Here is a 55,451-nt window from a genome sequence, read left to right on the forward strand (position 1 = left end):
GCCCTCCGCGGCCTGGACCATGCGCAGCAGCTCGGCGGAGTTCACGAGGTTGCCGTTGTGCGCCAGGGCCACGGTGCCGTCGTCGGCGGTGGCCCCGAGGGTGGGCTGGGCGTTGGCCCACTTGTTCACGCCGGTGGTGGAGTAGCGGCAGTGGCCCACGGCCATCGAGCCGGTCAGCGCCGTGAGGGTGTTCTCGTCGAACACCTGGGACACCAGGCCCATGTCCTTGTACACGGCGATGCGCTTGCCGTCCGAGACGGCGATGCCGGCGGACTCCTGGCCGCGGTGCTGCAGCGCGTAGAGGCCGTAGTAGGTCAGCTTCGCGACCTCCTCGCCCGGCGCCCAGACGCCGAACACGCCGCATTCGTCCTGGGGGCCGGCGTCCTGGGGGTCGAGGGCGGCCGTGAGGCGGCCGTCGCCACGCTTCATGCGTGCGGAGATCACTGCTGGGGGGTCCTTTCGGCGGGGGCGGCCGGGTCCTCGGGGAGGGAGGTGCCGGATTCACGACGACGGAGCGCGTCCGCCTCGTGGCGGTTCAGGCTGACGTCCGCCTGCGCGGGGTCGTCCGTGCGCTCGAGCACCACGGTGCGGACGGTGGTGCGCGAGCGGCGGTCCATCAGCAGCCACGCCAGCAGACCGAGCAGCGCCGCCGCCACGAGGCACGCGAGCGCCATGTAGCCGAAGGTGGTGCCGAACGTCACGGGCTGGCCCGAGTACGGGTCCGCCACGGGGGTGGGGGAGGCGTGCACGACAGCCGTGATCGCGAGGGCGGCCAGCAGGCCCAGCACGCCGGCCAGGGTGAGCACCGCGGCCAGGCGGGGGGCGCGGCGGACGACGTACGGGTGCCGGTCGGAGGCCCCCGCGTGGGCGCGCGGGGAGACGGGGGTTGGCTCGGAGCCGGATGTCATGCGGGCCAGTCTATCGAGCGGGCGGACGGGGCACGTCGCGGCGATCTCGCCTCGCGGGTGACGTGGCGCACCGCGCGTCTCACGGCCGGATCAGCGGCAGGTGCCCGGCCAGGTCGGCGCGGACGCCCGAGGCGCGTACGGCCCCGCTCTCGACGGCGGCCCCCCACTCGGTCAGCCCTGTCGCCAGGGACAGCCATGTCACGGCGTCCATCTCCACCACGTTCGGCGGGGTGCCGCGCGTGTGCCGAGGCCCGGGCAGGCACTGGGCCACGCCGAACGGCGGCACCCGCACCTCCACCGAGTTCCCGGGCACGCGCGTGGCGAGCTCCTCCAGGGCGAAGCGGACCGCCATGGCGCGCGTCGAGCGCGGGAGGGCGGCCGCGGCGGCGGGGTCCTCGTCGTGCGCGCGGGCCCACGCGGTGAGCGCCGCGTGGCCCTCGACGACGGGCACGCGGCGGCGGGGGACGGAGCCGGCGGTCATCAGTCGAGCAGCTCGAGCACGGGCCGGGCCAGGCGGATGGAGCCGACCTGCTTCCCGCCGCCCTCGATCGGCGGCACGACGCGGGGCAGCACCGCGGTGAGGCGCTCGTGGTCCACGTGCTCGGGGGCGACGTGCGCCAGCAGGGCCAGCGCGACGAGCGTGCCAGCGCGGTCGCCGCCGTCGAGCGCCTTGACGGCCGCGGCGGTGCCGTCCGGGGCGCCCATCACGAGGACGCCGTCCGCACCGAGCTTGGCGATCAGTCCGAGCTCCTCCATGACCACGGTGTTCGCCCGGCCCGGCGCCTGCACGGCCCACGGGTGCTCGAGCATCGCGTTCGCCACGGAGGCCGCGTGCATCTCGGCGTCGCGGCGGCCGGGGGCGCCGGCCACCTTCCCGATGCCGCGTGCCAGCCCTGCCAGGGACACGACGGCGGCCGGGGCGCCGCATCCGTCCACGCCCACGTGGGCCACGGGCTCGCCGCAGTACTCCTCGATGACCCTGGTGACCTCCGCCTGGAGGGGGTGGTCCAGCTCGAGGTACGTGCCGACGTCGTGCCCCGAGGCGACGCACGCCGAGAGGAAGCCGGCGTGCTTGCCCGAGCAGTTGTAGGCCAGCGGTGTCTTGGCCGCGCGATGCTCCACGTCCGCCACCGCGCGCAGGATCTCGTCCGCGTCGGCCGGCCATGCCGGCGGGCACTGCAGGGCGTCCTCGCCCAGTCCGGCGGCCTCGAGCACGCCCTGCGCGACGTCCCGGTGGCGGGCGGTGCCGCGGTGCGAGCCGCACGCCAGGGCCAGCTGCTCGCCCTCCAGGTCCGCGCCGTGGCGCAGCGAGGCGATGGCCTGGAACGGCTTGAGCGTGGACCGCGGGTAGATCAGCGCGTCCACGGGGCCGAGCGCGGCGAGCACCTCGTCGTCCGGGCCGGTCACGACGGCGGCGCCTGCCGTGCGGGACTCCACGAACCCGTTGCGGGTGACGTGGACGAGCTCGACGGCGTCGGCGAGGGCGAAGGTCTGACCGGCGGGGGCGGCGGGGGTCTGGGTCATGGCCCCACCCTAGCGACGGCCCCGGACGTGGGAGGCGTCCGGGGCATGCGTCGAGGGAGAGGAGGGTCAGTCCTGCAGCCGCCCGTCCACCATGGTCAGCGTCCGGTCCGTCGCCGAGAGGAACTCGTGGTCGTGCGTGACCATGAGGGTGGCCACGCCCTCGTCCCGGGTCAGCTCTCCGAGGAGGGCGACGACGGCGGCCGAGCGCTCGCGGTCCAGCGCGGACGTGGGCTCGTCCACGAGCAGCAGGGCGGGGGAGGCCATGAGGGCGCGGACGATGTTCACGCGCTGGCGCTGGCCGCCCGAGAGCTGGTGCGGGCGCTGGTCCGCCTGGCCGGCCAGGTCCACGCGTTCGAGCAGCTCCATGGCCCGGGACCGTGCGGCCTTCTTGTCCGCCCGCGTGGCGTCCTCGTCCAGGTGCACGGTCAGCTCGAGCTGCTCGCGGGCCGTGAGCGAGGCGATCAGGTTGGGCTGCTGGAAGATCATCCCGATCTCCTTGCCGCGCAGGGCGGTGCGCTCGGCGCGGGTCAGGCCCGTGATCTCACGGCCGGCCACGGTCACGGTGCCCGACGTCGGCGTGATGAGGCCTGCGGCCACGGCCAGGAGGGAGGACTTGCCGGAGCCGGACGGGCCGACCATCGCGGTGTAGGAGCCGGGGAGGAGGTCGAGGGACACGCCGTCGAGGGCGCGCAGCACGCCGTTGTCCCCGTCCGGGTACTCGAGGACGGCGTCCCGCACGGAGAGCGCGGGGGTGGCCCCGGGACGGGCGGCCGCGGCGGCGGGGGTGCGCCGGGCATCGAGGTCGGCGGAGCTCTCATCGGCGGCGGTGAGACGGAGGTCGGTGGCGGCGGTGCTCATGAGGGGGTCCTTCCGGGCAGGTCTGTGGGGGAGCGGGCGACGGTGGCGGGGCGTGGCTCAGTTGCCGCCGAGCGCGGTGAGCGGGTCCACGCGGGTCACGCGGGCCACGGCCAGCGCGGCGCCGAGCATGCCGAGCACGAGGACGCCGGCCGCGGGGACCAGGACGGTGGCGGGGTCCACGATGAACGGCGCGACGTTCGCCGCCACGAGGCCGAGGCCGAACGCGGCCGCGGTGCCGACGAGCACGCCCACGGAGAGGACGAAGGCCGCCTGGGTGAGCGCGTCGCGCAGGACCCATCCCGTGGAGCCGCCGAGGGCCTTGAGGACGGCGATCTCGCGGGTGCGCTGCACCGTCCAGATGGAGAGGAACGCGATGACCACGAGGGCCGAGATGCCGTAGAGGAAGCCCTGCATCAGCACGAGCGAGCCGTGCTCGGACGTGTAGGCCGGCAGGGCGTTGTAGGAGCCCTGCACGGTGGCGGCGGTGGTGTGGGCGGCGTCGTCGGCCGCGGTGGTCACCGCGTCGGCGTCCGCGCCGGCATCGAACGAGGCCAGGCCCACGGTGCCGATCACGTCGGCGTCGTCCGAGTGGGCCAGGGCGGCCCAGTCGCGCGTGGTCACCCACGCCACGGGGGTGTGGGAGTAGTAGGAGTCCGCGACGACGTCGACCACGGTCAGCGGCACGCCGGAGGAGGTGATGGTGCCGCCCTCGCCCTGGTGCAGCTCATCGGCGAGGGACTGGGAGAGGACCACGGTGCCCTCGGCCAGGCCGGCGGGGGCGTGCGGGGAGCCGGCCTCGAGCCCGAGCAGGGAGGCCGACGCGACGCCGGTGGTCGGCACGCCGTCCGTGTCCACGCGGGTGACGCCGTCGGCCGGGGCGAGGGCGCCGGGCGCGGGCTCGACCGCGTGCTCGAGGCCCACGAGCCGGCCCTGGCTCACGCCGGCGGGCTCGACGGCGGCGACGCCGTCGGTGGCCGCCCACGCGTCCCGGTGGGCGGTGGTGAACTCGGACTGCGTGAAGTCAGCGGTGGGCTCCTGGCCTGAGGCGCCGCCGAACACGATCCGTTGCACGCCCTGCTCCTCGAACGAGTCCAGCGCGGCGGTGTTCTGGTGGGCGAGACCCCCGGTGAGGCCGGAGAGCATGACGAGGAGCAGGGAGATCAGCGCCACCACGCAGCCCATGAGGGCGAAGCGGCCGGTGGCGAAGCGCAGGTCTCGCAGGGCGAGGAACATGGTGCGCGTCCTTTCGATGAGGGGTGTCGCGCCGGGGAGGAGGAGGCGCCTCCCGCCCGGCTGGAACGTCTGTTCCAGCCTCCCGCCGGGACTCGGTCCGCACATCGACCGCCACGGTTGATCCCGGGTCAACCCTTCGGTTGATCCCGTCCCTACCCCCTGCGGAACGAGGTGTCACGATGTGTGGGAATCCGCCTCGGATACCAACGTTTCGTGACACCTGCTTCGGGGGGCGGAGGGCGGGGGCCGGCGGCGTCCGCCGTAGGGTGGCGGCATGAGCAGCACCCCGCCTCCGACGACGACGTCCGCCCCCGTCGCCGAGGCCGGTGAGCCGTCGGGCACCGCGGCGGTGCTGGCGGGTCTGCGCGTGATCCTGCACGTGGCCTTCGCGGCCATGCTCGCCGTCGGGCTGGCCCGGGCGCTCGCGGGCGTGCGCGCGGCAGGCGCCGGCCAGACGCCCGGGCCGTTCACGACCGTCGTGCTGGTTGGCCTCTCCGTCGCGCTCGCCGCCGTGTACCTGGCCGGCACCGTGGTCGAGCGGCGGCGCTGGCGGCGTGGGGCCGACGTCGGCCGGGGCGCGGCGGCCGTGTGGCTCGCCGTCGTGCTCGGGCTGTGGGGTCTGCTCGTGGCGCACCACCCCGACGTCGCGTGGGTGGCGTTCCCGCTCTTCTTCGTGGTGCTGCACGTGGCCGGCCACGTCGCGGGACGGCACCGCCGCCTGGGCCGGGTGGCGGGCACCCTCCTCGTGCTCGCCATGGCCGGCGTCGTGGGGCTGAGCATGGCCGCGGCCGGCGAGGGGATGCGGCCCGCCGCCGTGATCGGCCCCCTCGTGGGGGCGGTGGTCGCGCTCGTGCTCTCGGGGGCCTACCGCGCCCTGCTCGAGGAGTCCGAGCGGCAGCGCGCCGTGGCCGAGGCGCTGCGGGCGACACGCGCGGACCTCGCGGCGAGCCAGCGCTCGGCGGGTGCGCTCGCCGAGCGCGAGCGCCTGGCGCGGGACATCCACGACACGCTCACGCAGGGCCTCGCCTCGATCGTGCTCGTCTCCCGCGCGGCGCAGGACGCACTGCGGGACGGGGACGCAGCGCTCGCGGGGGAGCGGCTCGAGAGCGTGCGCGCGACCGCCGCGGAGAGCCTCGCCGACTCCCGCGCCTTCGTGCGCGAGCTGCGCAGCGGGGCCACGGGCGCCGGGCTCGTGGAGTCCCTCGAGGCGGCGGTGCGGGCCTTCGCGGCGCAGCAGGCCGCGGCGGGGACGCCGGTGGCGGCGGACGTGGACGTCGTCGGGGAGGCCGTGCCCGTCCCGGAGGCCGTGGAGACCGCGCTGGTCCGGGCGGTGCGCGCGTCCTTGGCGAACGTCGGCCAGCACGCCGGTGCCGAGCGGGCGCGGGTGTCCGTCGCCTTCCTGCCGGGGGAGATCACGGTGGACGTGGCGGATGACGGCAGAGGCGTCGACCCCGCCGGGGTCGACGGGCGTCGTGCGGGCGGCCCGCGGACGGACGCCCCGCGGACGGACGGCTCGACCGGCGTCGGGCTCGCCGGGGTGCGCGAGCGCATGGCGCTGCTGGGCGGGGAGGCCGCGGTGGAGTCCGCGCCGGGGGAGGGCACCGTGGTCGCGCTGCGGGTGCCCCTGCCGCGGACGCCCAGCGGCCCGGCGCGCGAGGATGACCGGGGACCGAGCATGGAGGACGCATGATCCGCGTGATGCTGGTGGACGACCACCCCGTGGTGCGCGCGGGCGTGCGCGCCGTGCTCGAGGGGCACGAGGACCTCGCGGTGGTGGCGGAGGCCGCCGACGGCGAGGAGGCGCTGCGCGTGCTCGAGCGGGCCGCCGCCGAGACCGAGTTCGAGGCGGTCGGGGCGGCCGGGCCCGGCGTCGACGTCCTGCTCATGGACCTGCAGATGGGCGCCGGCATGGACGGCGTGGCGGCGACGCGCGCGGTGCGGGGCCGGTTCCCGGGGCTGCCGGTGCTGATCCTCACCACGTTCGACGCGGACGCGGACATCCTCGCCGCCCTTGACGCCGGCGCGGCCGGCTACCTGCTCAAGGACGCCAGCAGCGAGGAGATCGCGGGCGCCGTAAGAACGGCGGCGGCGGGACGGCGCGCGCTCGCCCCGGAGATCGCGGCGCGGCTCGTGGGCCGGGTGGCCGGGGACAGCGGGGCGCTGACGCCGCGCGAGATCGAGCTGCTCACGCTGATCGGCGGCGGTGCAACGAACCGGGCGGCGGCCAAGGCGCTGTTCATCTCCGAGGCCACCGTGAAGACGCACCTGGTGCACGCGTTCCAGAAGCTCGGCGTGGACAATCGGACGGCGGCGGTGGCCGAGGCGCGGCGACGGCGGGTCATCCGCTGAGGGGCGGACACCGCGGCGGGCCGGGACCTGCTGAAGAACGGGCGCGGCGGGCGGGTGCGGGGGCGGGCGCACCGGATGCGCCGCCGCCGTGCCTCAGCGGTTCCGCACGAACCGCGTGATGAGGGCGGCGGCCACGGTGGCCAGGGCGAGGATCACCGCGACCGTGCCCCAGCCGACCTCGCCCCGGCCGATCCCGAACAGGCGGAGGCTCCAGAAGCCGATGAGCGAGCATGTGAACAGGGTGGCCACGAAGATCCACGCCGTCCGCAGGCCGGGGCCTGGTCCGTCGGCGCGGCCGTGGTGGATGGGGGGCATCGTCATGGGCTCCACGGTAGGCGGCCCGCGCCCGGGGTGGCCAGGCGCCACCGCGTAGGCTGGAGCGCGTGAAGATCCTCGTGCTCGGCAACGGCGGCCGCGAACACGCGCTGCTCCGCGCCCTCTCCCGTGACCCCCAGGTCAGCGCCCTCCATGTGGCCCCCGGCAACGCCGGGATGACCGATGCCGCCACGCTCCACGCGGTGGATCCGACGGACGGCGCCGCCGTCGTCGCGCTCGCCCGCGAGCTGGACGCGGACCTCGTGATCGTCGGCCCCGAGGCCCCGCTCGCGGCCGGCGTCTCCGACGCGCTGCGCGCGGCCGGCGTCGCCGTCTTCGGCCCCTCGAAGGCCGCCGCCCAGCTCGAGGCGTCCAAGGCGTTCGCCAAGGAGGTCATGGCCGCCGCGTCCGTGCCGACCGCCGGGGCCCGCGTGTGCACCACCGCCGCCGAGGCCGAGGCCGCGCTGGACGCGTTCGGCGCTCCGCACGTGGTGAAGGACGACGGCCTGGCCGCCGGCAAGGGCGTGGTGGTCACCGAGGACCGCGCCGAGGCCCTGGCCCACGCCGAGGCGTGCTTCGCCGCGGGCGGCACCGTGGTGATCGAGGAGTACCTCGACGGCCCCGAGGTCTCCCTCTTCGTGGTGTGCGACGGCGAGGACGCGGTGCCGCTGAGCCCCGCGCAGGACTTCAAGCGCATCGACAACGGTGACGCCGGCCCGAACACCGGCGGCATGGGCGCCTACACGCCGCTGCCGTGGCTGCCCGAGCGATTCGTGGACGAGGTCATGGACCGCGTGGCCCGCCCGGTCCTCGCGGAGATGGCCCGCCGCGGGACCCCCTTCACGGGGGTGCTGTTCTGCGGCCTGGCCGTCACCGCGAAGGGCGTGCAGGTCATCGAGTTCAACGTGCGCTTCGGCGATCCGGAGACGCAGGCCGTGCTCGCCCGTCTCGAGACCCCGCTGGGCGGGCTGCTGGCCGACGCCGCCGCGGGTCGCCTCGGCGCGGACCGCGAGCTGGCCTGGAGCGCGGACACCGTGGTCGACGTGGTCATGGCCTCGGCCGGGTACCCCGCGAGCTCCTCGAAGGGGGACGTGATCGTGGGGATCGAGGATGCGCTCGGGCTCGACGGCGTGGACGTGCTGCACGCCGGGACGGCCGCGACCGAGGCCGGCGTGGTGACGAACGGCGGGCGCGTGCTGGCCGTCGTCGGGCGTGGGGCGGACCTCGTGGAGGCTCGCGAGCGGGCGTACGAGGGCGTGGAGCGGATCCGCTTCGAGGGCGCCCAGTGGCGCACCGACATCGCCGAGAAGGCCGAGCGCGGCGAGATCGCGGTGCCGGGTGCCGGCGCGGATCGCACGGCGGCGGGTGGCGAGCGCGCGGCGGCGGGCGACGACGTCGGGGGCGCGGGGGGGCGCCGCGGCTTCGACGGCGCCGAGGCCCTCGAGCTGGAGGGCTGGCGCCACGTGTACTCCGGCAAGGTGCGTGACCTCTACGAGCCGGCTGACGCCGAGCCGGGACGCAGTGAGACGCTCCTGGTGGTGGCCTCGGACCGCATCAGCGCGTACGACCACGTGCTGGCGCCGCCGATCCCCGACAAGGGCGCGATCCTCACGCAGCTGACGCTGTGGTGGTTCGAGAGGCTCGCGGAGGGCTGCAACGGCGCGGCGGCGTCGCCGTTCGAGCACCACGTGGTCAGCACGGACGTCCCCGAGGCCGTGGCCGGCCGGGCCATGGTGGTCAAGCGGCTGGACATGTTCCCCGTGGAGTGCATCGCGCGCGGCTACCTCACCGGCTCGGGCCTGGCCGAGTACCGCGAGTCCGGGACCGTGACGGGACTGCCGCTGCCGTCCGGGCTCGTGGACGGCTCGCGGCTGGACCCCGCGATCTTCACGCCCTCCGCGAAGGCCGAGGTGGGCGAGCACGACGAGAACATCACGTTCGAGCAGATGGCGGAGCGGGTGGGCGACGAGGCCGCGGCGCGGCTGCGCCACCTCACGCTCGACCTCTACACGCGGGCCGAGGCGATCGCGCGGGAGGCCGGGATCATCCTCGCGGACACGAAGGTGGAGTTCGGCGTGGACCCGACGACCGGGCAGATCGTGCTGGGCGACGAGGTGCTGACTCCGGACTCCTCCCGCTTCTGGGACGCCGACGACGTCGAGCCCGGGCGCGCGCCGGCCAGCTTCGACAAGCAGTTCGTGCGCGACTGGCTGACGAGCGAGGCGTCCGGGTGGGACCGTGCCTCGGGTGAGGAGCCGCCGGCGCTGCCGGCCGACGTCGTGGCCAAGACCCGCGCGCGCTACGTGGAGGCGTACGAGAAGCTGACGGGCCGGACCTTCACCCCCTGACCCGCCCCACCCCCCCGGCACTTTCGCCAGGGACATCGTCGTCTCCGTCCCAACTTCTTGGGATGGAGACGACGATGTCCCTAGCGAAAACAAGGAAGGGGGGCTGACGGCCGCGGGCTGCCGCTCCTGCACAGGGGCGGTCGTCGGGCGCGTCGTCCATGGATCGCGGCGCCGGCGCGCGGGGGAGACGTGGGCGCGGCCAGCATGCGGGGCATGGCACCCGTCGAGCCCGCGCCCCTCCCCGCTCCGCTTGCGCATTCCACGTTCCGGCTCACGGACCTGACCGCCGCGGGGTTCAGCGCCGAGCGAGCACGCCGCGCGGATCTCCGGTCGGTGACGCACGGTGTGCACCGCGCCACGGGCGCCGCCGTCGAGGACTGGCGGGCGCTCGGGCACGATGAGGACCCCGTGCCGTGGCCTCCGGAGGAGGCGGCCGCCGTCGTCCAGGAGGCAGGCGGGGTCCTCTCCCATCAGAGCGCGCTGCTGGTGCACCGCCTGGTGGTTCCCCGATGGGTGCGGCCTGACGGGCGTCTGCACATCAGCCGCCCCCATGAGCTCGGCATCTGCGATCGCGTGGGTGTGTGCACCCACGGCCGTGAGGTTCCGGCCGACGACGTCGTGGAAATCCACGGCATCCGCACCACCTCGGTGGAGCGGGCATGGCTCGACCTGGCCGCGCTGAGGCCGCGCGGGCCACGGGACCCCCTCGTGATCGCCGGAGACGCGCTGGTGAACCGGCCGTGGGCGGACGGCCAGCGCAGTGACCCCGTCACGACACCCGAGCGACTCCGAGAGGCCCTCCGCCGGACGGGCCGGTTCAAGGGAGTGCGCCTGGCGCGGGAGGCTCTGCACCTGGTTCGGGTCGGGGCCGACTCTCCACCGGAAACCGAGCTCCGCCTCGCACTGATCGACGCTGGGCTGCCGGAGCCGGAGCTTCAGGTGCCCGTTGATCCGCAGGATCGGTTCGCCCGCATCGTCGACCTCGGCTATCGGGCGTGGCGGCTGGCACTCCAGTACGACGGCGAGCACCATCGGTCCCGCGAGCAGCAGGCACGCGACGCGCGGCGCGACGGATGGCTCCAGGACCACGGGTGGCGCTCGCTGCGCCTCACCGCCGACGACCGGCTGACCGGCTTCGCACGGGCGATCGAAAGTGTCCGCCTCCGGAGGGGAGAGGATCGGTCAGGTGAGCGAGTCCTCCCACGCCCCGTGGAGTGCCGCGAACCGGCCGCCCTGCGCCACGAGCTCCGCCGGGCTGCCGTCCTCGACGATGCGGCCGTCGTGCACCACGAGCACGCGGTCGGCGATCTCCACGGTGCTCAGCCGATGCGCGATGATCAGCGCCGTGCGGTTGCCCAGCAGCCGCTCGAGGCCGTCCTGCACGAGGCGCTCGCTCGGCAGGTCCAGCGAGGACGTCGCCTCGTCGAGGATCAGCACGGCCGGGTCCGCGAGGAACGCCCGCGCGAAGGACACCAGCTGCCGCTGCCCTGCGCTCAGCCGCCCCCCGCGCTTGGACACGTCGGTGTCGTACCCCTCGGGCAGCGCGAGGATGAACTCGTGCGCGCCCACGGCTCGCGCCGCCGCCTGGATCTCCGCCTCGGACGCCCCCGGTCGGCCCAGCGCGATGTTCTCCGCCACGGACCCGGAGAACAGGAACGCCTCCTGCGTCACCATCACCACGTTGCGCCGCAGGTCCCGGCTCGCCAGGTCCTTCAGCTCCACGCCGTCCAGGGTGAGCGAGCCGGACGTCAGGTCGTAGAACCGCGCGATCAGCTTCACCAGGGTGGACTTGCCCGCGCCGGTCTGCCCCACCACGGCCACGGTCTGCCCGGCCGGGATCGTCAGGTTGAACTCGGGCAGGATCACCTTCTCCGGCCCGTAGCCGAACACGGCGTCGCGGAACTCGATGCGCCCGGAGGCCACGCCCTCGCCGGGGCGCGTCGCCCCCGGCAGCAGCGCCGGCTGGGCGGCCTCGACGACGGCGGGCTCCTCCTCGAGCAGGCCCGAGACCTTCTCCAGCGCGGCGCCCGCGGACTGGAACGAGGAGTAGAACATGGCCACCATCTCCATGGGCTGGAACACGCGGCGCCCGGCGAGCAGCAGCGCCACGAGCACGCCCACCTCGAGGTCGCCGGCCAGCACGCGGAGGCCGCCGAACACCAGCAGCGCCACCACCGTGAGGTTGCCGGTCACCACGAGCACGGGCTGCAGCACGCCGAAGAGGTTCAGCGTCTCCACCATGTCGTCCCGGTAGGCGGTGGCCAGTCGGGTGTACTTCGCGTCGTTGGCCCGCTCGCGGCGGAACGCCTGCACAGCCCGGATGCCCGTCATGGTCTCCACGAAGTGCACGATGGACCGCGCGGAGGACACGCGGGAGCGGCGATAGGCCTCCTCGGAGCGCACCTGGTACCAGCGCACCGCGATCGCCACAGGCACGAACGCGATCAGCAGGACCAGGAACGACGGCGCGTCCAGCAACACGATCGACGCGGACGTGAACACCATGAACAGCACGCCCGAGACGAGCGAGGACACGCCCTGGTCCAGCAGCTCCCGGAGCGCCTCGAGGTCCGAGGTCTGCCGCGAGATCACCCGGCCGGAGGTGTAGGTCTCGTGGAAGCCGAGCGAGAGCCGCTGCGTGTGCTGGAACACCCGCACGCGCAGCGCCAGCAGCATGCGTTGGCTCGCCTTGGCCGTGAGCCACTGGTAGACGCCCAGCAGGACGCCCGCGGTCAGGCCCGTCAGGGCGTACACCCCGCCCACCAGGACGACGACGGGCCACGGGTCCGCGCCCGTGCGCACGGCCTCGACCACCTGGGGCAGGCCCCGGTCGATGGCCCACGCGATGATCAGCGGCACGGCCGCCCGCGCCGCGTTGGAGACGAGCACGAGCAGGGCGGTGAGCAGGAGCGTGCCCCGCACGGGCGCCGCGAGCTGGCGCAGCAGCGCCCACGAGCGGCGGCGGACGTGCCGACGCTCCTCGGGCGTGTACTCGAGGGACTCCTCCCCGCCCACGCCGACGACGCGCAGGGAGGCCGCCTGCGCCGGGTCCACCACGGTGAGCGTCGAGGTGTCGGGGCCCGTCACGCCGCGGTCGGCCGGGCGATCCGGTGCCGTGCCGGGCGCCTGCGCTCGGGGATCCTGCGGGTTCATCGGGCGTCCTCCGTGGTCGGGGCGGCGTGGGAACCGGCGGCGTCGGCATGGGAAGCGGCGTCCCCGGCGTCGGCGAGCCGCTCGAGGGTGCGGTCGGCCTGCGCGCCCGTGGTGATGATGTCGCGGTACGCGGCGGAGCGGGCGAGCAGCTCGGCGTGCGTGCCGACGTCGATGATCACCCCGTCCTCCAGCACCGCCACGCGGTCGGCGAGGGCGACCGTGGAGGGCCGGTGCGCCACGATCAGGGTCGTGGTCCCGGCGAGCACCTGCCGCAGCCGGGCGGTGACCGCCTCCTCGGTGCGCACGTCGAGCGCGGAGAGCGGGTCGTCGAGCACGAGGATGGCCGGCCGGGCTGCGATCGCGCGGGCCAGCGCGATGCGCTGGCGCTGGCCGCCCGAGAGGCTGAGCCCCTCCTCGCCGATCTCTGAGTCCACGCCCTCGGGCAGGTCCTTCGCGAACCCGGCCTGCGCGGTGTCCAGCGCGGTCTCCAGCAGCGCCTCGGCGGCGGGGGAGTCCAGGCCGTCGGCGATCGCCTCCGCGGGCGCGCCGAGCAGCACGTTCGCCCGGATCGTGTCGGAGAAGAGGGTGGCGTCCTCGAACGCGATGGACACGCGGCGCCGCAGCTCCTCGAGGGGATACTCCCGCACGTCGAGCCCGTCCACCTCGACGGCGCCGCCCGTGACGTCCTGCAGGCGCGGCACGAGCTGCACGAGGGTGGACTTGCCGGAGCCGGTCACGCCCACGAGCGCCATCGTCTCCCCGGGCACGAGCTCGAGGTCGACGTCGGCCAGCAGGGGCGCGGCGTCCGCGGGCGTGTCCGGGTAGGCGAAGCGCGCGTGCCGGAACGCGAGACGGCCCGACGACGGCGGCAGCCCGTCCAGCACCACGGCCGAGGTGGCCTCCGAGGAGGCGACGGCGCGCGAGGTGGCCTGCTCCTCGGCGGCGTCGGTGCCGGTCGGCGAGGCGATGGCGACGGGGGTGCGCATGACCTCGAGGTGCCGGTCGATGCCCGTCTTGGCGGCCAGGGTCATGCCCATGAGCTGGCCGATGCCCTCGATGGGCCGGGAGAGCACGGCCGTGGTGGCGAAGTACGCGGCCAGGGCGCCGACCGTGAGGTCGCCGACGGCCACGAGGTAGACGCCCAGGGCCAGCGCGACGCCGAGCACCACCTCGGGGAGGGCGACCACGAGGCCCGTGAACTGGGCGAGCACCGCGGCCTTGTGCACCTCGGTGCCCTGCAGGGTCTCCGCCTCCCCGCGGAAGCCCTCGAGCGCGTCGGGTCCGCGGCCGAACGCCTTGAGCACGCGGATGCCGTGCACGGACTCCTCCACCGTGGTGGCGAGGTCGCCCGCCTGGTCCTGGGAGAGGCGGGAGGCGGCGCGGAAGTCGTTGCGGAAGCGGAACGAGCGGATCATGATCGGCACGGCGGCCACGAGGTAGAGCAGGGCCAGCTGCCAGGACATGGTGAAGAGCAGCACGAGGCCCACCACGATGGTCACGCTCTCCACCACGAGCATCACGGACCCGAACGCGATCCAGCGGCGCAGCAGGGAGAGGTCCGCCTGGGCGCGCGAGAGCAGCTGGCCGGAGGGCCACGCGTCGTGGAAGCTCGCGGGCAGGCGCTGCAGCCGCCGGTAGATGCTGATCCGCGCCCGGTTCTCCACGTCCGCGGCGGGCGGCAGGATGAAGAAGCGGCGCAGCCAGATGAAGAACGCCTCTGCCAGGCCCAGGGCGCCCAGGGCGAGCGCCGCCCACCACACCCCGGCAGCGGGGTCCGCGGGACCCGGGACGCCGGGGGCCGAGTGCGCGAACACGGTGTTCACGAGCACGCGGATCACCTGGGGGATGGCCAGCGCCACGAGCCCCGCGGCGAGAGCGGCGAGGAGCCCGCCCACCCAGCGGCCGCGCACGCCCTCCAGGTACGGGGCGACCCCGTGCAGGGCGTCGCGCAGGGGGAGGGGCTCGGAGGAGGTGCGGGTCACACGCGCACTCTACCGGCGGCGGCGGACCTCACAGGGCGGGATCGCCCCAGGCAGGTGCGGTTCGGAGGGTCCCGCTCAGACCCGGGGCACGAGGTCCAGCACGACCGCCTCGGGCCGGCACGCGAACCGCACGGGTGCCGACGGCGCCGAGCCGAGCCCGGCGGACACCTCGAGGGGCACGGTGCGCCCCGCCGCGGTCCACGTGGACACGCCCGAGGCCTGGGAGCGGGGCAGGTCGCAGTTGGTCACGATCGCCCCGAAGCACGGGAGGCACACCTGCCCGCCGTGCGTGTGGCCGGCCAGCAGCAGGTCGGCACCGTCCGCCGTCATGGCGTCCAGCACCCGCCGGTACGGGGCGTGGGTGACGCCGAGGCGGAGGACGCCGTCGTCGGGACGGGCCGCCGCACCGGCCGGCGCCGCGGCCTCCTCCGGGAAGCCCGGCCACGCGTCGAGGCCGAGGTGCGGGTCGTCCGTGCCGGCGGCCGCGATGCGCGTCGGCACGCCACCCTCGGAGCCCAGCTCGAGCACGGCCCCCCGGTTGGTCAGGTCCGCCCACCCGGCGGCACGGAAGGCGCCGAACAGCTCGCCGTGCGGCAGCTCGGCCCGCCCGGCCTCCATCCGGGAGGGCCCCCGGAGGTAGCGCAGCGGATTGGCCGGCTTGGGCGCGTAGTAGTCGTTGGACCCGGGGACGAACACGCCGGGCATGTCCAGCAGCGGGCCCAGCGCGTCGAGGACGAGCGGCACGGAGGCCGCCGCGGAGATGGTGTCCCCCGTGTTCACCACGAGGTCCGGCTCCAGGTCCACGAGCCCGCGCAGCCACGCGAGCTTCGCGCGGTGCCGGGGGAGCAGGTGGATGTCGGAGAGGTGCAGCACGCGCATCGGCCGCGCCCCCGCGGGCAGGACCGCGAGCGTGTGCGTCCGCACCACCCGGGCCTCGGCCTCGGCGAGGCCCCAGGCCAGGCCGAGGGCCGCCGTCGTGCCCGCGCCGACGGCGACCCGCGCGCCGGTGCGCACGAGCCGCCGTCCACGGCCCCGGGTGAGGTCCACGGTGCTCATTCCGGGACGTTCTCGGGGTCCGCGCCGCCACGCTGGATGTCCTCCACGAAGAAGTCCATGCCGTCCGGGTGCGGACCTTCCTCGCTGGGGTCCTCGGACTGCGGTCCGGAGTACTCGGGGAGCTCTCCCGGGGGGTAGATCTCCTTCGCGCGCTGGTTGAACTCGAGCCAGGACGGGCCGTTGAAGGTGGTGCCATAGAAGACGTCGCGCTTCTGGCCGCGGACGGTCTCGCCGATCATCGACTTCAGGTTGGTGTACCGGCCGGACCACACGGCCGTCGCCAGCTCGGTGGTGTAGCCCACGAACCACGTGGAGGAGTTGTTGTTGTTGGTGCCGGACTTGCCGGCGAACTCGTAGCCCGCGCCGTCCGGGGCCAGGTTGTAGCCGGCGTGGTGGCGCAGAACGGGGGTCAGCTCGGCCACGTGCTCGGGGGCGACGACCTGGGTGCAGGTCGGCTCGCCCACGTCGTACTGGTTGCCGGTGGTGTCCGTGACCTCGAGGATCGCGCGCGGCTCGCAGTACAGGCCGTTCGCGGCGAGGGCCGCGTAGGCCCCGGCGAGGGAGAGCGGTGCCACGGAGTCCGAGCCCAGTAGGAAGGTGGGCTCGTCCGGCTGCAGCGGGGAGCCGTCGATCGCCCGGCGGATGCCCAGCTGGGTCGTGAGGTTCGTGATGTCGCAGAGGTCCATCTGGTAGGCCGTGGCCACGGTCGGCGTGTTGACGGACCAGAAGATGCCCTCGTCGATGCGGTCCCGCTTCACGAGGCCGTCCACCACGTTGTTGATGTTCCAGTCGGTGCCGATGCTGACGTACCCGCCGGGCCGGCACGAGGCCTGGAAGCGGGTCCCCGCGGGGTAGAGGTTCCGCGAGGCGTCCACGGTGTCCACCAGGTGGTTGCCGTTGCGCAGCCACGCGAGCGCCACGAAGGGCTTCAGGGTGGAGCCGGCCTGGAAGCCGGCGCCGCCGCCCCATTCGCGCTCCGCGTTGAGGTTCAGCGTGGTCCGGCCCAGCTCGTCCTTGATGGCGTATTCGGTGTTCTGCGCCATCGTGCGGATGTTGCCCGTGCCCGGCTCGAGGGACACGAGGGCCTGGCCGGCGCCGTAGGCCTCGTCGTTCGGGATGGCGCGGCGCGTGATGTCCTCGGCGGACTTCTGCAGCTCGGTGTTCAGGGTGGTGCGGATGGTCAGGCCGCCGCGGTCCAGGAGGGCGCGGCGGGAGAGCACGTCGGGTCCGAAGGTGGGATCGGCCAGGACCTGGCGCTCCACGTAGTCGCAGAAGTAGGCGCCGAACTCGGCGTTGAGGCAGCCGGACGGCACGCCCTTCATCACGACCTCGAGGGGCTGGGCGAGGGCGTGCTGCAGCTCCTCCTCGCTCAGGTAGCCGTTGTTGCGCATGGCGCGCAGCACGGTGTCCCGGCGGTTCGTGGTGCCCTCGGGGTTGCGGGAAGGGTTGTAGCCGGTGGGGGACTGGACCATGCCGGCCAGGGTGGCGGCCTCCCAGCTCTCCAGCTCGGCGGCGGGCTTGCCGAAGACGTACTGCGACGCGGCCTCCACGCCGTAGGCGCGGCCCTGGAAGAGCGTGATGTTGAGGTAGCCCTCGAGGATCTGCTCCTTGGACATCTGCTTCTCCGCGGCCACCGCGAGCTTGATCTCCTTGACCTTGTCCGACACGTTCTTGTTGCCGGAGATGGTCAGGCGGGAGTCGCCGCGGATCTGCTGGGAGTTGATCAGCAGCTGGTTGACGTACTGCTGGGTCAGCGTGGAGGCTCCCTGGGTGGAGTCCGAGGTGGCGTTGTGCACGGCCGCGCGGACCAGGCCGCGGGCGTCCACGCCCTCGTGCTGGAAGAAGCGGGCGTCCTCGATGGCCACGATCGCGTGCTCCATGTGGTCCGAGACCTGGTCCAGGGTGACCGGCGTGCGGTTCTCCGCATAAAATGTGGCCAGCACCTGGCCGTCCTCCGAGACGATCGTGGAGGGGACCGAGACGGGCTCCGTGGGCAGCTCGTCCGGCATCCGGTCCAGCATGTCCTGCCCCACGCCCGCGCCCGCGCCCGCGAGGCTCACGGCCGGCAGCATCAGCCCCGCCACGAGCAGCCCCGCCAGAGCGGAGAGCCCCAGGTACGCCAGCATCCGTCCGAGGACGCTGGAGCGAGCGGGGAGGGGGGACTTGCGGGACGCCATGGCGGGAAGTGTATCCCGCGTGGCTGGGCCGCCCTGCGGGCGGGACGCGTGCTCGCTACGCTGGTCCCATGACCCAGCACACGCGGTGGGAGTACTCCACCATCCCCCTCCTCATCCACGCGACCAAGCAGATCCTCGACCAGTGGGGTGAGGACGGCTGGGAGCTCGTGGCCGTGATCCCCGGCCCCGAGGGCGCCAACCCCGTGGCCTATCTCAAGCGCCCCAAGGCCGCGTGAGCCCGATGACCGAGCCCGACCGCCCCTCCTGGGGCTCCGGGACCGCGGCGGACCGGCTCGCCGCGCTGGGCCTCGCCCGGCCCGCCGTCGCCGCCCCCGTGGGCTCCTACGTCCCCGCCGTGCGGGACGGGGACCTCGTCCTCACCTCCGGCCAGCTGCCCTTCGTGGACGGCGCCCTGCCGGCCACCGGCAAGGTCGGCGCGGAGGTGGACCCGCAGCGGGCCGCCGAGCTGGCCCGCGTCGCCGCGGTGAACGCCGTGGCGGCCGTGCATGAGGTGGTCGGCGACCTCGAGCGCGTCGTCCAGGTGGTCAAGGTGGTCGGCTTCGTGGCCTCCGCCCCCGACTTCACCGGTCAGCCCGGCGTGATCAACGGCGCCTCGGACGTGCTCGCCGAGATCTTCGGCGACGCGGGCCGCCATGCCCGCTCCGCCGTCGGCGTGGCCGTGCTGCCCCTGGACGCGCCCGTGGAGGTCGAGATCACTGTCCGCGTCCGCTGACGCCGCCGCGCGGCGGGTCCCCGTCCCGGATCAGGACGTGGACCTCACCCGCCAGTGGCTCGCCCAGCGATTCCGGCAGGTGCGCCCCGCCCGTCCGGCGTCCGCCGTCGTGATGGTGCGCGAGGGGACGGACGGGCCCGAGGTGCTGCTGCGCCACCGGACGGGGAACACTCCCCTCGGGCGGGTGGGCCTTCCCGGGGGCTCGCTCTCCACCTCGGACGCGGAGACGTGCCGGTGGTTCGGGCCCGAGCCCGCGCGCTGGTCCGCGTGCCTCGGCATCCCGGATCGGCGCCGCGCCCGCCAGCACGTGGTGGCCGCGGTCCGCGAGCTCTTCGAGGAGACCGGCGTCCTGTTGGCGGGGCGCTCGGACGGGGACATCGTGCTCCAGCCCCGTGGCCGCTCCTGGGGCGGGACACGGGCCTCCCTCGAGCAGGGGGAGGCGGGACTGCCCTCGCTCCTGGACTCCCGCGGTCTGGGACTGCGCGCCGACCTGCTGCGCCCGCTCGAGCGCTGGCAGTCCGCCCTCCACAGCCACCGGCGCTTCGACACGGTGGTGTTCGCCGCGGCCCTGCCGCCGCAGCAGACCGCGTCGGAGGCGGCCGCCGGCGCGAGCGAGCGGGGCTGGTGCTCCGCGCGACGGATCCTCGAGGGGCCCGTGGCCCTGCCCGGTCCGGAGGGCTGGCTCGGCGAGGCGGGCACGGTGCGCCTCGACCAGGTCTCCACGCCCATGACCCAGGCGCTGCTGCGGCGTGTGGCCGCCCACCGCACGGCCGCCGCCTTCCTGCTCTCCCTCACGGAAGGGGTGGGGCGGGGCGCCATCCCGCAGCGCACCGTGGTCACCGAGCCCGACGACGGCAGCGGCCGCCTGTGGATGCACGCCGAGGAGACCGGGCGGCACTGAGCACACACGAGGGGGCCCGCCTTTCGGCGGGCCCCCTCGTGTGTGCGGTGCGGGTCAGCGCGAACGCTGGCGCAGGCGCTGCAGGTCCAGGATCACGACGGCGCGGTTCTCGAGGCGGATCCAGCCGCGCTGCACGAACTCGGCGAGCGCCTTGTTCACGGTCTCGCGAGAGGCGCCCACCAGCTGGGCCAGCTCCTCCTGCGTGAGGTCGTGGGCCACGAGGAGCCCGTCCGCCGCGGGGCGGCCGAAGCGGTCCGCCAGGTCCAGGAGCGCCTTCGCGACGCGGCCCGGAACGTCGGAGAAGACCAGGTCCGCGAGGGACTCGTTGGTCTTGGACAGGCGCTGGGCGAGGGCCTGGAGCAGCTGGAGGGAGACCTCGGGGGAGGACGCGATCGCGCGGCGCAGGTTCTCGTGGCGCAGGCCCGCGAGGCGGGCGGCCGAGACCGCGGTGGCGGTGGCGCTGCGCGGCGCGGGGTTGAACAGGGCCATCTCGCCGAAGATCTCACCGGGGCCGAGCACGGCCACGAGGTTCTCGCGCCCGTCTGGAGCCGTCCGGCCGAGCTTCACCTTGCCGGACATGATCACGTACAGCTGGTCGCCCTGATCGCCCTCATGGAACGCGGACGAGCCGCGCGAGAGCTCCACCTCGGTCAGCTCGGAGGTCAGGATGGCGAACACCTCGTCGTCCAGGTGAGTGAACAGCGGGGCCTTCCGCAGAACCTCGAGATCCATGTGCGTCCTTCCTCTGCCTGTCTCACCCCGACGGCGTGCCGCCGAAGTCTGTCCGGTCCATTGTGCCCCATGCCCCTCGAGGCTGCCGATACCCTGGAGTCCCCCACGGCGCCTGCCGACGCGGACGCTCCGCGCGGGGAGAGGATGAGGAGTGGACACGGGATGATCTTCGGCCTGACCTGGTTGGACGCGGTGCTGCTCGTGCTCCTGGTCATGTTCTTCGTGCAGGGCCATCGCCGTGGCCTCGGCGTCGTGCTGGGCAACCTGGCGGGGTTCATCGCGGGCGCGCTCATCGCCTTCCTCGCCGTGCCCGTCGTCTCCCAGTGGGCCACCGGCACGGGCTGGCGGTGGGTGCTCACCCTGGTCACGGTGGTGGCCCTCGTCGCCTCGGGCCAGTACGTCGGCGCGGCGATCGGCGCGCAGCTGCGCCTGCGCATCGGTCCGCCCGTGCTGCGCCGCGTGGACCGGCTCCTCGGCGCGCTGGCGTCGGTGCTCGTGGCCGCGCTCGTGATGGGCCTCCTCTCCTTCTCCCTCGGTGCCCTGGGCAACACCGCGGTCACCCGTGAGGTCGCCCGGTCCCGCGTGCTCACCACGGTGGACGCCGCCATGCCCGACGCTGTTCTCTCGTGGGCGGCCCGCGCCCGCGCCGCGGTCGCCGGCCTCGACGGCCTCCCCGAGGTGGAGCTGCCCGCACCCGCCGAGGACGCCGACGCGCCCGACCTGCCGCCCGTGACCGCGGCGCTCGGCTCCGGCGCCACGGGGTCCGGCGGCCCCGACGCCGCTGCCGTTCCCGGCTCCTCGGCCGCGGCCCCCGGTGGTGAGCCGTCCGGCGGCGCGGCCCCTGCGGACACCCCGGGCGCGGCCCGGCCCGGCGAGGCCGGCACCCCCGGCGACGCGGGCACCCCGGGCGAGCCGGGGTCGGCCACGTCGCCGACGTCTGCCGACGACTCGGCGGGAGCGGGGCCCACACCGCTCCCCCGCACCCCCGCGCAGGGGGAGCCCGGCGCGTCCCAGCCCGGCGCGCCCGAGCCGGCCGCCGCACCGTCGCGCTCCCAGCCGGACGCGCCCGCAGACCCGGCCACCTCCGCGCCCGCACCGGCCGCCGCGGCGTCGAGCCCGACGACGGCGGCTGCCCGCCCGTCCGGACCGGCCGCCGCACCGCAGCCGGCGCCGGCCGCGGACGTGTCCCGCTCCGTGGTCCGCCTGACCGGCACCGCCACGGCCTGCGCGCAGGTCCAGAGCGGCTCCGGAGTGGCGATCGCCCCGGACCGCGTGCTCACCAACGCCCACGTGGTGGCCGGCGTCCCCGCGCCCACCGTGCTCGACCGCGACCGCGGGGTGTACGCGGCACGCGTCGTCCTCCTGGACACGGCCCGGGACCTCGCGGTGCTCGCCGTCGACGGGGCGCAGCTGCCCGTGGCGCGTCTGGGTGCGGAGCTGGGCGTGGGCGACACGGCCACGGCCATGGGCTACCCGGACAGCGGCCCGTTCGCCACCACCGCCGCCCGCGTGCAGGCCGTGGGCGAGGTCCCGCTCGAGGCCGTGGGCGGCGGCGCCGTCTCCGCGGTGGACGTCTACACCCTCGAGGCGGACATCCGCCACGGATACTCCGGCGGGCCCGTGGTGGCGGAGGACGGCACGCTCGCCGGCCTCGTGTTCGCCCGCGCGCCGGGGCCGGGTCAGATCGGCTACGCCCTCACGGCGGACGCGATCGCCCGGACGGTGGCCGTCGCGCCCAGCCTGAGCTCCACCGTCTCCGCGGGGCAGTGCGTCGTGGGGGGCTGACCCGTACCCCCGCCGCGTCTGCATCCTGGACGCGGGTTCCCACGCATCGGACGATGTCGTATTGTGTGGTCGATCACATCTGCACCCCGTCCTTCCCCGGAGGTCCCCCATGTCCACATCCGTCTCCGCCACGGACGCCGCACCGCGGCAGTCCCGTGAGGAGTTCACCGGCCGCTGGGCCTTCATCCTCGCGGCAATCGGCTCGGCGGTCGGCCTCGGCAACATCTGGCGCTTCCCCTACGTGGCGTACGAGAACGGCGGCGGCGCCTTCGTCGTCCCCTACCTCATCGCGCTCCTCACCGCTGGCATCCCGCTGCTGTTCTTCGACTACGCGATCGGCCACCGCTTCCGGGGCTCGGCGCCCCTGGCCTTCCGCCGGCTGAACCGCTGGGCCGAGGCCATCGGCTGGTGGCAGGTGCTCATCTGTGTGGTCATCGGCATCTACTACGCGGCCATCATCGCGTGGTCCATCCGCTACACGGGCTTCTCCCTCACCCAGGCGTGGGGCGACGACCCCGAGGGCTTCTTCAACGGGACCTACCTCCAGGTGGCCGACGCCCCGCAGCCCTCGTTCGACATCGTGCCCGGCGTGTTCTGGCCGATGCTCGCGGTGTGGGTCATCCTCATCCTCGTGATGGGCTTCGGCATCCGCCGCGGCGTCGCGCTGGCCTCCATGATCGGCATTCCGCTGCTCATCGTCATGTTCCTCGTGCTGGTCGTCATCGCCCTCACCCTGCCGGGCGCCACGCAGGGCCTCGACGCCCTCTTCACCCCGAACTGGGCGGCCCTGGCCGAGCCGGGCGTGTGGATCGCGGCCTACGGGCAGATCTTCTTCTCCCTCTCCGTGGGCTTCGGCATCATGATCACCTACGCGTCCTACCTGAAGAAGCGCACGAACCTGACGGGCTCCGGCCTCGTGGTCGGCCTGTCCAACTCGGGCTTCGAGATCCTCGCCGGCATCGGCGTGTTCTCGGCTCTGGGCTTCATGGCGCAGGCCTCCGGCGTGCGCGTGGACGAGGTGGTGGCCAGCGGAATCGGCCTGGCCTTCGTCGCGTTCCCCACGCTGATCTCCCAGGCCCCCATGGGCCCCGTCGTGGGCATCCTCTTCTTCGGCTCCCTCGTGATCGCGGGGTTCACCTCGCTCATCTCCATCCTCGAGGTCGTGGTCTCGGCGGTGAAGGACAAGCTGGGCTGGGGCCGCTGGACCACCGTGCTGGTGGTGGTCGGCCTCTCGGCCGTCGTGTCCCTCGCACTGTTCTCCACCACCACGGGCCTCTACATGCTGGACACCATGGACGCCTTCGCCAACAACTTCGGCATCGTGGGCGCCGCCCTCATGTCGGTGCTCGTGGTGACGGCCGTCCTCGGCTCGGCGCGCCGGATCGTGGCCCACCTCAACGCGGTCTCCTCGTTCCGTGTGGGCGGGATCTTCACGCTGCTGATCGGCGTGGTCATGCCCCTGGTGCTCTCCTACATCTGGCTCTCCTGGATCATGGAGACCATCCGGGACGGCTACGGCGACTACCCGGGCGACTTCCTCGGCCAGTACGGCTGGGGCCTGGCCCTCGGCTCGGTGGCCTTCGCGGTGCTGCTGTCCCTGATCCCGTGGTCCAAGAAGTCGAACCTCTATGAAGAGCCCGTGGAGAACGAGATCCACGGCGACCTCATCCCGACCCACGCGGTCCCGGCCGGCACCACGCCCACCGGCGCCATCCCCGTGGTCCGCACGGACACGACGGACCCATCCGTCGACGCGGCGGCCCGGGCCGTCCGGAAGGAGCACTGAGCCATGAGCACCGCCGCCATCATGATGATGACCCTCGCGATCGTCCTGGTCTGGGGAGGTCTGGTCGTCGCGATGATCCACCTCGTGCGGCACCCGGACGAGACCTCCGGCCACCTTCCGGACGAGGCCTGGGACGCAGCCGACGAGGAGGCGTTCGGAGCCCCGGTGGACGACGACGCCCCCGCTCACCGCGTCTGATGCACGCCGGATGACCTCGCGCACCCCTGCGCACCGCGAGGGCGGGGAGGCTGCCACGGCGGCCTCCCCGCCCTCGCGTGTCGCCGCGCCGTCCCTGCCGTGTCTGTCGGTCGACCGCTCGGCCCCGCATCCCGCCTCGGCGCAGCTCGTGGACGCCGTCGTGGACGCCGTGGCCCGCGGTCTCCTCGCCCGCGGCGACCGCCTCCCGCCCGTGCGCACGCTGGCTGGGGAGCTCGGGCTCGCCCCGGGCACCGCGGCCAAGGCCTACAAGGAGCTCGAGGTTCGCGGGGCCGTGGAGACCCGCGGTCGCGCGGGCACGTTCGTCGCGGCGTCCGCGGAGGGGTGCAGGGAGGAGGCCCGACAGGCAGCACGCCGCTTCGTGGACGAGGTCGTCGGCCGCCTCGGCTTCACGCCCGCCGACGCCGTGGAGCAGGTCCGCCTGGCCGCCGCCGCCCGGGGCTGAGGCGCCGCGGCGTCGCGACCCTGACCACGCACCAGACCTGAGCGCCACGACGAACGAGCCCTGCGACGTGGTGCCCATCCGCTCCGGATGGGCGCCACGTCGCAGGGCTCGTCTGTGCTCCGCAGGTCAGGCGCGGTCGCCCAGGGTCTCCACGATGCGGTCCATGACGGTCGGATCCGCCAGGGTGGTGGCGTCGCCGGGGGTGCGGCCCTCAGCGACGTCCTTGAGGAGGCGGCGCATGATCTTCCCCGAGCGGGTCTTGGGCAGCTCCGGCACCACGAGGATGCGCTTCGGCTTGGCGATGGGGCCGATGTCGTGCCCCACGTGGGCGCGCAGCGCCTGCTCGACCTCGGCAGGGTCCAGGCCCCGGGCGGAGGCCTCCTCGGTGAGGAGGACGAAGGCGACGACGGACTGACCCGTCGTCTCGTCCGCGGCGCCGACCACGGCGGACTCCGCCACGAGCTCGTGCGCCACGAGGGAGGACTCGATCTCCTGGGTGGACAGGCGGTGGCCGGAGACGTTCATGACGTCGTCCACGCGGCCGAGCAGCCAGATGTCGCCGTCCTCGTCGTAGCGGGCGCCGTCGCCGGCGAAGTACATGCCGGGGAAGCGGGACCAGTAGGTCTCCTTGAAGCGCTCCGGATCGCCCCAGATGCCCCGCAGCATGGACGGCCACGGCTCGCGCGCCACGAGGAAGCCCGCGGCGGTGCCCTCGAGGGGCTCGCCCGCCTCGTCCACCACGGTCAGCACGACGCCGGGCACGGGCTGCTGCGCCGAGCCGGGCTTGAGCGTGGTGACGCCGGGCAGCGGGGTGAGCATGTGCGCGCCGGTCTCGGTCTGCCACCAGGTGTCCACGATCGGGCAGCGCGAGCCGCCGATGACCTCGTGGAACCAGCGCCACGCCTCGGGGTTGATGGCCTCGCCCACGGTGCCCAGCAGGCGCAGGGAGGAGAGGTCGTGGCCGTCCGGGATCTGGCGGCCCCACTTCATGAAGGTGCGCACCGCGGTCGGCGCGGTGTAGAGGATGGTGACGTCGTACTTCTCGACGATCTCCCACCACCGGCCCTGGTGCGGGGAGTCCGGGGTGCCCTCGTAGATCACCTGGGTGGCGCCGTTCACGAGCGGCGCGTAGGCGACGTAGGAGTGGCCGGTGACCCAGCCGACGTCGGCGGTGCACCAGTAGACGTCCGTCTCCGGCTTGAGGTCGAAGGTGTCGTGCATCGTCACGGCGCCCTGGACGAGGTAGCCGCCCGTGGTGTGGAGGATCCCCTTGGGCTTCCCGGTGGTGCCGGAGGTGTAGAGGATGAAGAGCGGGTGCTCGGCGTCGTGCCACACGAGCTCGTGCTCGTCGGAGGCGGTGGGGACCACGTCGTGCCACCAGTGGTCGCGGCCCTCCGCCATGGGCACCTCAGCCTCGTTGCGGCGCACGACGACGACGTTCTGCACGGTGTGGCCGGGGGCTGAGAGCGCCTCGTCCACGGCGGGCTTGAGCATGGAGGGCTTGCCGCGGCGGAAGGAGCCGTCGGCGGTGACGACGAGCTTCGCCTCGGCGTCGTCCACGCGGGAGCGCAGGGCGTCGGCGGAGAAGCCGCCGAACACCACGGAGTGCACGGCGCCGATGCGCGCGCACGCGAGCATCGTGATGACGGCCTCGGGGATCATGGGCAGGTAGACGGCCACGCGGTCGCCCTTGGCGACGCCCAGCGACTCGAACGCGTTAGCGGCCCGCCGCACCTCGGCGGCCAGCTCGGCGTACGTGTAGGTGCGGGTGTCGCCCGGCTCGCCCTCGAAGTGGATGGCCACACGCTCGCCGCGGCCGGCCTCCACGTGGCGGTCCAGTGCGTTGTAGGCGGCGTTGGTGGTGCCGTCGGCGAACCACTTCGCGAACGGGGCGTCGGAGAAGTCCAGGACCTCGGTGAAGTCCTCCTCCCAGTGCAGGGCCTCGCGGGCGCGGCGGGCCCAGTAGGCCAGGCGGTCCTCGGAGGCCTCGGCGTACAGGTCCGCCGTGGCGACGGCCTGGGCGGCGAACTCCGGTGGTGGGGGGAACGTGGGGATCTGCTCATCCATCGGGGGTGTCCTTTCGGGGCGGGGCGCGCCGGGATCTGGGGGTGGCCGGCAGGGCCGGTCGCCGGTGTGACGCGTGGCACAGGTCTGTCGGGATCAGCATGACGCGCGGGGCCGGAGGCGGCAAATCACCGCCGTTCGTGTTGCTCCCCACGGCGAGCGGCCGCCGGATGCGTTCGCGCCCGCCACCGCGGCACGGGAGAATCGGTCCATGACTCGGGAGCAGTGGGACGTGGTGGTGGCCGGCGGCGGAGCCGTGGGACGAGCTGCCCGACGCCGAGGAGGCGGAGCAGGGGGGCCGCGGCCTCACGACGCCCTGCTGCGCGACGCGGGCGCCGAGTGGGCGGACTCCCCGCAGGGCTCCTTCACGGCCGTGGCGGGGCGGCGGTCGGCGTGAGCGCGCACGGGACGACGACGCCGACGGGGGAGAGTCCGCTGGCCCTGACGCGCCGGGCGCGGCGGATCGACCGCGCGCTCGCGGAGGCGTACCCGTACGCGGTGGCCGAGCTGGACTTCGAGAACCCCTTCGAGCTGCTCGTGGCCACTGTGCTCTCGGCCCAGACGACGGACGTGCGGGTGAACTCCGTGACCCCCGCGCTGTTCGCGCGCTTCCCCGACGCGGCGGCCATGGCCGCGGCCACGGAGGTGGAGCTGCAGGAGCTCGTGCGCCCCACGGGCTTCTACAAGAACAAGGCGTCGGCGATCCTGCGGCTCTCCGTCGAGCTCGTGGAGCGCTTCGACGGGGAGGTCCCCGGCCGCCTCGAGGATCTCGTGACCCTCCCGGGGGTGGGTCGCAAGACGGCGTTCGTGGTGCTGGGCAACGCGTTCGGCCGCCCCGGAATCACCGTGGACACGCACTTCGGGCGCCTGGCGCGCCGGCTCGGCTTCACGGAGGAGACCGACCCGGTGAAGGTGGAGCACGCCGTCGCCGCCCTGTTCCCGCCGCGGGACTGGACCATGCTCTCCCACCACCTCATCTTCCACGGCCGCCGCGTGTGCCACGCGCGGAAGCCGGCGTGCGGGGCCTGCCCGATCGCCCGGTGGTGCCCCAGCTGCGGTGCGGGCGAGACCGACCCCGAGAGGGCGCGGTCCCTGCTGGCCTACGAGCTCAAGCCCGGCCGGGAGGAGCTGCTCGCACTCATGCGCGCGGGGCGGACGCGCCGCGAGCTCCGGGCCCTGGGGCATTCCCTCGTGGCATGAGCGGTCCGGACCAGGTCCTGACCGGGTCCTGATCGGGGCGGGGCCGGCACGCAGCGCGGCACCCCGCCGACGGACGGGGCCGATGCCTCGGATGCGGCGCCTCACGGGGGTTCCAGCCCCCGGTGGGCGGCGGCACGGACGGCCGCGGTCAGTCGCAGCAGGCGCGGTGAGGGCAGGGTGGCGGCCTGCCAGTGCAGGGGCAGGAGGACGTCGTCGACCCCCGGCAGGCGGACGAGGCCGCCGTCGCGCAGGCCCTCGCGAGCCTGATGGTCCACGAGCATGCCCCAGCCCAGGCCGGCCTCCACGCAGCGCTGGAAGGCGTCGAAGGACGGGGCGGTGTGGGTCGGCGGGGCCGTGGCGACTCCGGCGGAGCGCAGCACGATGCCCTGGAGGTCGTCCTTCACGTTGAACCGCATCATCGGCATGGCCGCGAGGTCGACGGCGCCGGCCCGCCGGTGCCGCTCGAGCAGGGCGGGCGCGGCCACGGGGACGTACCGCATGTGGCCGAGCGGCTCCGCCTCGCAGCCCGGCACGGGGACCGGCTCGGTGGTGACGGCGGCCAGCACCTCGCCCCGCCGCAGCAGCTGCGCACTGTGGTCCTGGTCCTCCACGTGCAGGTCCAGCACGGTGTCATGCCAGGCGGCGGCGTTCCGCACCACGGGCTGGAACCACGTGCCCAGGGCGTCCGCGGGCACGGCGAGCGCGGTGACGCTGCGTCCGGACGCCTGCCGGCCGAGACGTGCCCAGGCCTCCTCCTCGAGGACCTGCACGTGCCGGGCCATGCGCACCAGGGCCGTGCCGGCATCGGTCGGCACGCAGGGGCTGCCTCGCCGGACCACCACCTGGCCGACGGTGCGCTCGAGCGCGCGAATCCGCTGGCTCACGGCGGACGCGCTGACGCCCAGCGTGTGGGCCGCCCCTTCGAACGAGCCCTCGTCGACGATGGCCAGCAGGGCGCGCAGCTGCTCGAGATTCATGAAGCAGAGCTTAGGCAATCGCAGGATGATGCGTTTGTCTCAGATTCGAGACCGCCCTAGCGTCAGGCTCATGTGGAACCTCGCCGTGACGGGCCTGCTCACCGGACTCGCCCTCATCGTGGCGATCGGCGCCCAGAACGCCCTCGTCCTGCGCCAGGGCGTTCGCCGTGAGCACGTGGGCCCCGTCGTCGCGGTGTGCGCGGCATCGGACGCCGTGCTGATCATGGGAGGCACGGCCGGCGTCGGCGCGCTGGTGACCGCGGTGCCGTGGCTGCTGGAGGTGCTGCGCTGGGGCGGTGCGCTGTACCTGCTGTGGTTCGCGGCCACCTCCCTGCGATCCGCGCTGCGACCGCAGGCCCTCGAGTCGGCCGCGGCGCCGCGGACGGCCGGCTCGGTGCTGGGGACCACGCTCGCCCTGACGTGGCTGAACCCGCACGTGTACCTGGACACCGTGGTGCTGCTCGGCAGCCTCGCCAACCAGCACGGCCCGGACGGACGCTGGGTGTTCGCCGCCGGCGCCGTGCTCGCCTCCGTGCTGTGGTTCTCCGGGCTGGGGTTCGGGGCGGGGCTCCTGGCCCGCCCGCTCGCCTCGCCGAGCGCGTGGCGCGTCCTGGACGTGCTCATCGCCGCGGTCATGGCGGTGCTCGCCGTGCGGCTGATGCTCAGCTGAGCCGGCGGCTCAGCCCTCGGCCAGTCGGGCGGCGACGTCCTCCACGGTGTTCCGCGCCCACACGCCGACGCCCACGAGCGTGGCCGAGGCCGGCCCGCACCAGTCGCCGTAGCCGAGCAGGTACAGGCCGGGGACGTCGGTGCTCGCGGTCGGCAGGTCGCTCCGGGTGCGGGGCACGCCGGCGCCGGTCGTGCTCAGGTCCAGCTGCCGCAGGTGGCGCAGCTCCGCGTGGAAGCCGGTGCTCCACACCATCGCGTCGAACGTGCGATCCGTGCCCCGCACCTCCGCGGCGGCCGCCGAGTCCGCCGCCCAGCCGTGCTCGAGGCCGGCGTCGTCGTCCCAGGCCGCGCCGCGCCGGGTGAGCCGGGAGACCATGGGGACCGCATGCAGCCCGCGCTCGTCGCGGGCCCGGCGCACGGGCGGGACGGCCACGATGTCCCCGAGCTCGCCGACCGACGGGCCGTCCCGGCCGAGCACCCGCGCCGAGGCGGCCTGGAACAGCACGCGGCCGTCGACGTCGTCCGGCATGAAGCGCGGCGGGCGCCGACACGCCCACGTGACCTCCGCGGCGTGGTCGAGCAGGTCCGCGGCCACCTGGGGGCCGGAGTTGCCCCCGCCCACCACGAGCACCCGCTGGTCGGTGAAGTCCTCCGGACGGCGGTAGGCCGCGGAGTGCAGCCGGCGTCCCGCGAACTCCGCGGCCCCGGGGACCGCGGGCAGGTACGGGCGGGTGAACGTGCCGGTCGCGGAGACCACGGCCCGGGCGGTGAGGCGGGAGCCGTCCTCGAGGAGGAGGGTGAACGGCGGCTCCTCCTCCGCCGAGGCGTCCCGGGTGACGGTGCTGACGCGCGCGGTGCGGCGGACGGGCAGGGAGTAGCGCTCCTCGTAGTCGGCGAGGTAGTCGACGACGTGGAGCGCGTCGGGGTTGCCGGACTCCGTGGCCGCGGCGTCCGGCAGGGCCGGCATGCGGTGGCCGGGCAGGGAGGAGTGCTCCGCGGGGGAGAAGAGCTCGAGCGAGTCCCAGAAGTGGCGCCACGCGCCGCCGGGCTCCCCTGCCGCGTCCAGGATCACGAACGAGGGCGCGGGCCCCGCAGCGCGGCCGCGCTCGACGTCCCGCGCGAGCCGCTGGAGGTGGAATCCGGCGGCGAGGCCGGCCTGGCCGCCGCCGATCACAGCGACGTCGACGGCGGTCGGGGCCGCCGTCGTGGGTGCGGGGTGTGAGGCGCTCATGGCTCTGAGGCTACCGAGCCCCGCCCGCGGCCGGCGTCTCACGCACCGGGCCGTGGGTAGCGTGGGGGACATGACCGAGCCCGCCGCGCACCCTGCGTCCGCCCCCGCCCTCCCCGGCTCGATCGCGGGGGCCCGCGACCAGCTGACCGCCCTCACGGCCCGGTGGGGCGTGGCCGAGGTCCCCGGCCGCCACGACGCCGCCGCGCTCACCGCGGTCCCGGACGGCGCCGCCTCTGCGTGGGGCCTGGACTGGCCCCGCCCGGTGCAGGCGCGCCCCTCGGCAGTGCTCATCCTCGTCGGCGCACTCGACGACGTCCCGGCGGTCCACGACGCCGGCCGCGTCCACCCCGCCGTGGACGTCCTGCTCACGCAGCGCGCGTCCACCCTGCGCCAGCACGCGGGGCAGATCGCCTTCCCCGGCGGACGCGTGGACCCCGAGGACGCGGACGTGGTGGCCACGGCCCTGCGCGAGGCCCGTGAGGAGACGGGGCTGGATCCGGACGGCGTCGAGGTGCTGGGCGTCCTGCCCCCGGTGCCCCTGATCGTGTCCGGCCACGTGGTGCACCCCGTGATCGGGTGGTGGTGCCGCCCGGGTCGCGTGGCCGTGGTGGACGAGGCCGAGGCCGCCGCCGTGTTCCGCCTGCCCGTGGCCGACCTCGTGGCCCCGCAGAACCGGTGCCGGGTGGCGCGGCCCGGCGGCCACCGCGGCGAGACTCCCGGCTTCCTCGTGGGGGAGCGGCTCGTGTGGGGGTTCACGGCGGCACTGCTGGACCGGCTGCTGGACCTGCTCGACTGGTCCGTGCCCTGGGACCGGAGCCGCGTGATCGACGCCGAGACGTGGGAGCCGGTCAGCGACTGACGGGGCAGGGGCGCTGACGCGATCCCACGGCTGAAGGGGGCCGGGCGGTGGCGGCACGGTGCCGCCGGAGACCTCTGAGGCCCGGCGGCTCCTGCACAGGCGGCGCCCGGGGCTCGCGTGTCCCCGCAATCGGACACGGACGGGCCGGGCCCCGTGCGCGGCGGCTGGACTGGGCGGAGGCCGGAGGCCGGCGGCCGTCGACGTCGGCGCCGGACCCGCCGTCCCGCTGGAGGTCCGCCATGCGTCCCTGGGTGCCCGATGCCCCACCCCGTCCCCGCCGTGCCCGCCCGTCCGTCCGGTCCGGCCTTCACCCACCGCGGCCAGGGCATCCGCCGCCGGCCGCCGCCCCGCTGGCCGCGGCCTCCCCGCCGCCGGCCGCGGCGTCCCCGGGGCCGGACGACGCCGCCGCGCTGCGCCGCAGGATCGCCGAGCAGTGCGCCGAGGGGGATCCCGCGACCGAGGCGGACCTGCGTCCGCTGATCGAGCGGGTGCTCGCGGACGCCGAGGCGCAGCGGCGCGCGGATGCCATGCGTCCCGCACCGTGGTGGCGGCGGATCGGCCGCGGCGCCCCCGATCCGGATCGGCCGTGGACCCCGCCGGCCCCCGCCGTGCGGGAGGCTCAGGCCCGCGCCCTCGAGGAGGAGCTCGCCGGCTTCGGCCCGCTCGCCCCCTGGGTGGGCGTCGAGGGCGTCACGGACGTCCTCGTGGACGGCGGCGGTGCCGTGTGGACCGACGGGGCGGGCGGGCTGATCCGGCGCCCGGCGCGCCTGGACCCGGAGGCGTCCCACGCGCTCGCGGTCCGGCTGCTGGGGCAGGCGGGCCGGCGCCTCGACGGGGCCGTCCCGATGGCCGACGCCCGGGTGGGCGGGGTCCGCGTGCACGCCGTGCTGCCGCCCGTCAGCGGTGGCGGCACGGTGCTGAGCCTGCGCGTGCCCGCACGGCGTGCCCGCTCGCTCGCGGAGCTCGCCGAGTCCTGGCCCGACGGCGGCCTCTGGGCCGAGGCGGTGCAGTGGCTGGTGCTGCACCGGGCCACCGTGCTCATCAGCGGCGCGACCGGCACGGGCAAGACCACGCTGCTCTCGGCGGCCCTCTCCGAGGTGTCCGCGCACGAGCGCATCATCACCGTGGAGGACACCCTCGAGGCCGCGCCGGAGCACCCGCACGTGGTGGCGCTGCAGTGCCGCGCCGCGAACGAGGAGGGGGCGGGGGAGGTGGCCCTCCCCGAGCTCATCCGCCACGCGCTGCGCATGCGCCCGGACCGGCTCGTGGTGGGGGAGTGCCGCGGCGCCGAGGTGACCGACGTCCTCACTGCGCTGAACACGGGCCACCAGGGTGCCTGGGGGACCTTGCACGCCAACGCCGCGGCGGACGTGCCCGCCCGCCTCACCGCGATGGCCTCCCTCGCCGGGTGGAGCCCGGCCGCCGTCGACGCCCAGGCCCGGGCCGGGGTGGACGCCGTGCTCCACGTGGTCCGGGACGTGCACGGCCGGCACCCCGTGGAGCTCGCCGTCCCCGCGGACGCCCCGGGGCCGCTCGCCCTGGTCCCCGCGCTCACCTGGGAGGACGGCATCGCTGACGACGGCGGCGGCGCCGCGGGACGCACGGTCGAGGGCCCGGGGCTCGAGCTGCTGCGCGCCCGCCTCGAGGGCCGGCACACGTGCTGAGGATCCCCGGACCGCTGTGCCGGCCTCGGGCTGATCCGGAGAAGGAGACCGAGGAGCTCGTGGCCGTCCTGCGCCGCTGGTCCGCGCTGCTGCGGGCCGGACTCCCGGCGGACCGCGCCTGGGCGGAGGTCGCCCGGACCGTGCCCGCCTGCGCGCGGCCCCGCCCGGGCTGCTGCCTCCACCACCGCGTCCGCCGGCGGGCCGCGCGCGAGCGGCTCGGACTGGACGCTGAGGGCCCCTGCTCCGACGTGGGCGGCAGCGCCGGCCGTGCGGGGCGACGTCCGTGGCGGCGGCTGCCCGGGCGCGCGGCGCCGCCGGACCCGGGCTGGGAGCTGGTGGACACCGCCCTCACGGCCGGGCGGCGTGCGGGGGCCGCGCCCGCCGCGATCGCCGCGCGCCTGGCGGACACCCTGGAGGCCGCCGTCGACGCGGCCCGCGCCCGCCGCAGCGCCGCGGCGGGGCCCCGCGCGACCGCCCGGCTGCTGCAGTGGCTGCCCATGGGCGGCCTCGGGATGGCGTGGCTGCTGGGCACGTCGCCGGCAGATCTGCTGACCTCGCCCTTCGGGTGGATCATCGGCGTGCTGGGGCTGCTGTTCACGCTTGCCGGCCAGGCGTGGACGCGTCTGCTCGTCGCCCGGGCGACCCGGCCGACCGGGTCGATCGAGCCCGCCGTCGTCCTGGACCTCGTGGCCCCGCTCCTCGCGGCGGGCCGCTCGCTCACCGCGGCCCTCGACGACCTCGCCCGTGCGCTGCCGGACGCGCACGCCCTGCGCGCCGTGACGGCCCTGCTGCGCTGGGGCCGCCCGTGGGAGGAGGCGTGGGAGCCCGTGGCGCAGGATCCGCTGTGGACGGAGGTGGCGGCCTGGCTGCGTCCCCTGCACCGCAGCGGCATGGCTGGAGCCCGTGCGCTGACGGAGACGGCCGCCGCGGTGCGCCAGCAGTCGCGGCGCGCGGACGAGCGGGCCGCGGAGGAGCTCGCCGTGCGGCTCGTGGTGCCGCTGAGCCTGTGCCTGCTGCCGGCGTTCGTGTGCTGGGGCGTGATCCCCATGGTGATCGCCCTGCTCACGGCGGGCCCGTGACGCGCGGGCGCCTGATCGCTCCTGCACAGGCCGCCCGGCGCGGGGCGGTCGTCCCCGGCCGGCGGGCGCGGCGAGCGCGGCGGACGCCGTCCCGCGCAGTCTGGGATCAGCGGCCCGCACCGGACCGTCCCACCGCCCTCGCACCGAGGGCCGCCCTTCCAGGAGGAACCCCATGACCCAGCTCTCCACCGCCCTGCACCTGGCCCTGACCGATCTCGTCGGCCGCGAGCGCCTCGAGGACGAGACCGGCGCCCAGACCGCCGAGTACGGCATCCTCACGCTCGCCGCCGTCGGCTTCGCCGGCGTCCTGGCCGTCCTGCTCACCAGCCCCGAGGTGCAGGAGATGCTCAAGGACATCATCGCCGAGGCCCTCAAGCGTGACTGAGTCCCGCAACGGCGCGCCCCGGCCCGGACACCCCCGCGGTGGCCGGGCCGGGGCCGTGCCCCGTCGTGAATCGGACGCGCCTCGTCCTGAGGCGGCCATGCCCCGCCCCCGCACCGCGTCGGCAGGCGAGCGCGGCGCCGTCACGGCCGAGTACGCGGCCCTGCTGCCGGCGGTCGTGCTCATCCTCGTGGCCGTGGTCCTCGCCGGGGCCGCCTCCGTCCAGCAGGTGCGCAACGGGGACGCAGCGGCGTCGGCGGCGCGCCTCCTCGCCCGCGGAGACGACGTCGGCGAGGCCAGGAGGACCGTCGAGCGCATGGCGGGGGAGGAGGCCCGCCTGGCGCACGAGGAGGGGGACGGCTGGGTGACCGTGACCGTGAGCCATCCCGGCCCGGGCCCGCTGGGGTGGATCGAGCCGATCGCGCTCGAGGCCGGTGCGGCGGCGCCGCTGCAGCATCCGAACCCGGGGGAGGCGTCGTGACCCCGCACCGCGGCGGTGCGCCGGCCAGGGCACGGCAGGCCCTCGCCGACGAACGCGGCGCGGGCGGGGTCACGGCCCTCGGCACGGTGGCCCTCGGGGCGTCGCTCGTGATCGCGGTGGCCGCCCTGGGCGCGGCCTCCGTCACCGCGTCGCAGGCGGCCGGCGCGGCGGACCTCGCCGCGCTCGCGGCCTCGGACGCCCGCCGCGGGATCACCGCGCAGGAGCCGTGCGCCCTCGCCGCGGAGACGGCCGAGCGGAACCACGCCCGGGTGCTGGACTGCTCGGCGTCCCCGCAGGGCTCGGTGCGCGTCGAGGTGGAGGTGGCCCGGGTGCCGCTGCCGCCCGCCCGCGCGGTGGCCGTGGCCGGCCCGCCCTCGGTGCGGTGAGGAGGCGGTCAGTCCTCGGCCGCCTCCGGCTCATCCACGTCCACCTCCGCGAGCGCATCGAACCGCTCGATCAGGAAGCGCAGCACCGTCAGCGCCCCGGCCTTGTCCAGGGGGCTGTTGCGGTTGCCGCACTTGGGGGACTGCACGCAGGAGGGGCAGCCCTCCGGGCACTCGCACGTGTGAATCGCGGCCGCCGTCGCCGTGACCCAGCGGCGCGCCTGCTCGAAGCCGCGCTCCGCGAAGCCCGCCCCGCCGGGGCGGCCGTCGTACACGAACACCGCGGGCGAGCCGGTGTCCGGGTGCAGCACCATGGACACGCCGCCGATGTCCCAGCGGTCATTCGAGGCCACCAGGGGCATCATCCCGATCATGGCGTGCTCGGCCGCGTGCAGGGCGCCGGGCAGCCGGTCCATCGTCAGGCCCGCCGCCACGAGCTCCTCGGAGGAGGCCTGGAACCACACGGCGGAGGTGAACAGGTCCCGGGCCGGCAGATCGAGCGGCTCCTCGCCGAGCACCTCGCCGGAGAGCAGGGCCTTGCGCTGGAAGGAGACCACCTGCGTGCGCACCTGCACGTCGCCCAGGCACCAGCGCAGGGAGCTGCCGTGCGCGTCGAGCCGACGCTCCACGGCCACGATCTCGATCTCCGTGACGTCCCGGGCCTGCGTCGTGAAGTCCGGCCACGCGCGCGTGACGAGCACGGCGTGGGCGTCCTCGTCGAGGTCCTCCACGAGGAACGTGCGGTCCTGGTGCACGTACACCGCGCCCGGGTGCGCCTGGTAGTGGGTCTGCGGGGAGTCCATCGTGCCCAGCAGTGCCCCAGACTCGACGTCGATGATGTCCATGGGGCCGCCGCCGTCGTCGCGGAGGGAGACCAGTCCGGCCGCGTGCTCGGCGTGCGTCCAGAACCAGCCTGCGGGGCGCCGGCGCAGCAGGCCCTGCGCCACGAGGGCGTCGAGCAGCTCCCGTACGCGCGCCGGCGTGCCGAACCAGCCGAGCGCGTCCGGGGTGATCGGCAGCTCAGCGGCGGCGGCGCAAAGCTGGGGGCCGAGCAGGTGCGGGTTCTGCGGGTCCACCACGGTGTCCTCCACGCCCAGGTCGAACACGGCCTCGGGGTGGTCCACCACGAAGGTGTCGAGCGGGTCGTCGGAGGCCACGAAGAACGCGAGCGCGTCCTGACCGCCGCGCCCGGCCCGGCCGATCTGCTGGAAGAAGGACGCGCGGGTCCCGGGCCAGCCGGCCACCACCACGGCGTCGAGCCCGGCCACGTCGATCCCCATCTCGAGCGCCGGGGTCGAGGCCATGCCGAGCAGCCGCCCCGAGCGGAGGGCCTCTTCGAGCGCGCGCCGCTCCTCCGGCAGATAGCCGGAGCGGTACGCCGCGATCCGGGTGCCGAGTCCGGCCTCGACCTCCTCGAGCTGACGCTTCGCGGTGCCCGCGATCGCCTCCGCGCCGCGTCGGGATGTGATGAACGCGAGGGTGCGGGTCTGCTGGAGGGCGAGGTCGGTGACGAGGTCGGCGGCGGTCGCCATGGCCGAGCGCCGCACGGGAGCGCCGTTCTCGCCCCGCCGGTCGGTCAGCTCGGGCTGCCAGAAGCCCACGTGCACCGCGCCGTGGGGGGAGCCGTCCTCCGTCACCGCCCTCGCGGGCGCACCGATCAGCGTGGTGAAGTGCGCGGCCGGGTCCGCCGAGGTGGCGGAGGCGCCCACGAACACGGTCTCGGGGCGTTCGCCCCGGCAGTGCGCCGCCACCCGGCGCAGGCGGCGCAGCAGGATGCCCACCTGCGAGCCGAACACCCCGCGGTACGTGTGCGACTCGTCGACGATCACGTGCGTCAGGTTCCGGAAGAACACGGCCCACCGCTCGTGGTGCGGCAGGATCCCCACGTGCAGCATGTCCGGGTTGGTCAGCAGGATGTTCGCGTGCTCCCGCGCCCAGACCCGGTCCTGGGGAGCGGTGTCCCCGTCGTAGGGGGCGGCGCGCAGCCAGCGGGCGCCGTCGCGCTCGAGGGCGCGCCACGACGCCAGCTGGTCGGCGGCGAGGGCCTTGGTCGGTGCCAGGTAGAGCACGGTGGCGTTCGGGTCGGCGGCCAGGGCCGTGCCCACCGCCAGCTGGTAGCCGAGGGACTTGCCCGACGCCGTCCCCGTCGCCAGCACCGTGTGCGCGCCCTGTGCCAGGGCGAGGGCGGCCTCCACCTGGTGGGCCCAGGGCCGCTCGACGCCCCGGGCCGCGAAGGCCTCGACCAGCCCCTCCGGTGTGCCCGCCGGCCAGTCGACGGGGCGCGCCGCGCGGGACGGGACCGTGCGCACGTGCAGCACCTGCTCCGGCAGCATGCGGCGCCCGAGCGCCGTGGCGAGGGCCGCGCGCGCGTGGTCGGGAGCGGCCGGGGGCACGGGCACGTCCCACCCGGCGGCGGGGTCCTCCCAAGGCGAGGGGACGTCAGAGGGCGGGGGCGGCGGGGTCACCCACCCATGGTGCCCGTGTGCTCGGGGGTCGCGGCGCCCTCGACACGGTCGCGGCTGAAGATGGCCACCGGAGCCACATCGGTCCAGCCGAGGTGGGCGTAGAGCTTCTGGCCGTCCGGGGAGGCCACGAGCAGGCCGCGGCGAACCTCGCCCTCGCTCATCACCTCGCTGGTCAGGTGGCGCATCACGAGGGAGCCCATGCCGCGGCGCCGGTGGTTCGGCGCGGTCCAGATGCGGTCGTAGACGGCGGTGGCGTCCTGGAACGTGACCCAGCCGAGCGCGGCGAGCTCCTCCTCGCCCTCGGGCGCCGTGGAGGCCCCCACGGCCACCACGCGCAGGCGGCGGCTGCCGTCCACGGGCTCGTCCACGCGGGCCTCGTACCCCTCCGGGAGCAGCGGCGGCTCGACGTCGAGCAGTTCGGGGTCCATCTCGAGGGCCATGAGCCGCTCGGCGTCCACCTGGCAGGCCAGGCCGAGGCCGGCGAGGTCCCCCTCGGCCTCCCCGAACACGGTGACGAGGGAGTCGGGTGCGTCGTCGAGGATGGGCTCCAGCGCGTCCAGCTCCTCCTGGCCCGGCGTCACGAGGACGTGCTCCCACGTGGCGGGGACGTCCACCGAGGCCCGGCCGGAGCCGCCGGGGATCATGCGGGCGGGGCGCTGCGTGCGCAGGGCCGCGCGCCGGCCGCCCTCCGTGTCGGTCCGGTAGCCGCGCGAACGGGCCCACGCCTCGAACCAGGTGTCCACCAGTGCCGTGTCCAGATGCTGCGTCATGACACGAGGCTAAGGTGTGACCGCCGTCACGGGAACACCCGTGACCCCATTGCAACATCCGAGGCCACAGAGGCGGTGCCGCGCCGGGACCTACCCTGGACCGGTGAGTCCTTCCCCCGTCTCCCGCATCGCGCTCTACTACCGCTTCACGCCGCTCGCCGATCCCGAGGCCGTGCGGCTGTGGCAGCGCACCCTGGCGGCCTCCCTGGGCCTGACCGGCCGGATCATCGTCTCCCCGCAGGGCATCAACGGCACGGTCGGTGGGCCGGTCGAGGCGGTGAAGGCCTACGTCAGGGCCACGCGCGAGCACCCCGCGTTCCGCGCTCTCGACGTCACGTGGTCCGCGGGCTCCGCGGCGGACTTCCCCCGCCTCTCCGTGAAGGTCCGCCCCGAGCTCGTCGCCTTCGGCGCCCCCGAGCGGATCCGGGTGGACGAGCGAGGCGTGGTCGGCACGGGGGAGCATCTCACGCCGCAGCAGCTCGCGGACCTCGTCGCCGAGCGCGCCGCCACGGACAGCCCCGTCCGGTTCCTGGACGGGCGCAACAGCGTCGAGGCCGCCATCGGCCGGTTCGAGGGGGCCGTGGTGCCCCAGGCGGAGACCACGCGGGACCTGCTGGCCGCCGTCGACTCCGGCGCCCTGGACCACCTCAAGGACGCGCCCGTCGTCGCCTACTGCACCGGCGGGGTGCGCTGCGAGGTCCTCTCCGCCCTGCTCAAGGACCGCGGCTTCGCCGAGGTCTACCAGCTCGAGGGCGGGATCGTCCGCTATGGGGAGGCCTTCGGCGACGCCGGCCTGTGGCGCGGCGAGCTCGCCGTCTTCGACCGGCGCATGGCCACCCGCTTCACCGACGACGCCGAGACCATCGGCCGCTGCCACCTGTGCGGCGAGCCCACCTCGGACCTGCGCAACTGCGCCGACCCCGCCTGCACCACCCTCGAGGTCCGCTGCGCCGCCTGCGCCGCGGCCCACCCCGACCACCGGTGCCACGTCTGCGCCGAGAGGAGCGCCGCCTGATGCACGCCGCCACGCCGTCCACCCCGCTCGGCTCCCACCCCGCGCCCCGCCTGACGCCCGTGGCCGCCGCCGCGCTCGCGGCCGATCTCGCCGACCTCCCCTACACCGCGGAGTCGGTCGAGGCGCTGCTCGGACCCGTCGCCGCGGACTCCCTCGCGCGCGAGCGCCCCGAGGCGGCCCGCCTCGCGGTCGCCCGAGCGCGGGACGTCGAGGGCCTGGAGGACGAGGCCACGGGCCACGACGCCGCCCTCCCGCGGTCGGCGCACCGTCCGCTCGCCGCGCTCGTGGGAGCGTGGATGCTCGGCGACCCCGTCCCCGCCTCCGACCTCGCCGCCGCCCTGCCGCGCACGGGCCTGCCCGGTGCGCTCGCGGCCGGCCTGGTGGTGGAGGCCGGCGAGGGGCTCGTGCGCGGGACCGTGGAGCTCACCCCGTACGAGGTGGACGAGCCCGGGCGGATGTGGGTGGCCGCGGACCAGACCGCGCTCCAGCGCCGCGGTCCGCTGCCGGAGGACCACGTGCTCGGCATCGGGCGGGCCTCGCTCACCCTCGCCGGTGCCACGCAGCGCCGTCCGGTGGGTCGCGCCCTGGACGTCGGCACCGGCTGCGGCATCCAGACCCTGCACCTGCTCGCCCACGCCGAGCACGTCACCGCCACGGACCTCTCCGAGCGGGCCCTCGGGTTCACCCGGTTCAACCTCCTGCTGAACGCGGAGGTGCTCGGCCTCGACCGGGAGCGGATCGAGGACCGCGTGCGCCTGCTCGCCGGGGACATGCTGGCCCCGGTGGCGGGGGAGCGCTTCGACCTCGTGGTCTCCAACCCGCCGTTCGTCATCACGCCGCGCACCGACCCGGACGCCCCCGTCCTCACCTACCGGGACGGCGGCCGCGAGGGCGATCGGATCGTGGCCGAGCTGATCGCCGCCCTGCCGGATCACCTGACCGAGGGCGGCACCGCGCAGCTGCTCGCCAACTGGGAGATCCCGGCCGAGGGCGACGGCGCCGCCGCCTGGGACGCGCGCCCCCGCTCGTGGATCGCCCCCGGCGTCCAGGCCTGGATCATCCAGCGCGACGCCCAGGACCCGGCCGGCTACGCCGAGACCTGGCTGCGGGACTCCTCCCTGGAGCTGGACCCGCACGCCTACGAGGCGGCGTATCGCGGCTATCTGGAGGACTTCGCCGCCCGTGGGGTCTCCGGGGTGGGCTTCGGCCACGTGTGGCTGCGCCGCCCCGCCGCGGACGGCTCGCAGGGTCGGGGCTGGACGGTCGCCGAGGAGCTGACCCAGCCGGTCGACGAGGCGCTCGGCGCCGCGTGGGCGGCCGCCGTCGCCCGCCGGGACCGGCTCGCCGTGGTCCTGGACCGCGCCGGTGGCGTGTCGGGCGACGTCGTCGGCGACCCGGCGCTGACCGCCCTGCGCTCCCTCCACCTGCGCGTGGCGGACGACGTCACGGAGGAGCGCCACCAGCGCTTCGGCGCCGAGCACCCGGAGGTGATCCTGGCCCGGCAGGGCGGCGGCTTCCGGCGCACCGCGCGCCTGGACACCGCGACGGCGGGCGTCCTCTCCGCCTCGGACGGCGAGCTGAGCGTGGGGCAGCTGGTGGGCGCCGTCGTCGCCCTGCTGGAGCTGGACGACGCCGGCCGGGCCGGCCTGCTCGCGGCGCTGCGGGAGCTCTACGAGGACGGGTTCCTCGTGGAGGGGGCCTGACCGCTCCGCTCCGCCTCCTCTGCGGGCGCACGGAGACCCAACCGTTATGGTGGGCCACGCGCCCCCTACGATGTGGGGACGTCCGTCCGCCATGTCCGCGCCACCCCGGCGCCGCCGGCAGGCCCGTAGCACTCACCGTCCAGGAGGACTCCGTTGACCACCACCCCCGCTTCCGTGACCGGCTCCGTGCCCCAGGGCAAGAAGCTGGTCATCGTGGAGTCCCCGGCCAAGAGCAAGTCCATCGCGAAGTACCTGAACGCGGTGGGCGAGGGCTGGGTGGTGGACTCCTCCGTGGGCCACATCCGTGACCTGCCCAAGCCCTCCGACCTGCCGGCGGACATGAAGAAGGGTCCCTACGGCAAGTTCGCGGTGGACACGGAGCACGGCTTCAACCCCTACTACGTGGTGCACCCGGACAAGAAGAAGAAGGTCACTGAGCTCAAGCGCGAGCTCAAGGACGCCGAGGCCCTCTACCTCGCCACGGATGCGGACCGCGAGGGCGAGGCCATCGCGTGGCACCTCCTGGACACCCTCAAGCCCAAGGTCCCCGTGTACCGCATGACCTTCGGCGAGATCACCAAGGAGGGCGTGCAGCGCGGCCTGCAGAACATCCGCGACCTGGACACCCACCTGGTGGACGCCCAGGAGACGCGCCGCATCCTGGACCGCCTCTTCGGCTACGAGCTCTCCCCGGTGCTGTGGCGCAAGGTCTCCCGCGGCCTCTCCGCCGGCCGCGTGCAGTCCGTGGCCACCCGCCTCGTGGTGGAGCGCGAGCGTGAGCGCATGGCGTTCGTGCCCGCGCAGTACTGGGGTGTGGAGGGCACGTTCACCGTCGCCGAGGGCGCGCAGGCCGCCGACGCCGTCGGCGCCTCCTTCACCGCCCGACTCTCCACCGTGGACGGTGAGCGCGTGGCCACCGGCCGCGACTTCGACGACGCCGGCCGCCTGAAGTCCGCCCCGGGCAAGAAGGTCGCGCACCTGGACGCGGCCGCCGCCACCTCCCTGGCCGAGGGGCTGCGCGGCGCGGACTTCACGGTGGACGCCGTGGAGGACAAGCCGTACACGCGCCGGCCGGCCGCGCCGTTCACCACGTCGACCATGCAGCAGGAGGCCTCGCGCAAGCTGCGGATGAGCTCCCGCGTCTCCATGCAGGTGGCCCAGCGCCTGTACGAGAACGGCTACATCACCTACATGCGCACCGACTCGGTGAACCTGTCCCAGGAGGCCATCGGGGCCGCCCGCACGCAGGCCGCCGAGCTCTACGGGTCCGACGCCGTGCCGGCGCAGCCGCGCACGTACGCCAAGCGCTCCGAGAACGCGCAGGAGGCGCACGAGGCCATCCGCCCCGCGGGCGACTCCTTCCGCACCCCCGCCCAGGTGAAGAACGAGCTGCGCCCGGACGAGTTCCGCCTCTACGAGCTGATCTGGAAGCGCACCGTGGCCTCCCAGATGGCGGACGCGAAGGGCTACACCGCCACGCTGCGATTCTCCGCGCAGGCGAAGGACGGCCGCACCGCCCAGTTCGCCGCCTCCGGCACCGTGATCACGTTCAAGGGCTTCCTCGACGCCTACGAGGAGGGCAAGGACGCGGAGAGCGAGGAGGAGAGGGCCGAGGCCAGAGACCGCCGCCTGCCGCAGGTGGCCGAGGGGGAGCGGCTGACCGGCGAGCCGATCGAGGCCACCGGTCACGAGACCTCCCCGCCGGCCCGCTACACCGAGGCCTCCATCGTGGCCGAGCTGGAGCGCCGGGAGATCGGCCGCCCCTCCACGTACGCCCCCACGATCTCCACGATCATGGACCGCGGCTACGTCACCAAGCGCGGCAACGCCCTGGTCCCGTCGTGGACCGCGTTCGCCGTGATCGGCCTGCTCGAGGACTACTTCAGCAGGTACGTGGACTACGACTTCACGGCCCGCATGGAGGACGACCTCGACCGCATCGCCGCGGGCGAGCTGGCCCGCGAGGCCTGGCTGCAGACCTTCTACTTCGGCGCCCCGGCCTCGGATGCCGAGAAGGGCATGGACGGCCTCCAGCAGGTGGTGGAGAACCTGGGAGACATCGACGCCCGCGCGGTGAACTCCCTGCCGATCACCGAGGACATCACCCTGCGCGTGGGCCAGTACGGCCCGTACCTCGAGAAGCCGCTGCCCGCCGGCGCCGAGGAGGGCTCGACGCCGCCGCGCGCCAACGTCCCCGAGGACTTGGCCCCGGACGAGCTCACCCCCGCCAAGGCGGAGGAGCTGTTCGCCACCGCCAAGCCCTCCGAGCGCGCGCTGGGCACGGACCCGGAGACGGGCCACGCCGTCGTCGCCAAGGACGGGCGCTACGGCCCCTACGTCACCGAGGTCATCCCCGAGATGACCGAGGAGCAGCTGCAGGCGTGGCTGGACGCGCAGCCCACCGAGTACTACAAGAACGGCAAGCCGAAGCCCAAGAAGAAGCCCGCGGCGCAGAAGCCCCGCACCGGCTCGCTCTTCAAGAGCATGGCCGTGGACACCGTGACCCTCGAACAGGCGCTGCAGCTGATGTCCCTGCCGCGCATCGTGGGGGCGGACGCGGAAGGTGAGGTCATCACCGCGCAGAACGGCCGGTTCGGCCCCTACCTGAAGAAGGGGACCGACTCGCGCTCGCTCGAGTCGGAGGACCAGATCTTCAGCATCACCGAGGACCAGGCCCGGGAGGTCTACGCCCAGCCCAAGCAGCGCGGACGCGGCACCGCGAAGCCGCCGCTCGCGGAGTTCGGCGAGGACCCGGTGTCCGGCAAGAGGGTCACCGTGAAGGAGGGCCGCTTCGGCCCGTACGTCACGGACGGCGTCACCAACATCACCGTGCCCCGCGGCCGCGTGCCCGAGGAGCTGACGGCCGAGGAGGCCTACCAGCTGCTCGCGGACAAGCGCGCCAAGGGCCCGGCTCCCAAGAAGGCACCGGCCCGCAAGCCGGCCGCCACGAAGGCCCCTGCGAAGAAGCCGGCCGCGAAGACCACCCCTCGGAAGAGGGCCTGACGCATGCGCCTCGGCGTGCTGGACATCGGCTCGAACACCGTCCACCTGCTCCTCGTGGACGCCCACCCAGGCGCCCGCCCCACCGCGTACGCCGACCACAAGCGCTCGCTGCCGCTCATCCGCTTCCTCGACGCCGAGGGCGCCATCAGCGAGGAGGGCCAGCGCGAGCTCGTGGACTTCATCCAGGAGGCGGTGGCCTTCGCGGAGGAGAACCGCGCGGAGGACATGGTCTCCTTCTGCACCTCGGCCATCCGCGAGGCGGCCAACGGGAAGGCGGTGCTCGCCCGCGTGGAGGAGCAGACCGGCGTGCACCTCGTGGAGCTCTCCGGCGAGCAGGAGTCCGCGATGACCTACTTCGCGGTGCGCCGCTGGCAGGGCTGGGACGCCGGCTCCATCCTGAACTTCGACATCGGCGGCGGCTCGTTCGAGATCGCCTACGGTCAGGACGAGCTGCCCTCCCACGCGGTGTCCCTGCCGCTCGGCGCGGGGCGCCTCACGCGGGACCGCCTCCCGGACGACCCGCCGCACCCCAGGGACGTCAAGCAGCTGCGCAAGTACGTGTCGACGCACATGGAGGCGGCCTTCGCCTCCTTCCCCCCGGTGACCCCGCCGGTCGTCGTCACCGCCACGTCGAAGACGTTCCGCTCGCTGGCCCGCCTCACCGGCGCGGCGCCGTCCGCCGCGGGACCCTTCGTCAAGCGGCACCTGCGCGCGGACGACCTGCACCTCTGGGTCAACCGCCTCGCCGCGATGCCCTCGGCCGAGCGCGCGGACCTGCCCGGGGTCTCCGAGGTCCGGGCCCAGCAGATGCTCGCCGGCGCGATCGTGGCGCTCACCGCGATGCGCACCTTCGGCGTGGTGCAGCTGGAGATCTGCCCCTGGGCCCTGCGTGAGGGCCTCATCCTCAACCGCCTGGACGCCCTCATGCTCGAGGGCCACCTCACGCGGGACGGCGTGCCCGGCGTCGGGCGCGTGGACCTGAACACGGACACGCTGCTGCCCGGCCTGCGCCTCGGGGTGCGCTGAGATGCCGCTGATCTCCACCGGGCATCTCGCCCCCGCCCCGCGCTTCGGCGCGGACATCCCGGTGACCCTGTCCTCGTCGTCGGTGTTCCCCCTGGGGACGCAGGACGTCTTCGCCACCGCGCAGGACCTGGGCTACGACGGCGTCGAGGTCATGGTCACCCACAACGGATGGAGCCAGGACGCCGACCGGCTGCGCACCCTCGCGGAGCGCACCGGCATGCGGATCGACTCGATCCACGCGCCGACCCTGCTCTTCACCCAGCAGGTGTGGGGATCCGCGTGGACGAAGATCCGGCGCTCCGTGGAGATGGCCCAGGCCGTGGGGGCGGCCACCGTCGTGGCCCACCCCCCGTTCCGCTGGCAGGGCACGTACGCCGAGCGCTTCGCGGAGGGGATCGCCGACCTCATGGCCGAGTCCGGCGTGGTGATCGCGGTGGAGAACATGTACCCGTGGCGCGCCTACGGCCGCGAGACCAAGATGTACCTGCCCCACTGGGATCCGGTCCCGGAGCCGTACGAGCACGTGTGCTGGGACTTCTCCCACGCGGCCATCGCCCGCGAGGACTCCCTCGCGGCGCTGACGGCGCTCGGGCCCCGCGTGCGCCACGTCCACCTCACCGACGGCACCGACAGCCACAAGGACGAGCACCTGATCCCCGGCGAGGGCACCCAGCCCGTCGCCGCGTCCCTGCGCCACCTCGCCCGCACCGGCCTGGCCGGCACGGTGTGCGTGGAGGTGGGCACGCGCGGCATGGACTACGCCGGGCAGCGCGAGGAGCGGCTCGCCGCCTCGCTCGCCTTCGCCCGGACGCACCTCACCCTCGACGACGAGACCACCGACGACGAAGGAGCACGATCGTGAAGCTGACCATCCTGGGCCTGGGCACCATGACGGGCGCCATCCTGACCGGCGCCCTCGACTCGGGCGCCGTGCAGGCCGCCGACGTCACCGCCACCACCCGCTCGGAGGACTCCGCCGCGGCCGCGCGCGAGCGCTTCGCGGGGGTGGACGTGCGCGCCGCCGGCGGTGCGGACGAGGCCAACGCGGACGCCGTGCGCGAGGCCGACGTCGTGCTGCTCGGCATGAAGCCCAAGGACCTCGTGGCCGCCGCGCGCGGCATCGCGGACGCCCTGCCCGCGGACGCCGTGGTGGTCTCGGTGGCTGCCGGCGTCACGGCCGGGACGATCGCGGGCGCGCTGCGTCCGGGCCAGCCGCTCGTGCGCACCATGCCGAACACGCCGCTGACGGTGGGCTCGGGCGTCGTGGGCGTGGCCCCCGCCGAGGGCGTGGGGGAGGAGCAGGCCGCTGCCGTGGAGGGTCTGTTCTCCGGCTCGGGCCTGGTCGTGCGCGTGGACGAGCGGCAGCTGCCCGCCGTCGTGGCCGCGGCCGGCTCGGCCCCGGCCTACGTGTTCCTGCTGGCCGAGGCGATCGCGCAGCATGCCGTGGAGCTCGGCCTGGACCGCGCGGACGCGGAGGCGATGGCCGCCGCGACCGTGAAGGGCGCGGGCCTCATGCTCGAGCGCGCGGTGGAGTCGGGAGAGCAGACCGCCGAGGACCTGCGCCGCGCCGTCATGAGCCCCAACGGCACCACGGAGCGGGCCGTGACCGCGCTGCAGGACGGCGGTCTGCCGCAGCTCGTGGCCCGCGCGATGCACGCCGCGGCCGAGCGCGACCGCGAGATGGGTCGCGAGTTCGCCGGCTGAGGCGAGCGGCACGGACCGCCACGCGGCCGGGGGCCGGGATGCGGCGCGGGCACCCGGCGGGCCCGTGGCTCAGGGGCGGGCGGCGAAACGGTCGATCAGCTCGGTGTGCCCGGAGACGATGAGCGTGTCGCGGGGCCCCACGCGCGTGTCCGGCTGGGCGTAGGTGAAGTCCTCGCCGGGGGTCTTCACGCCCACCACGGTCACGCCGTACTTGGCGCGCACGTTCGACTCGCCGAGGGTGAAGCCCACGCACTCGGACGGCGGGTACATCTTCACGATCGCGAAGTCGTCGTCGAACTCGATGAAGTCCATCATGCGGCCGTTCACGAGGTGCGCGGCGCGCACGCCCGCGTCGTGCTCCGGGAAGATGATGTGGTTCGCGCCGATCCGCCGCAGGATGGTGCCGTGCTTCTCGCTGATCGCCTTGACCCACACGTGGGGGATCTCGAGGTCCACGAGGTTGACCGTGATGAGCACGGACGCCTCGATCGAGGTGCCCACGCCCACGACGGCGGTGGAGAAGTCCTGCGCGCCGAGCTGGCGCAGGGCCTCGGCGTCGGTGGCGTCGGCCTCCACCACGTGGGTGAGCGTGGGGGCGAAGCGCTGGACGAGCACGGGGTCCCGCTCGATCGCGAGCACCTCGCGGCCCTGGGAGACGAGCTCCTCCGCGGTCGCCGCTCCGAAGCGGCCGAGGCCGACCACGAGCACGGGGGCGTTGGGATCGGAGCGCTGGTGCTCAGCCAAGGATCGGCCTCTCGTTGGGGTAGCGGTAGAGGACGCGGCGCGAGCGCAGGGCCAGGGCCGCGGCGAACGTGATCGTACCAACGCGGCCGGCGAACATCATGGCCGTCAGGAGGTACTTGCCGGCCGGCGGCGCGGCCTCGGAGATGCCCACGGAGAGGCCGCACGTGCCGAACGCGGAGATCACCTCGAAGAGGGGCCGCTGCAGCGACTCGTCGAGGATCGAGACCAGGATGAGGGTGGCCACGAGCACGAGGGTCGCGCCGAGGGCGAGCACCGAGATGGCCACGCGGAGGGTCTCCGGGGCGATCGTGCGGCCATGCGCGGTGACCTCGCGGTCGCCGCGCGCCTCGGCCATGATGGCCAGGAACATGACCGCCAGCGTCGTCACCTTGATGCCGCCGCCGGTGGAGGCGGATCCGCCGCCCACGAACATGAGGGCGTCCATGAGGAGCAGGGACTCCGGGCGGTGCACGTCCGGGTTGTCGATCGCGAACCCGCCGGAGCGGGTCATGATCGAGCCGAAGAGCGAGTGGCCGACCCGCTCCCAGAACGTCAGGTCGCCCTGCGTGAGCGGGTTGCCGGACTCGAAGACGAAGAGCAGGACGGCGCCCAGCACCAGCAGGATCAGCGTCACCTCCACCGTGAGCTTGGTGTGCAGGTTCCACGCGCGGAAGCGCCACCCCTTGTCCATCAGCACCATGACCACGGGGAAGCCCAGTGCCCCGGCGAACACGCCCACGGCGATCACGGTGAGGATCACGGGGTCGTGCGCGAACTCCGCGATGCCGCCGGGGTGGATGGCGAACCCCGCGTTGTTGAACGCGCTGATGGAGTAGAACACGCCCTCCCAGAGGCCGGTCAGCCACGAGCCGGAGTGCGCCGCGAAGCGCGGCACGAGGAACACGGCCACGGCTGCCTCGCACGTCAGGACGGTGAGGACGACGACCCGCAGCAGGCGGGCGACCTCTCCCACGTTGCCCGTGGTCATGCCCGCCTCCTGCGTGTTCAGCTTGGACTTGACGCCCAGGTGGCGGGAGACGGCGAGCGTCAGCAGGGACGCCATGGAGAGGATGCCGAGGCCGCCGACCTGGATGGCGAGCAGGATGACGATGTCCCCGAACACGGACCAGTGCTCCGCCGTGTTCACGGCCGTCAGACCGGTCACCGAGAACGCGGAGACGGCCGTGAACATCGCGTCGTGCAGCGGCGTCACCTGACCGTCCTCGGCGGCCGCGGGGAGCATCAGGAGGGCGGTGAACAGCAGGGACATGAGTGCGAACGCGGACAGGGCCGCGCGGGCGGGGGAGCCGCCGACCGCATCCGTGACGCGGCGCCGGGAGCGGTGCAGCGCGGTCGCCAGGCCGCCGGAGGGCTCCAGGCTGGACCCGGCACCGGGCCGGGGCGTCACCCGTGGCGCGGGGCGCCGGCGGGAGCGCGCGAAGCCCACGCGGGCCGGGTCGTCGTCGAGGGAGGCGCGGCGCGGCGCCCAGTCGCCACGGCCCGGTCCGCCCTGTGGGTCCGTGGCCCGGGGGCGAGTGCCCATGGTGCACCTCCTGCGTGCCGTGACGGGTGTCGGACCGCGTGCGGGCCCGTCCCAGTATCGCCCCGCGCCCGTCATGCGCCGGTCATGTGCGCGTCCGCCCATGGCCTCGGGCGGTCGAGGGATCTACTCTGGGACGTGATGAGTGCCACCCTCGAGCCCGATGCCCCCACGCCCGCCGCGGTCGTGTGGGATCCGAGCCTGCTCCGCTACCGCTTCAGCGCCGAGCACCCGATGGCACCCCTGCGGCTGGACCTCACCCACCGCCTCGTGGACGCCCTCGGCCTCCTCGACGCCCCGCACGTGAGCATCCTGCAGCCCCCGGTGGCCACGGACGACGAGCTCGCCGCCGTGCACGGGCGCGAGTACATCGCCGCGGTGCGCGCGGCCTCGGCGCAGACCTCCTCCGACGACGCCGCACACGGCCTGGGCACGGAGGACTGCCCCGTGTTCCCCGACCTGCACGAGTCGGCGGCCCGCATCGCGGGAGGCTCGCTCGTGGCCGCCGAGGCCGTCTGGTCCGGGCGCGTGAGCCGCGCGGTCAACTTCGCGGGCGGGATGCACCACGCCGCGCGGGACAAGGCCTCGGGGTTCTGCATCTACAACGACTGCGCCGTGGCCATCCAGCGCCTCCTCGACCTCGGCGCCGAGCGCGTGGCCTACGTGGACGTGGACGCGCACCACGGGGACGGCACGCAGGCGATCTTCTACGACGACCCCCGCGTCCTGACGATCTCCGTCCACGAGACCGGCATGAGCCTCTTCCCGGGCACGGGCTTCGCCAACGAGACCGGCGGGCCTGCGGCGGAGGGGACCGCGGCCAACGTGGCCGTCCCGCCGCGCACGGGCGACGCCGGCTTCCTCCGCGCCGTGCACGCCGTGGTGCCGCCGCTGCTGCAGGCGTTCGCCCCGGACGTGATCGTGAGCCAGCACGGCTGCGACTCCCACCACGCCGATCCCCTCGCGGACCTGCGCCTGACGGTGGACGGCCAGCGCCAGCTCGCCTTCGACATGGCGGACTGGGCGGAGCGCTTCGCGCACGGCCGGTGGCTGGCCACGGGCGGCGGCGGATACAACCCGCTCAAGGTGGTGCCGCGCGCGTGGACGCACCTGACCGCCGCGGTGCTGGGGACGCCGGTGCCGCTGCGGGCGCCGATCCCCGCCGAGTGGCTGGCCCACGCCCGGGAGCTCACGTCGGAGGACCTCACGGGGGACATGTCCCTGCACGAGGGCGCGGAGGACGAGCGGATCCCCACGACGATGGGCGAGGACGCGGACGTGTGGTGGCGCTCGTGGGAGGTGGGCTACGACCCCGCCGATCCTGTGGACCAGTCGATCATGGCCACCCGCCGGGAGGTCTTCCCGCTGCACGGGCTGGATCCCTGGTTCGACTGAGGCTCGTCCGCCCGGTATTGTGACCGAGAACGTTTTCATGCGTTCCACACCCGGTGGAATGCGGGTCGGCGTGTCCGGGAGCCCGGATGCCCGCGGTCCCCACCAGCCGCCGACCCTCACCCCGACGCAAGGAGTCCCCATGGGATCTGTCATCAAGAAGCGCCGCAAGCGCATGGCGAAGAAGAAGCACCGCAAGCTGCTTCGCAAGACCCGCCACCAGCGTCGCAACAAGAAGTGACGCCCGCGCTCGTCGAGAGCGCCAGCGAGGCCGCCCGTTCCGTCAGGAGCGGGCGGCCTCGTCGTGTCCGTAGCATGGTCGCCATGACCGCCGACCTGCCCGCCTCCGCCGCCCGCGTCCAGCTCCTCGTGAAGCCGGGGTGCCACCTGTGCGAGGAGGCGGCCGGCGTCGTCGCGCAGGTGTGCGCCGAGCGGGGCCAGACGTGGGAGCCCGTGGACGGCGCGGCCCACCCCGAGCTGCTCGAGCGGTTCGCGGACGAGGTGCCCGTGCTGTTCGTGGACGGCGTCCAGCGCGACTTCTGGCGTGTGGACGCCGCGCGCCTGGGCCGCCTGCTCGACGCGGCCTGAGAGCCCCGCCGCCGGCGGCGTCAGCGGCGTCCGGCGCGCTCCCACGCCTTGAGGCGCATGAACTCGGTGGCGTCCTTGCGGTAGGCCATGACGATGCCGGCCACGCCCAGGCCCACCCAGAGCAGCTCGAACACGGAGAACGCGCCCATCGCCAGGTTGGCGAGCAGCATGAGCACGGAGAGCACCGCGAGCACGGTGCCCACGGTGCGGGCGGCCCGGGATCCGCCGCGGATCTTGACGGCGATCAGCAGGTAGAGCAGGAACCCGAGAACGCCGAGCACGGCCGTCGTCGTGAGGACGGCGGGCACAGCGCCCAGCATCATGGCTTCCATCTCGGACGCCTGGTCCGCCGGCAGGCCCGCCTGCCCCACCGCGTCCCGCAGGGTCTGCTCGAGCAGGGCGCGGCCCTCCGGGGTGTTCGCGGCGAGCAGGCCGAGCGCGGTGCTGAGGAGCTGGACGAGCCCCGCGGACACGATCAGCCAGAAGGCCGCGGTGATCGAGCCGGGGCGCGCGGGGGCGGGCATGCCGACGCCGGGCACGGCGCCCTGCGGGTGGCCCACGCCCGGCATGGCCGCCGGGGAGGGCGAGGGCGCCTGGGCGCCCCACGGGGCCGCACCGTCCTCGGGGCGGCCGTACGGGTTCTGCTCGTGCGCGCCGGGGGCGGTCCCGTAGGGGTTCGCGGCGCCCGCGGGCTCCTGCCCGGACGGAGTGCCCTGGCCGTACGGGTTCTGGCCGTAGGGATTGGTCGAGCCGGTCATGGGTGCCTCCTGGGGAAGCGCCGCCGCGGGGAGGGCGACGGCGGCGGGGACGGTGGGAGCCCTGTGCGCCCGGCGCTCGCGACGCCGGCGGGCTGCTGCTCCCCACCGTACCGGGCCGGCCGGTCTGCCAGACTGGTGGCATGCAGACGATCGCGACCGTCCACCTCGTCCGTCACGGCGAGGTCCACAACCCCGACCGCGTCCTCTACGGCCGTCTGGACGGGTTCGGCCTCTCGGAGCTGGGGCACCGGATGGCCGACGGCGTGGCCGAGTGGTTCCTGCACCGCGCGAACCGCATCCGGCGGCATCCGGCCCTGGTGGCGGCCTCCCCGCTGCTGCGCGCTCAGCAGACCGCCGCGCCGATCGCCGGCGCCTTCTCCCGGCCGCTGCTCACCGAGCCGAACCTCATCGAGGCCGAGAACGCCTTCGAGGGGATGTCCCAGGTGGTCGACTCCCTCAAGCGGGACCCGCGCCTCTGGCCGAAGCTGCGCAATCCCCTGCGCCCCTCGTGGGGCGAGCCCTACCACCAGCAGGCCGCGCGCATGCTCGAGGTGGTGGACCGCGTGAAGGGGGAGGCGGTGGACACCCTCGGCCCCGGCGCGGAGGCCATCCTCGTCTCCCACCAGCTCCCCATCTGGGTCACCCGCCTCGCGGTCGAGGGCCGGCCCCTGTGGCACGATCCGCGTCAGCGCGAGTGCTCCCTCACCTCGGTGACCTCCCTCGTGTTCGAGGAGGGCCGGGCCACCCCGCGCGTCGAGTACCACGAGCCCAACCGCGAGCTCCTCAAGGACGCCTCCTCCCTGCCCGGCGCCTGAGGCCCCCGGGACGGCTGACGCCCAGGGTTCAGTCAGGATCAGGGGCGGAGGGTAGACTCGATCAGGCCCCCGCGGGGGCCCTCCGACTCCCTCCCGTCCGCCTCGCCTGGAGCGCCCGCCCATGACCCTGCAGTCCCCGCTCACCCGCCGTCGCGTGCTCGCCGGCCTCACGGCCGCCGGCCTGGCGCCCGTGCTCGCGGCCTGCTCCGGCGGGGATGACTCCCTGGCCGCTCAGGCCGGCAACGGGGACGGCAAGAACTACATCGCCGGCGACGGATCGGTGCTCGAGTTCGCCCCGGCCGACCGCGGGGAGCCCGTGGAGTTCACCGCGACGCGCTTCGACGGCACGCCCGTGAGCGGGGAGAGCCTGCGCGGCGCGCCCGCCCTCCTCAACTTCTGGTACGCCGCGTGTGCGCCGTGCCGCGTCGAGGCGCCCCACCTGGTCTCGCTCCACGAGGAGTTCGCCCCGCAGGGGGTGAACTTCCTCGGCGTGAACGTGCGGGACACGGCCACCACGGCGCAGGCCTTCGAGCGGTCCTTCGAGATCCCCTACCCCTCCGTGGAGGACGCGCGCGGCGACGTCCTGCTGCGCATGACCGACTACGTGCCCCCGCAGGCCGTGCCGTCCACCCTCGTGCTGGACGCCCAGGGCCGCGTCTCCGCCCGCGTGCTCGGCGCGATCGAGGAGTCCACGCTCCGGGCGCTGCTCAAGACCGTGGTGGACGAGGCCGCGGCCTGAGCCGCCGGCAGAGCCCATGCGCGACAACCCCTTCGCCGAGATCGCCCTGCAGGGCTCCCTCCTGCTCGCGGCGCCGGTCGCTCTGCTCGCCGGCCTCGTCTCCTTCCTCTCCCCGTGTGTCCTCCCGCTCGTGCCCGGCTACCTCGGCTACGTCACCGGCCTGGGCGGGGACGTGCTCACCTCGCGCCGTCGCGGGCGCCTCGCCCTCGGGGCGGTGCTCTTCGTGCTCGGGTTCGCGGTGGTCTTCGTGGCCGTCAGCGTGGTGTTCACGCAGGCCCTGTTGTGGCTGCAGCGCGACGGCGTGTGGGTCACCCGCCTGCTCGGCGTGCTCGTGATGCTGATGGGCGTCATCTTCATGGGCGGCGGCGGGCGCCTGCAGCAGGAGCGCCGGGTGCACGCCAAGCCCGGCATGGGCCTGGCCGGCGCCCCCCTGCTCGGCATGACCTTCGGGCTCGGCTGGGCCCCGTGCATCGGCCCCACGATGGCCGCCGTCCTGGCGATGTCCACGGTGGGCGGCGGCGAGGGCTCCCTGGGCCGCGCCGCGCTCCTGGCCTTCCTCTACTGCCTCGGCCTCGGCGTGCCGTTCGTGCTGATCGCCCTGGGCATGGAGCGTGGCCTGCGGGCCCTGGCCTTCTTCCGCACGCACCGCGTGCTCATCATGCGCCTGGGCGGCGCCCTGCTGATCCTCCTCGGGCTGCTCATGGCCACCGGGGTGTGGACCGTGTGGACCACCCAGCTGCAGTTCTGGTTCGCGAACGAATGGGAGATGCCCCTGTGAGCTCCTCGACGGGCCACGGCTCCTCGGCCCCCCAGCCCGCCCGCGCGCGGGACGTCGCCCTCCCCTCGCTCGGGCTGGCCGGGACCCTGCGCTGGATGTGGACGCAGCTGACGAGCATGCGCACGGCGCTCATGCTGCTGCTCCTGCTGGCCGTGGCCGCCGTGCCCGGCTCCCTCGTGCCGCAGCGCCGCGCGGGCCCCGAGGTGGTGGACCGCTGGATCGAGGACAACCCGTTCTGGGGCCCGGTGCTGGACGCGCTGCAGTTCTTCGACGTCTACACCTCCGCCTGGTTCTCCGCCATCTACCTGCTGCTGTTCATCTCCCTCGTGGGCTGCGTGTGGCCCCGCGCCGTCAAGCACGCCCACGCCCTGCGCCAGCCCCCGGCGCGCACACCGCGCCGCCTCGAGCGGCTGCCGGAGTCCGGCGTCGTGGTGCTCGAGGAGGGCGGCCCCGCCCCCGAGGACGCCGTCCGGCAGGCGCAGGCCTGGCTGAAGAGGCGCCGCTACCGCGTGGAGTACCGGCCCGAGGAAGGCGGCGCGTCCGTGGGGGCGGAGCGCGGCTACGTCCGGGAGATCGGCAACATCCTGTTCCACCTCTCGCTCATCGGCGTGCTCGTGTTCATGGCGTACGGCGGCATGACCAAGTACACGGGGCAGAAGATCATCGTGGAGGGGGAGGGCTTCGCCAACAACCTCGTGGCCTACGACTCCTTCACGCCGGGCGCCCGCTTCGACCCGAACAGCCTGCAGCCCTTCTCCCTGGCGCTGACGTCCTTCGACGCGCGGTTCGAGCGCCAGTCCGAGGCGCACTGGGGCCAGCCGCTCGACTACACGGCCGTGATGGAGGTCCGCGAGGGCGCCGGCGGCGAGGCCCACGAGGAGATCCTGAAGGTCAACCACCCGCTCTCCGTGGACGGCGCCC

At 74.7% G+C, this 55,451-nt stretch carries 52 protein-coding genes and 1 pseudogene (2 of these 53 cut by a window edge); 33 read left to right on the forward strand and 20 right to left on the reverse strand.

Features of this window, described 5'->3' with window-relative positions; translation table 11 throughout:
* The 6 genes from purF to AB0302_RS03130 all read right to left on the reverse strand — a co-directional run.
* A protein-coding gene (gene purF, locus AB0302_RS03105) for an amidophosphoribosyltransferase (RefSeq protein WP_366370528.1) crosses the window boundary here: on the reverse strand, positions 1-429 show its 5' end (the start). 1,173 nt of this gene lie to the left of the window's left edge; 429 of the gene's 1,602 nt are visible here — the first part of the coding sequence; the start codon lies at positions 427-429; the stop codon falls past the left edge of the window.
* 11 nt (positions 430-440) lie between these two features.
* Positions 441-908 carry a hypothetical protein gene (locus AB0302_RS03110; protein WP_366370498.1) on the reverse strand — a complete coding sequence of 156 codons (468 nt, stop codon included), beginning with the start codon at positions 906-908 and terminating at the stop codon, positions 441-443.
* 79 nt (positions 909-987) lie between these two features.
* Entirely contained in the window at positions 988-1,389 is a 402-nt protein-coding gene (locus tag AB0302_RS03115; protein WP_366370499.1) for a sterol carrier family protein, read from the reverse strand.
* Positions 1,389-2,432 (reverse strand): asparaginase, encoded by a 1,044-nt coding sequence (locus AB0302_RS03120; protein WP_366370500.1) that lies wholly within the window; start codon positions 2,430-2,432, stop codon positions 1,389-1,391. The genes AB0302_RS03115 and AB0302_RS03120 overlap by 1 nt, the downstream gene beginning before the upstream one ends.
* Positions 2,433-2,498: 66 nt before the next feature.
* Positions 2,499-3,290 (reverse strand): ABC transporter ATP-binding protein, encoded by a 792-nt coding sequence (locus AB0302_RS03125; protein ID WP_366370501.1) that lies wholly within the window; start codon positions 3,288-3,290, stop codon positions 2,499-2,501.
* A 57-nt stretch (positions 3,291-3,347) separates the two neighbouring features.
* Entirely contained in the window at positions 3,348-4,523 is a 1,176-nt protein-coding gene (locus AB0302_RS03130; protein ID WP_298712576.1) for an ABC transporter permease, read from the reverse strand.
* 274 nt (positions 4,524-4,797) lie between these two features.
* Between AB0302_RS03130 and AB0302_RS03135 the strand changes: the two genes are divergently transcribed.
* Entirely contained in the window at positions 4,798-6,213 is a 1,416-nt protein-coding gene (locus AB0302_RS03135) for a sensor histidine kinase (protein ID WP_366370502.1), read from the forward strand.
* Positions 6,210-6,872, forward strand: a complete 663-nt coding sequence (locus tag AB0302_RS03140) for a response regulator transcription factor (RefSeq protein WP_248116387.1) — start codon at positions 6,210-6,212, stop codon at positions 6,870-6,872. The genes AB0302_RS03135 and AB0302_RS03140 overlap by 4 nt, the downstream gene beginning before the upstream one ends.
* Positions 6,873-6,965: 93 nt before the next feature.
* On the opposite strand, the gene AB0302_RS03145 is transcribed toward AB0302_RS03140, so the two are convergent.
* Entirely contained in the window at positions 6,966-7,193 is a 228-nt protein-coding gene (locus AB0302_RS03145) for a hypothetical protein (protein WP_248116389.1), read from the reverse strand.
* 62 nt (positions 7,194-7,255) lie between these two features.
* On the opposite strand from AB0302_RS03145, the gene purD reads away from it, so the two are divergent.
* Together purD and AB0302_RS03155 are read left to right on the forward strand one after the other, a co-directional pair.
* Positions 7,256-9,535, forward strand: coding sequence for a phosphoribosylamine--glycine ligase (gene purD / locus AB0302_RS03150; protein ID WP_366370503.1), 2,280 nt, complete (start codon positions 7,256-7,258; stop codon positions 9,533-9,535).
* 213 nt (positions 9,536-9,748) lie between these two features.
* Positions 9,749-10,651 (forward strand): annotated as a pseudogene (locus tag AB0302_RS03155) (DUF559 domain-containing protein); the annotation flags it as partial.
* Between the two features lie 66 nt (positions 10,652-10,717).
* On the opposite strand, the gene AB0302_RS03160 reads toward AB0302_RS03155, so the two are convergent.
* From AB0302_RS03160 to AB0302_RS03175, 4 genes are all read right to left on the reverse strand, one after another.
* Entirely contained in the window at positions 10,718-12,688 is a 1,971-nt protein-coding gene (locus AB0302_RS03160) for an ABC transporter ATP-binding protein (RefSeq protein WP_298712589.1), read from the reverse strand.
* Positions 12,685-14,670, reverse strand: coding sequence for an ABC transporter ATP-binding protein (locus AB0302_RS03165; RefSeq protein WP_366370504.1), 1,986 nt, complete (start codon positions 14,668-14,670; stop codon positions 12,685-12,687). Before AB0302_RS03165 ends, AB0302_RS03160 begins: the two co-directional genes overlap by 4 nt.
* Positions 14,671-14,745: 75 nt before the next feature.
* A complete protein-coding gene (locus AB0302_RS03170; RefSeq protein WP_366370505.1) occupies positions 14,746-15,726 on the reverse strand; it encodes a metallophosphoesterase in 981 nt (326 codons plus the stop codon).
* A complete protein-coding gene (locus AB0302_RS03175; RefSeq protein ID WP_366370506.1) occupies positions 15,723-17,903 on the reverse strand; it encodes a transglycosylase domain-containing protein in 2,181 nt (726 codons plus the stop codon). The genes AB0302_RS03170 and AB0302_RS03175 overlap by 4 nt, the downstream gene beginning before the upstream one ends.
* A 68-nt stretch (positions 17,904-17,971) precedes the next feature.
* Between AB0302_RS03175 and AB0302_RS03180 the strand changes: the two genes are divergently transcribed.
* The 3 genes from AB0302_RS03180 to AB0302_RS03190 are packed head-to-tail and all read left to right on the forward strand — an operon-like array spanning position 17,972 to position 19,537.
* Complete coding sequence (locus AB0302_RS03180) at positions 17,972-18,139, forward strand: DUF4177 domain-containing protein (protein WP_248117929.1); 168 nt, start codon at positions 17,972-17,974, stop codon at positions 18,137-18,139.
* A gap of 5 nt (positions 18,140-18,144) precedes the next feature.
* On the forward strand, positions 18,145-18,636 hold the full coding sequence (locus tag AB0302_RS03185; RefSeq protein WP_248117932.1) for a RidA family protein: 492 nt from the start codon (positions 18,145-18,147) through the stop codon (positions 18,634-18,636).
* Between the two features lie 37 nt (positions 18,637-18,673).
* A complete protein-coding gene (locus tag AB0302_RS03190) occupies positions 18,674-19,537 on the forward strand; it encodes an NUDIX hydrolase (protein WP_298712600.1) in 864 nt (287 codons plus the stop codon).
* Positions 19,538-19,591: 54 nt separating this feature from the next.
* Here the strand turns inward: AB0302_RS03190 and AB0302_RS03195 are convergent, their stop codons facing one another.
* Complete coding sequence (locus AB0302_RS03195) at positions 19,592-20,269, reverse strand: Crp/Fnr family transcriptional regulator (protein WP_248117936.1); 678 nt, start codon at positions 20,267-20,269, stop codon at positions 19,592-19,594.
* A gap of 162 nt (positions 20,270-20,431) precedes the next feature.
* On the opposite strand from AB0302_RS03195, the gene AB0302_RS03200 reads away from it, so the two are divergent.
* The 4 genes from AB0302_RS03200 to AB0302_RS03215 all read left to right on the forward strand — a co-directional run bounded on the left by AB0302_RS03200 (position 20,432) and on the right by AB0302_RS03215 (position 24,501).
* Positions 20,432-22,054: a CvpA family protein gene (locus AB0302_RS03200; protein WP_366370507.1), complete on the forward strand. Its 1,623-nt coding sequence runs from the start codon at positions 20,432-20,434 to the stop codon at positions 22,052-22,054.
* Between the two features lie 109 nt (positions 22,055-22,163).
* Positions 22,164-23,840, forward strand: a complete 1,677-nt coding sequence (locus AB0302_RS03205; RefSeq protein WP_366370508.1) for a sodium-dependent transporter — start codon at positions 22,164-22,166, stop codon at positions 23,838-23,840.
* Between the two features lie 3 nt (positions 23,841-23,843).
* Complete coding sequence (locus tag AB0302_RS03210) at positions 23,844-24,038, forward strand: methionine/alanine import family NSS transporter small subunit (RefSeq protein ID WP_248117941.1); 195 nt, start codon at positions 23,844-23,846, stop codon at positions 24,036-24,038.
* Between the two features lie 10 nt (positions 24,039-24,048).
* Positions 24,049-24,501, forward strand: coding sequence for a GntR family transcriptional regulator (locus tag AB0302_RS03215; RefSeq protein WP_366370509.1), 453 nt, complete (start codon positions 24,049-24,051; stop codon positions 24,499-24,501).
* Between the two features lie 126 nt (positions 24,502-24,627).
* On the opposite strand, the gene acs is transcribed toward AB0302_RS03215, so the two are convergent.
* On the reverse strand, positions 24,628-26,568 hold the full coding sequence (acs, locus tag AB0302_RS03220) for an acetate--CoA ligase (protein WP_366370510.1): 1,941 nt from the start codon (positions 26,566-26,568) through the stop codon (positions 24,628-24,630).
* Between the two features lie 208 nt (positions 26,569-26,776).
* Here acs and AB0302_RS03225 point away from each other — a divergent pair, with 208 nt between their 5' ends.
* Complete coding sequence (locus AB0302_RS03225; protein ID WP_248117953.1) at positions 26,777-26,962, forward strand: hypothetical protein; 186 nt, start codon at positions 26,777-26,779, stop codon at positions 26,960-26,962.
* On the forward strand, positions 26,959-27,765 hold the full coding sequence (nth, locus tag AB0302_RS03230) for an endonuclease III (RefSeq protein WP_366370511.1): 807 nt from the start codon (positions 26,959-26,961) through the stop codon (positions 27,763-27,765). Before AB0302_RS03225 ends, nth begins: the two co-directional genes overlap by 4 nt.
* 101 nt (positions 27,766-27,866) lie before the next feature.
* On the opposite strand, the gene AB0302_RS03235 is transcribed toward nth, so the two are convergent.
* Positions 27,867-28,742, reverse strand: a complete 876-nt coding sequence (locus AB0302_RS03235) for an ArgP/LysG family DNA-binding transcriptional regulator (RefSeq protein WP_366370512.1) — start codon at positions 28,740-28,742, stop codon at positions 27,867-27,869.
* A 70-nt stretch (positions 28,743-28,812) separates the two neighbouring features.
* Here AB0302_RS03235 and AB0302_RS03240 point away from each other — a divergent pair, with 70 nt between their 5' ends.
* A complete protein-coding gene (locus tag AB0302_RS03240) occupies positions 28,813-29,412 on the forward strand; it encodes a LysE/ArgO family amino acid transporter (RefSeq protein WP_366370513.1) in 600 nt (199 codons plus the stop codon).
* Positions 29,413-29,421: 9 nt separating this feature from the next.
* Here AB0302_RS03240 and AB0302_RS03245 read toward each other — a convergent pair whose 3' ends face one another.
* On the reverse strand, positions 29,422-30,642 hold the full coding sequence (locus AB0302_RS03245) for an NAD(P)-binding domain-containing protein (RefSeq protein WP_366370514.1): 1,221 nt from the start codon (positions 30,640-30,642) through the stop codon (positions 29,422-29,424).
* Positions 30,643-30,712: 70 nt separating this feature from the next.
* Here AB0302_RS03245 and AB0302_RS03250 point away from each other — a divergent pair, with 70 nt between their 5' ends.
* The 6 genes from AB0302_RS03250 (at position 30,713) to AB0302_RS03275 (ending at position 35,493) form a co-directional block, all read left to right on the forward strand.
* Positions 30,713-31,501 carry a CoA pyrophosphatase gene (locus AB0302_RS03250; RefSeq protein ID WP_366370515.1) on the forward strand — a complete coding sequence of 263 codons (789 nt, stop codon included), beginning with the start codon at positions 30,713-30,715 and terminating at the stop codon, positions 31,499-31,501.
* 239 nt (positions 31,502-31,740) lie between these two features.
* Entirely contained in the window at positions 31,741-33,165 is a 1,425-nt protein-coding gene (locus tag AB0302_RS03255; protein ID WP_319073848.1) for an ATPase, T2SS/T4P/T4SS family, read from the forward strand.
* Positions 33,159-34,244: a type II secretion system F family protein gene (locus AB0302_RS03260; RefSeq protein ID WP_319073850.1), complete on the forward strand. Its 1,086-nt coding sequence runs from the start codon at positions 33,159-33,161 to the stop codon at positions 34,242-34,244. Before AB0302_RS03255 ends, AB0302_RS03260 begins: the two co-directional genes overlap by 7 nt.
* Before the next feature lie 172 nt (positions 34,245-34,416).
* Positions 34,417-34,629 carry a DUF4244 domain-containing protein gene (locus tag AB0302_RS03265; RefSeq protein WP_138899813.1) on the forward strand — a complete coding sequence of 71 codons (213 nt, stop codon included), beginning with the start codon at positions 34,417-34,419 and terminating at the stop codon, positions 34,627-34,629.
* A gap of 97 nt (positions 34,630-34,726) precedes the next feature.
* Positions 34,727-35,107 carry a TadE family type IV pilus minor pilin gene (locus AB0302_RS03270; protein WP_298712630.1) on the forward strand — a complete coding sequence of 127 codons (381 nt, stop codon included), beginning with the start codon at positions 34,727-34,729 and terminating at the stop codon, positions 35,105-35,107.
* On the forward strand, positions 35,104-35,493 hold the full coding sequence (locus AB0302_RS03275) for an Rv3654c family TadE-like protein (protein WP_248117970.1): 390 nt from the start codon (positions 35,104-35,106) through the stop codon (positions 35,491-35,493). Before AB0302_RS03270 ends, AB0302_RS03275 begins: the two co-directional genes overlap by 4 nt.
* A gap of 8 nt (positions 35,494-35,501) precedes the next feature.
* On the opposite strand, the gene AB0302_RS03280 is transcribed toward AB0302_RS03275, so the two are convergent.
* Positions 35,502-37,823, reverse strand: a complete 2,322-nt coding sequence (locus AB0302_RS03280; RefSeq protein WP_319074171.1) for a DEAD/DEAH box helicase — start codon at positions 37,821-37,823, stop codon at positions 35,502-35,504.
* Between the two features lie 128 nt (positions 37,824-37,951).
* Positions 37,952-38,725: a GNAT family N-acetyltransferase gene (locus AB0302_RS03285; RefSeq protein ID WP_319073881.1), complete on the reverse strand. Its 774-nt coding sequence runs from the start codon at positions 38,723-38,725 to the stop codon at positions 37,952-37,954.
* Positions 38,726-38,828: 103 nt separating this feature from the next.
* On the opposite strand from AB0302_RS03285, the gene AB0302_RS03290 reads away from it, so the two are divergent.
* The 6 genes from AB0302_RS03290 (at position 38,829) to proC (ending at position 47,176) form a co-directional block, all read left to right on the forward strand.
* On the forward strand, positions 38,829-39,740 hold the full coding sequence (locus tag AB0302_RS03290) for a rhodanese-related sulfurtransferase (protein WP_298712637.1): 912 nt from the start codon (positions 38,829-38,831) through the stop codon (positions 39,738-39,740).
* On the forward strand, positions 39,740-41,443 hold the full coding sequence (locus AB0302_RS03295; RefSeq protein ID WP_319073882.1) for a methyltransferase: 1,704 nt from the start codon (positions 39,740-39,742) through the stop codon (positions 41,441-41,443). The genes AB0302_RS03290 and AB0302_RS03295 overlap by 1 nt, the downstream gene beginning before the upstream one ends.
* A gap of 153 nt (positions 41,444-41,596) precedes the next feature.
* Positions 41,597-44,446 (forward strand): type I DNA topoisomerase, encoded by a 2,850-nt coding sequence (gene topA, locus AB0302_RS03300; protein ID WP_366370516.1) that lies wholly within the window; start codon positions 41,597-41,599, stop codon positions 44,444-44,446.
* Positions 44,447-44,449: 3 nt separating this feature from the next.
* Positions 44,450-45,472, forward strand: a complete 1,023-nt coding sequence (locus tag AB0302_RS03305; RefSeq protein WP_248117980.1) for a Ppx/GppA family phosphatase — start codon at positions 44,450-44,452, stop codon at positions 45,470-45,472.
* A gap of 1 nt (position 45,473) precedes the next feature.
* Positions 45,474-46,334, forward strand: a complete 861-nt coding sequence (locus AB0302_RS03310; protein WP_319073885.1) for a sugar phosphate isomerase/epimerase family protein — start codon at positions 45,474-45,476, stop codon at positions 46,332-46,334.
* Positions 46,331-47,176 (forward strand): pyrroline-5-carboxylate reductase, encoded by an 846-nt coding sequence (proC, locus tag AB0302_RS03315; RefSeq protein ID WP_319073886.1) that lies wholly within the window; start codon positions 46,331-46,333, stop codon positions 47,174-47,176. The genes AB0302_RS03310 and proC overlap by 4 nt, the downstream gene beginning before the upstream one ends.
* Positions 47,177-47,245: 69 nt before the next feature.
* On the opposite strand, the gene AB0302_RS03320 is transcribed toward proC, so the two are convergent.
* On the reverse strand, positions 47,246-47,920 hold the full coding sequence (locus AB0302_RS03320; RefSeq protein ID WP_298712653.1) for a TrkA family potassium uptake protein: 675 nt from the start codon (positions 47,918-47,920) through the stop codon (positions 47,246-47,248).
* On the reverse strand, positions 47,913-49,463 hold the full coding sequence (locus tag AB0302_RS03325; RefSeq protein ID WP_319073888.1) for a potassium transporter TrkG: 1,551 nt from the start codon (positions 49,461-49,463) through the stop codon (positions 47,913-47,915). Before AB0302_RS03325 ends, AB0302_RS03320 begins: the two co-directional genes overlap by 8 nt.
* 138 nt (positions 49,464-49,601) lie before the next feature.
* On the opposite strand from AB0302_RS03325, the gene AB0302_RS03330 reads away from it, so the two are divergent.
* From AB0302_RS03330 to AB0302_RS03340, 3 genes are all read left to right on the forward strand, one after another.
* Entirely contained in the window at positions 49,602-50,855 is a 1,254-nt protein-coding gene (locus AB0302_RS03330; protein ID WP_319073889.1) for an acetoin utilization protein AcuC, read from the forward strand.
* A 139-nt stretch (positions 50,856-50,994) separates the two neighbouring features.
* Positions 50,995-51,093, forward strand: coding sequence for an AURKAIP1/COX24 domain-containing protein (locus AB0302_RS03335; RefSeq protein WP_003792170.1), 99 nt, complete (start codon positions 50,995-50,997; stop codon positions 51,091-51,093).
* 83 nt (positions 51,094-51,176) lie between these two features.
* Entirely contained in the window at positions 51,177-51,440 is a 264-nt protein-coding gene (locus AB0302_RS03340; RefSeq protein WP_248117992.1) for a glutaredoxin family protein, read from the forward strand.
* 20 nt (positions 51,441-51,460) lie between these two features.
* Here AB0302_RS03340 and AB0302_RS03345 read toward each other — a convergent pair whose 3' ends face one another.
* The gene (locus tag AB0302_RS03345; protein ID WP_319073891.1) at positions 51,461-52,198 is read right to left on the reverse strand and encodes a hypothetical protein; all 738 of its coding nucleotides are present in this window, start codon (positions 52,196-52,198) and stop codon (positions 51,461-51,463) included.
* 140 nt (positions 52,199-52,338) lie between these two features.
* On the opposite strand from AB0302_RS03345, the gene AB0302_RS03350 reads away from it, so the two are divergent.
* The 4 genes from AB0302_RS03350 to AB0302_RS03365 form a co-directional block, all read left to right on the forward strand.
* Complete coding sequence (locus AB0302_RS03350) at positions 52,339-53,013, forward strand: histidine phosphatase family protein (RefSeq protein WP_248117995.1); 675 nt, start codon at positions 52,339-52,341, stop codon at positions 53,011-53,013.
* 127 nt (positions 53,014-53,140) lie between these two features.
* Positions 53,141-53,752, forward strand: a complete 612-nt coding sequence (locus AB0302_RS03355) for a TlpA disulfide reductase family protein (protein WP_248118019.1) — start codon at positions 53,141-53,143, stop codon at positions 53,750-53,752.
* 16 nt (positions 53,753-53,768) lie between these two features.
* On the forward strand, positions 53,769-54,530 hold the full coding sequence (locus tag AB0302_RS03360) for a cytochrome c biogenesis CcdA family protein (protein ID WP_248117997.1): 762 nt from the start codon (positions 53,769-53,771) through the stop codon (positions 54,528-54,530).
* Positions 54,527-55,451, forward strand: the 5' portion of a protein-coding gene (locus tag AB0302_RS03365; RefSeq protein WP_319073894.1) for a cytochrome c biogenesis protein ResB. Its footprint extends 803 nt past the window's final position; only the first 925 of its 1,728 coding nucleotides appear in the window; its start codon is at positions 54,527-54,529; its stop codon lies off the right edge, out of view. Before AB0302_RS03360 ends, AB0302_RS03365 begins: the two co-directional genes overlap by 4 nt.

Source organism: Micrococcus sp. NPDC078436 (genome assembly GCF_040702705.1).
GTDB lineage: Bacteria > Actinomycetota > Actinomycetes > Actinomycetales > Micrococcaceae > Micrococcus.

What these genes read in the sequence shown, in the direction of transcription:
- AB0302_RS03110 (WP_366370498.1), bottom strand. Translation starts at nt 908, where the DNA reads ATGACATCCGGCTCCGAGCCAACCCCCGTCTCCCCGCGCGCCCACGCG.
- AB0302_RS03115 (WP_366370499.1), bottom strand. Translation starts at nt 1,389, where the DNA reads ATGACCGCCGGCTCCGTCCCCCGCCGCCGCGTGCCCGTCGTCGAGGGC.
- AB0302_RS03120 (WP_366370500.1), bottom strand. Translation starts at nt 2,432, where the DNA reads ATGACCCAGACCCCCGCCGCCCCCGCCGGTCAGACCTTCGCCCTCGCC.
- AB0302_RS03125 (WP_366370501.1), bottom strand. Translation starts at nt 3,290, where the DNA reads ATGAGCACCGCCGCCACCGACCTCCGTCTCACCGCCGCCGATGAGAGC.
- AB0302_RS03130 (WP_298712576.1), bottom strand. Translation starts at nt 4,523, where the DNA reads ATGTTCCTCGCCCTGCGAGACCTGCGCTTCGCCACCGGCCGCTTCGCC.
- AB0302_RS03135 (WP_366370502.1), top strand. Translation starts at nt 4,798, where the DNA reads ATGAGCAGCACCCCGCCTCCGACGACGACGTCCGCCCCCGTCGCCGAG.
- AB0302_RS03140 (WP_248116387.1), top strand. Translation starts at nt 6,210, where the DNA reads ATGATCCGCGTGATGCTGGTGGACGACCACCCCGTGGTGCGCGCGGGC.
- AB0302_RS03145 (WP_248116389.1), bottom strand. Translation starts at nt 7,193, where the DNA reads ATGACGATGCCCCCCATCCACCACGGCCGCGCCGACGGACCAGGCCCC.
- AB0302_RS03160 (WP_298712589.1), bottom strand. Translation starts at nt 12,688, where the DNA reads ATGAACCCGCAGGATCCCCGAGCGCAGGCGCCCGGCACGGCACCGGAT.
- AB0302_RS03170 (WP_366370505.1), bottom strand. Translation starts at nt 15,726, where the DNA reads ATGAGCACCGTGGACCTCACCCGGGGCCGTGGACGGCGGCTCGTGCGC.
- AB0302_RS03175 (WP_366370506.1), bottom strand. Translation starts at nt 17,903, where the DNA reads ATGGCGTCCCGCAAGTCCCCCCTCCCCGCTCGCTCCAGCGTCCTCGGA.
- AB0302_RS03180 (WP_248117929.1), top strand. Translation starts at nt 17,972, where the DNA reads ATGACCCAGCACACGCGGTGGGAGTACTCCACCATCCCCCTCCTCATC.
- AB0302_RS03185 (WP_248117932.1), top strand. Translation starts at nt 18,145, where the DNA reads ATGACCGAGCCCGACCGCCCCTCCTGGGGCTCCGGGACCGCGGCGGAC.
- AB0302_RS03195 (WP_248117936.1), bottom strand. Translation starts at nt 20,269, where the DNA reads ATGGATCTCGAGGTTCTGCGGAAGGCCCCGCTGTTCACTCACCTGGAC.
- AB0302_RS03200 (WP_366370507.1), top strand. Translation starts at nt 20,432, where the DNA reads ATGATCTTCGGCCTGACCTGGTTGGACGCGGTGCTGCTCGTGCTCCTG.
- AB0302_RS03205 (WP_366370508.1), top strand. Translation starts at nt 22,164, where the DNA reads ATGTCCACATCCGTCTCCGCCACGGACGCCGCACCGCGGCAGTCCCGT.
- AB0302_RS03210 (WP_248117941.1), top strand. Translation starts at nt 23,844, where the DNA reads ATGAGCACCGCCGCCATCATGATGATGACCCTCGCGATCGTCCTGGTC.
- AB0302_RS03215 (WP_366370509.1), top strand. Translation starts at nt 24,049, where the DNA reads ATGACCTCGCGCACCCCTGCGCACCGCGAGGGCGGGGAGGCTGCCACG.
- acs (WP_366370510.1), bottom strand. Translation starts at nt 26,568, where the DNA reads ATGGATGAGCAGATCCCCACGTTCCCCCCACCACCGGAGTTCGCCGCC.
- AB0302_RS03225 (WP_248117953.1), top strand. Translation starts at nt 26,777, where the DNA reads ATGACTCGGGAGCAGTGGGACGTGGTGGTGGCCGGCGGCGGAGCCGTG.
- AB0302_RS03235 (WP_366370512.1), bottom strand. Translation starts at nt 28,742, where the DNA reads ATGAATCTCGAGCAGCTGCGCGCCCTGCTGGCCATCGTCGACGAGGGC.
- AB0302_RS03240 (WP_366370513.1), top strand. Translation starts at nt 28,813, where the DNA reads ATGTGGAACCTCGCCGTGACGGGCCTGCTCACCGGACTCGCCCTCATC.
- AB0302_RS03245 (WP_366370514.1), bottom strand. Translation starts at nt 30,642, where the DNA reads ATGAGCGCCTCACACCCCGCACCCACGACGGCGGCCCCGACCGCCGTC.
- AB0302_RS03250 (WP_366370515.1), top strand. Translation starts at nt 30,713, where the DNA reads ATGACCGAGCCCGCCGCGCACCCTGCGTCCGCCCCCGCCCTCCCCGGC.
- AB0302_RS03255 (WP_319073848.1), top strand. Translation starts at nt 31,741, where the DNA reads ATGCGTCCCTGGGTGCCCGATGCCCCACCCCGTCCCCGCCGTGCCCGC.
- AB0302_RS03265 (WP_138899813.1), top strand. Translation starts at nt 34,417, where the DNA reads ATGACCCAGCTCTCCACCGCCCTGCACCTGGCCCTGACCGATCTCGTC.
- AB0302_RS03270 (WP_298712630.1), top strand. Translation starts at nt 34,727, where the DNA reads ATGCCCCGCCCCCGCACCGCGTCGGCAGGCGAGCGCGGCGCCGTCACG.
- AB0302_RS03280 (WP_319074171.1), bottom strand. Translation starts at nt 37,823, where the DNA reads ATGCTGCCGGAGCAGGTGCTGCACGTGCGCACGGTCCCGTCCCGCGCG.
- AB0302_RS03285 (WP_319073881.1), bottom strand. Translation starts at nt 38,725, where the DNA reads ATGACGCAGCATCTGGACACGGCACTGGTGGACACCTGGTTCGAGGCG.
- AB0302_RS03295 (WP_319073882.1), top strand. Translation starts at nt 39,740, where the DNA reads ATGCACGCCGCCACGCCGTCCACCCCGCTCGGCTCCCACCCCGCGCCC.
- AB0302_RS03305 (WP_248117980.1), top strand. Translation starts at nt 44,450, where the DNA reads ATGCGCCTCGGCGTGCTGGACATCGGCTCGAACACCGTCCACCTGCTC.
- AB0302_RS03310 (WP_319073885.1), top strand. Translation starts at nt 45,474, where the DNA reads ATGCCGCTGATCTCCACCGGGCATCTCGCCCCCGCCCCGCGCTTCGGC.
- AB0302_RS03325 (WP_319073888.1), bottom strand. Translation starts at nt 49,463, where the DNA reads ATGGGCACTCGCCCCCGGGCCACGGACCCACAGGGCGGACCGGGCCGT.
- AB0302_RS03330 (WP_319073889.1), top strand. Translation starts at nt 49,602, where the DNA reads ATGAGTGCCACCCTCGAGCCCGATGCCCCCACGCCCGCCGCGGTCGTG.
- AB0302_RS03335 (WP_003792170.1), top strand. Translation starts at nt 50,995, where the DNA reads ATGGGATCTGTCATCAAGAAGCGCCGCAAGCGCATGGCGAAGAAGAAG.
- AB0302_RS03340 (WP_248117992.1), top strand. Translation starts at nt 51,177, where the DNA reads ATGACCGCCGACCTGCCCGCCTCCGCCGCCCGCGTCCAGCTCCTCGTG.
- AB0302_RS03345 (WP_319073891.1), bottom strand. Translation starts at nt 52,198, where the DNA reads ATGACCGGCTCGACCAATCCCTACGGCCAGAACCCGTACGGCCAGGGC.
- AB0302_RS03350 (WP_248117995.1), top strand. Translation starts at nt 52,339, where the DNA reads ATGCAGACGATCGCGACCGTCCACCTCGTCCGTCACGGCGAGGTCCAC.
- AB0302_RS03360 (WP_248117997.1), top strand. Translation starts at nt 53,769, where the DNA reads ATGCGCGACAACCCCTTCGCCGAGATCGCCCTGCAGGGCTCCCTCCTG.